Here is a 57,671-nt window from a genome sequence, read left to right as displayed (position 1 = left end):
TCACTTTACCAGAAACGTGTGTCACATTATCATCATCAAAGGCACGGACGACTTGACATATTGCATCAACCTCACGAATATGTGATAAGAATTTATTACCTAAACCTTCCCCTTTTGAAGCACCTTTGACGATACCAGCGATATCAGTAAATTCAAATGTTGTCGGAATCGTTTTTTTAGGTTGAACCATCTCTTCTAAAACATTTAATCGACTATCTGGAACTTCTACAATCCCTACGTTTGGATCAATCGTCGCGAAAGGATAATTCGCTGCGAGTGCACCTGCTTTTGTTATCGCGTTAAATAGCGTAGACTTACCGACGTTGGGCAACCCAACTATACCTGCTGTTAAAGCCATTTATTCATTCTCCTTATTTTCAGCATCTTGATTAGATACTAGTATTTTCTTTAATTTTTTATTAAACGTTTGTCTAGGAATCAAAATACTTCGCTGACAATTTTCGCATTTTATTCGGATGTCTGCACCTACACGAATAATCTTAAAACGATTCGTTCCACATGCATGCTGCTTCTTCATCTCTACAATATCATTCAAACCGTAATCTGATGTCATGTTGTTACACCTCCGAACTTTCTATGCTTTATTTTGTTGATTCGAATCATATTGTACCATAACTGGTTGAGGCACTTTAATACCGTTGACTTTAAATAATTTATGAATTTCTTTTCGCAATATACGCGCCCCAGAAAATCCTTCTCCTGGAACAGTTTCAGCAGAAATACTCAATACAATTTCATCTCTCGTAATAGAATTGATACCTATTACATTCGGATTGGATACAAATAGATAGTATTTAGATCTCATCGCTTCAAAATGTTTCGTCAAAATCTCTTCCACATGATCTATATCTTCTTCGACTGAAACAGGTATTTCAACAATGGCTTCTCCGTTCGTCACAGAGTAATTTGTTATCTCACCCATACTACCGTTAGGTAAAGTCGTCAACTCACCACTTACTGTATTAATACGTGTTGATCTTAACCCTATTGCTTTTACGGTACCTTCTGCAACAGTTGTACCAGCACTATTAATTTTAACATAGTCACCTACATCAAATTGATTTTCAAAGATAATAAAGAAACCAGTAATAATATCTTTCACTACAGTTTGTGCACCAAAACCAACTGCAAGACCTACCACACCTGCACTTGCGATTATTCCTTCAACACTAATACCAAATTTACTTAAAATCGTCGTCAATACTATAAACCACACTACATATGAAACGACATTTTGAATTAGAGAAATTAATGTGTTGGAACGTTTTTTATTCGCTTTTTTGCCTTTATTTTGTATTTTGAAAAACTGTTCTATACCTTTATTAATAAATCGCAATACAATCCAAGCCACGACGATGTACACAACGATCATAATTAAATTAGAAAGTAAGTTTTGGTACGTTTCTGGCTTAGTAAGCGGCTCTATCAATGAGTATAAAATACTTTTAAGTTGATTCATACGTTCGTCCTCCTTGTCACATCATTGCGTCATTTAATTTATTATATCGAATTTGATTATAAAATAAATACTACCTCAGATTTAAAGTTTTATTTAAATAAGATACCGTTTCATACTATTTTAGTTATGCATTTATTATTCGACAATAAAACATGGCATAAGAAAAAGAACCATAATTTAAAATCATGATCCCCTAACATCCAAACAGTAATTTTACTATAAAGGGACGCCATAACACAAGCTTTTCACCATACATCACTAGGCTTCACCAACACTTAGCATTATATATGAATTTAGTCAGGATTCACAAAAAATTATATGCAATACAATTTAAACATTATATAAATAATAACATTTCGGCATAAAAATCGTACATTTAGGGAAATTTTACCAAAAACAATGATAATTATTGTAATATTCTGACAAAGGAGGTGTATTGTAGCTATTTTGTTCGAATGATTCTCTATTCTTACTTTTTTGTAGTCACATATTGATATAGTTTTATTTTTCTATAATTAACTAAAATGATTTAACAGAATTTTAGTTATGCATATATGTTTTCAAAAATCATCGTCTTATGTATTTGTCATATATTTATATCAATAATTAACTAGCAATATTCTAAAACACCCGAAAGATTGCACAACGTTATTAACAACCAATCATTACTATATGATTATTAAGTTTATCTAAAAAATCTTCCAAATTTCTATAAGTATTGCGCACTTACTGACCCTTACATCGGTAAGTGCATTTTTATTCCCCCCTAGTTCCACAACCTAATAACCCCTTAAATTTATGCTATAGGCTTATATTAATCATTAATTTTTCCCTCATACCTCTGTATTATAATTAAAAACTCAACCAAAATAGCACTTTGATTGAGCTTCACATAATTCTATAGCTATATTTGATTGCTAACTATTATGAATGAATATTACCTATTTACTTATTGATTTCTATTAATTGTTTTTCTAAATCGTTATAAAGTTTAAATATCATCACGCGTTCACCTGTACGTGAACTTAAATCCGTATGAAACCCTTTGACTTCTTCATCAGTAATAGATCTTACAATCTCATACAAAGCATCTATACCTGACTCCACCAATTTAGAACGTGTCTTTTTAATTGTTAGTAAGCCTTCATTTGTCTCACAAACTTTGTATTCAGCTTGGGTCAGTACACCCTGTAAGCTCACGATAATCATATCACGTAGAATATCTGTTTTGACTGAAAGCGAACCACGCCCAAGGAAATCTTTTTCCCATTGAGTGATGGCTTTACTAATTTCAGACTCATATGTACCTTTCTTTGTCTTCATTACGCATACATCTCCTGTAGAACGAGTTTAAGAGGTTAAACTAGCATTGATTATACCAAAAACAACATTTCATTTTTGGTATATTTTCTCCATAATATCATAAATTCTTTTTTAAAATCACATGCTTCTTTTAGCAATAATAATATCCACTTGTTTTAAAATTTTTAATTTTAAAACATTGCATATACCTTTTTAATATATCAAGCATACCATTCTTTCCAATCACCAAATTGATCGATGCTTGCTAATTTCAGCCACCCATTAACTACTTTTTGATGAAAATCAGGCAATGATTCTAATAAATCAGCAACAACATGTTGTGGTGCTTGTATAACAATTAATAACCTAATAGGAGAATGATACATCTTATTATCAGCTGACATTACTGATTGCCACGGCAAACCTGTTAATAAATCACTAGCATTCCCTTGCATTACACCTATACCTGCAGTAACAGTTTGTGTTATTTTACTTCCGCTTCCATAATAATGTGGTGCAACCGTTGAAGCATAATACTGTAAGTTAATCCATTGTGCAACCGTTGCAGGTCCTGATACTATATTTGATAATATACTACCATCTTCATCATCTCTCCAATTGTAATTGTGTAAGAAAGCTCGTCCTTCTAAATTAATTGATTTCGTTAGACTTCTTTCACCAATAATAAATGATGCATTTTTGGCTAGACCCCATTCTGGTCTAATTTCGCTCCAATCATTAGCTAATCTATGCACTTCTTTATTTGGATCTTTTTTAGTAAGATGATTATTTGGCAATTGAGCTAATCGCGTTTCATTTGCCAATCGACTAATTTCAGGCATACTTATTTCCAATGCTTCATAAGCTTGTTGCGCAGCACTAGATAACTCTGGCAAGTATATCCACTCTAATTCATCTGTAGATGTCCGATGTTCTGCAGATGCAAATGCTGTAGTCGAAGGTACCAAGACACCTTCTTTCTCAAGACCTGTTCTCACTTCTGGCAAGTTACATAGTTGCGCTAATACTTTCGCATTAAATGCACTTGAGGCACCACCACATGCGCCGCAATCTAACGAAGCTGCATATGGATTATTCGCACTATGACTACCATGACCACAAAAAACGACCAATGGCGCAAAATTTTTCGTTAAATTCATCAATTTCAATGCTTGTAATGCATACGCTACTTTTTCTTCATCCGTGAAACCAATCGGTAAATGTTCTTCATGATTATGCTGATAATCTAACGTTAACGTGGTATCTTTAGGCTTTTGTAACCATTTGCTATAGAATTTTCTAATCAAATCACCCGTACGTCTTGGGACAAAGCTACGCGTAATTGTTTGTAATGTTAACCATGGTCCACTCAATTCTGGCAATAGTAAACTTGGTAATGCATTTTGTTTCATTTTCTTAAATGTATAGGTCACTGATTGTAATACATGCTTCCGTTGTTGAAATGCGGTTGGTTCACGTTCAGCAGTATATTCTTTAATCTTGTGTTGTGGTTGATTCATGACAGGAAGTGATGGGTGACTATGTGGTTTTCCTAATTCACTCTTTGCAATTGGCAGACCGAAAAAACCTGCAATACCAATTGTTTCAAATTCTCCTGCCGCTTCTATCTGACGACGAAATGGTTCTGATCGTACATCAATACAAAATGCAAGTTGCGCAGATGGTATCTTTGATTGGTTAACATTATCTGTAACAGTTGAGGTAAGCTGATTTTTCATTTGTTGTTGATATGTTGCTTCCCACGCCTCTAACCATATTTTTCTACTCACTTGTTGGTGAAAACGGCAAGTAAACTGAATATGTTCTAACTGGCTTTTCTGTGGTAAAGTTTGCCATTCTTCAAATGAATAACCTCCCCATTCTACCCATTCTAAAATACACTTAGTCCACAACGATATGTCGTTATGACTTTTTCTTTCAATAGGTAAATACGGTTCTACTAAACACCATTCTATAGCAAGTCTAATAGCTAAATATGTACGTATTAAATGGTGCTCATGTGGGTTGTTTTCTTCTAGCCATAACATCATCCCAGCCCACCCAGGTAATGCTAATAAATGTTGTTCAATATAAGTTTGAACTTCAATTCCAGCAATATTAAAGCGGTGAAGTACTGTATTTAATAAATCCTCTGGGTCATTGGGTAATGATTTAATACGTTGCCGTTCTTTTTTGGTAAGCGCAGGGTCATGTTGTACAAGTCTATACCACGAAGCAAAAAAACCTCGTTCTCTATCAGGCATTGTCCATCCGGATTGTGCGTCATCCACATATAATTTACACCATTTTATAACATGATAATCTACGTAATCACTAATTTTAATGCCACGCTTATCTTTGACCAGTGCGCTTTTCAATTGTATGCGTTCAGCTATATTATCTTGATCCTTTTGTGTTAATGCTATCGCAAATTGTTTCGCTTGTGCTTCCTTCTGTTCATTCTCTTTACTACTTGATTCATATAGTTTAATTGCATTATTTACAAATGAACTTACCCGATTAAAAGAAGCTGGTTGCGCTGTTTTTTCCAACCATTTATCAAGTCTTTCATCAACTTTAGAGATATCAATTTCACCATTCTTTTTAGCTTCTAATATTGTAGCAATAGCTGGATACATATCCACTTCTCTTACTTCTTTTAACCAATGTGCAACGTCATCAAAGGTTTTATCCTCTAAGTTTGCCCATGGACTTCTCGCTGCAAACACTGAAATGGGTGACAAAGGAACGATAACTTTGCTCGCAGAGGCAAGAATCTGGTTTATATTTTCACCGTCATGACTCGTTCTATTATTAAGGTTTTCTTTACCATTTACATCCATATCAGCGTCCTCCTTTTGACAGATATTCTCTAAGATAATTGGGGTGACGTTCTACTGTTGTTGATTTAGCATCTCCAATATTTACCAGCCACATGTACAGAATTGAAAAAGCTTTTGTATTACGATGGCGTGCCACCCATGTACTCATGGCACTACCAAATAATAAGATAACTGCTACAATCACTACTATAAACATAGGAGGTTGCGTACTTTGGAAGGCAATTGTATGTAAGGCTTCTGTTAAATAATGATGCACCAAATAATACGCAATACCAACAGTTAACAATATGCCTAAACCGATAATGCGACCAAATGTCCCTTCTCCAAAGGCCACTAATTGCGCCCATGATACAGACAATGACCAAGCCAAGATTAAACCACTAATGAGTCTGTAACCTTGATCTGGTTCACTCAACCAAAAACTCAAACCAATTAACAATGCAAGTAAACGACCTGCAAGAATCCATAAATAAGACATACGTTCATTAGCACGACTCGGCACGTTAAAATGTCTAACTGCAGAACCTGACCTTAGGAACAACGTCGCTTTAAACAGACCGTGTAACATTAAATGGATAATCGCAGGTATATATGCCCCAAGCGCACATTGAACCAACATGAAACCCATCTGTCCAATCGTTGAACCCACTAATAGTCGTTTATAGTCAACATGGACTAAACTAATACCCGCACCAATTAAAACTGATACACTTGCAAAAAATATAAGAATGATTGTTGCAATATCACCATTAAATAGTGGGGAAAATCGAGTCAACATAATTCCACCAGCATTTACAATACCCGCATGCATAATGGCAGAGACTGGTGTAGGTGCTGCAACCGATTCAATCAACCATCTTTGGAAAGGCCATTGTGCCGCAGGAATTAGTACTGCAATAATGATTAAAATGTTAATCATTAAGCGTTGCCACTCTGAAATATGCGCTATGTTGTCTTGTGTGAATATATCTACGTAATGCCAATTGCCAGTTAATCCACCAATCCAAAGAATAGCAAGCAATAAAGCAATCCAACTGATTAAAAATAATCTTCCCGAAACTTTGGCAGCTTCTCGTGTTACACCCCAAGCTTTTGTCAAACAAATCAGTAATGTTAAACAAACGAGTGTCAATCCCCAATAAACGACCATAATTCGTAAATCTGCTGTTAACCATGCGCTTGCTGCAAAACTTGTCATAAATGTAAATAAAGCAAAATATTTTCTATAATTTAAATCTCCTGAGAGATAACGAATACAATATCGTTGAATAATTAATCCAATACCTAATACAAAAAAGGCCATCAACCATGCTAATACGTCAGAATACCATATACCTAGTTCCATGTTTTTTCCTGCCACTAACAAACCAATAAAGGCAGCCATAGGTGGTAAGGCGACAATCCATACATGTATACGTACATAGGATAACGGTAACTTAGTTGATAAAAATAATATGCCACTCACTACCGAAATGCTTAATGCTATAAAAAATATAATAAAAAATATAGAAACATCAATTGTTGTATGCATGGCGATTCCTCCTTTTCAAGCGACATAAACTCAAATATATGATTGTCACAAATTATTTTCATCTAAAAATAAAAAGCCGACAATATATAATAAATCAACATTGATTTATTAACATTGCCGGCTTCAATACAACGCATTTCATATCACTAACAAAATGTTTTGTCTTGCTACCTCATATATTAAAAAGTTAGATTTTAAATTTAAATATCAATCGTTCACATTAGCCGTACGATCTCTGTTTATCACAGTACATCATTCACCTTTTCATCAAGCCAATCTTCTATATTAACCTAATGCTAAGGCGTCAATCTTACATATAATACAGTTACCAACGACTTTCTTTTTTGATTCAATAATTTTACGATATACTGATTATTCGTGATTGTCAAGAATTTGCATTGCTATTTAAACTGTAAGCGAAAGCGTTTTTCGTAATTAAATTACTTAAATTCTATTTCATCATTACTACTATTAGCATAAAATATGAAACAGATTAATAAGATACCAACAATCTCTACTATCGTAACTAAATAGATATTAGTAATAATTAACCCAATAATAGTAGCTATTAGTACAATACTCAAGAACAATAACTTTTTATCAATAATAGCGTTGTGCAATTGTGTATCAATAAATATTACCAATAAAAAAATGAAAAAGGCGAATGTATATATATATAATTCAACTTCGCTAATTTCATGATTAGCCAATACTTTATTCATCACTAAGAAAATAAAATCTAATGTGAAGATAAGTGCTAAATGAAGATATGCACTCGCAAATCCAGTCGCATCATTTCGCTCATAATTCAAACTCTTCTTATAATGTAACGTATAGATCATGAACAAACTCACAACTAAAATAAAGTACACAATATCTAATATATTTATATGTGTAATTTGTACATTATTAACAATTTGTACTATTCCTTCTCCAAATAATAGAATCATAAACAAACTCAGTCGCTCAGAAAAATGTGAAAAGAACAACGGGTTTGCCTTTGAAACTTTTAAGAATAGTACTGGAAATATTGCCATAATTATAATACCTACAAAATAAACCCAAAAATTGACTCCAGCAGGTAACGAAATCGAAATCAGTGAGAAGACAATCATTATAAACAAACCGGAAACATAAACTTTTACTAACTGTGCAGTGACAGCAGTTTTATTCATTTTATAATTAATACAGTATTGTAATATGATACTTAAAAATATTAACATCGAAATCATAACAAACGGTTTAAATGTTTGTTGAAAGTCTGCATTGGTTGCCTTCGATAGTAATAAAATTAAAAACATATCAATAAATACAAATAAATATTGATACCATTTTTGTTCAAAAAACCTGTTTACCAACAGCGTCCGATAAACCCATATCGCAAAAAAGATTAAGAACATTGTAAAATTTTTGCCCAAACTTTCAAGCGAAGCTAAATCTTCAGATATCGTTTCAACTGTATGATTGATTGTAGATAAGACAAATACAAACACCAAGTCAAAAAATAATTCCGACATACTAACTTCTTTCTTTTTCATCAATATTTTCTCCTATTCTTTATATCATCGAAACTAGATCATTGTATGATTGACTCACAATACACGAGGCACAACATCATGATATTACTCTAATTTAGACGGTGTGTTTTAAACGTTTGTTCTAATGAAAAATAAGTAATTTCTTCTTTATTCAATAATGATTCATCTAAACTGACCTCAAAGACTTCACTACTATGATAAGGCTTGATAAAGTAAGCTGGATTATGACATTGTAATACACATTGATACTGCGTATAATGCGCCATATTATTATCTATTACTGCTCCTCTTGGAATACTCACATTATCTAATACTTTAAAGCAGTTATTTATATTTTGTCTTTCATCTTCAGGATCCATCTCTAAATGATGACGTAGATAGGTTGCACGTATAAAACGTTCCGCAGATGTAAAGCCGCCCGGCAAACCATGAGTTCCACCTTCAACTCCCAATGTCGCAAATACCTGCTCACCAAATTGTTTTTCTCTTCCATTTTCTGGCGTTAAATGAACATAATTTTTAACATTTTCTAAATGCCATTCTAACTTAGGATTATTCGTCAGTACATGCACAGGGTTTTCTTTAACAGTTAATAAGCCTGCGTTAGGCTCTACTGAAATTGTGTCACCCGTTCGATCTGTAATTATAAAATGCAATGGAGGAATATTATTTAATGCCTTGTTCTCTACTGCAATAATATTAACTTTATTTATATTTTCCTTTAATGTTTCAATTGAATCATTTAATCCTAATGCCCATACAATAAACTCTTCAGGCCCCATATTAAAATAACCTTCTCGCGACTCTGAAGCATAACTCGCTTCACCCGTAAAATAATGATTAGAAATGGCCAAACCTCGTTCATTGACACCATCTCCAAAGCTATAACGCCCTACCATAACTCCTGTACCAATAAATCCATAATCTAATTCCGTTGGACCTTGAACATCAAACGTCCAATTATATTTAGAAGGTACCGCTATTGGAATACCATTAAATTCAAAATCAAAATCCATGGTTCTTGCTAAATAATTAATATTTTGAGGTGATAATACCGAAAATCCTGTACACATCCTCAACCCTCCATTTCTGTTACTGTTGTTTACTTTCCACAGTTAACACGCATTTTACCACATCTCAATTCAAAAATAATCACTATTTATATTTTTCTAAGATGTTATATTTTGCCAATCCTAATTTTTTAAAAATATAGTATCACTTACATATTTGAATATTATTTATATATCAAATAATGATAGAATAAAAATCAAATGAATGGAGGTAGTATTTAATTTGGAAAATGAAATTAAACACAACTCATATGGATTTAGATTTAAAGGTGATTTTCAAAGTAAGGTTGCAGGCCTAAATGCTATTGGCTATGAATTAAGAGACACACATGATTATCGCTGGCATGGCTTACATAGAGGAGAACAAGATATATACATATTTCAATATACTTTGAATGGTCAAGGTGCTATAAACATAGACAATCAAACCAGTTATTTGGAAACTGGTGAAGCTTTTTTTGTACATGTTCCAAGTGATCACTGTTACTTTTTACCTTCTCACTCGGAAGAATGGGAGTTTATTTATTTCACCATGTACGGCGATGAAGTTGGTCGCTTATTTCAGCAAATCATTACTCATTATGGTCATACTTTTAAGCTATCCCTGCATTCTGAACCAATTAAACATATTATAGAAACATTAAAACGAATAGAGACATTAGGCATCAAACATGGCTATGATGCATCTTCTTGTGCATATACTTTTATTATGAAATGCCTTGAATACTTTGAGTATGGCCAACAACAAACCCAGCAATACCCAATCACCATAGCCAGGGCGATACATTTTATCGAAAATAACTATAAACAGGACATTACACTTGATGATATTGTAGCTGTTTCTCAATTATCTAAATATCATTTTACACGTCAATTTAAAAAATCCGTAAAAGATACACCCATTAACTATTTATCCAAGACGCGTGTTAAACAAGCACTCGTTTTATTATCTACAGACGAATTGAATATTGAAGCCATTGCTTTAGAAGTTGGTTATACATCTAGTAATTATTTTAGTAAGGTTTTCAAAAAAATTGTCGGGGTTTCGCCAAATAGATATAGAAGAGATACTTCTATTATGTCCGTCGACAAAATATTCATCGATTAGCAGTAGCAATATATTACTCATTTCAATTTTATTTACGATTGAACATTCTTCCTAAAGTAACTAAGCTATAACTAAGCTATAGCGATTCAAATATAAACTTTAAAGTTAAATATCTGAATTTTCGAATAATAATTTCGGATATTTAATATGCTACTTTTAGGAGGATAATATATGAGTAAAATTACGTTTTTAGGAGCTGGAAGTACAGTTTTCGCAAAAAATGTATTAGGTGATTGTATGACAGTTGATGCTTTACAAGATTTTGAATTTGCTCTTTTTGACATTGATGAAGAACGCCTTCGTGATTCCGAATTGATGTTAAATAACCTTAAAAAGAACTTAAATTCTACAGTGAAAGTAACTGCTTATCATAATAGAAAAGACGCTTTGCGAGGAGCAAAATATGTCATAAATGCTATTCAAGTTGGAGGTTATGATCCTGCAACAATTACAGATTTTGAAATCCCAAAAAAATATGGCCTACGACAAACCATCGCAGATACACTAGGTATTGGTGGAATCTTCCGAAATTTACGAACAATTCCAGTTATGCAAGCATTCGCACGTGATATGAAAGAAGTATGTCCAGATGCATGGTTTTTAAATTACACAAATCCTATGGCTGTTTTAACAAACATTATGTTACAGGAAGGTATTAAAACAGTTGGTCTATGTCACAGCGTTCAAGTTTGTGCCGATCACCTATTAGAATCTTTAGAAATGCCTAAAGATAATATTCAATGGAAAATTGCAGGTATTAACCATATGGCATGGTTACTTGAAATTAATCAGAATGGTGAAGATATCTATCCTGAAATTAAAAAACGTGCTAAAGCAAAACAAAAAACGACACATGATGATATGGTCCGTTTCGAACTACTAGATAAATTTGGCTATTATGTCACTGAATCTTCAGAACACAATGCAGAATATCATCCATACTTTATTAAAGATCAGTACCCTGAATTAATTGATAAATATAATATTCCATTAGATGAATACCCACGTCGTTGTGTTAATCAAATTGAAGATTGGAAGCAAATGCGCGATGATATCGTAAATGATCAAAATTTAACACATGAACGTTCTCATGAATACGGCTCATACATTATTGAAGCAATGGAAACAGACAAACCATTTAAAATTGGTGGTAATGTTTTAAATACAGGAGGATTAATTAGCAATTTACCTGAAAATACTGTAGTAGAAGTGCCTTGTTTAGTTGATGCCAGTGGTATCGCTCCTACTTACATTGGAGATTTACCAGAGCAGTTAGCAGCATTAAATCGTACAAACATCAATACACAATTATTAACAATTGAAGCTGCCCGTTCTTTAAGAAAAGATAAAATTTACCAAGCAGCATTGTTAGACCCACATACAGCATCCGAACTTTCAATCGATGATATCATTGCGCTATGCGATGACTTAATTAAAGCCCACGGCGATTGGCTACCTGAATTTAAATAATATTTCATTCAATAAAATAAAAACCAGTCTACTATGCTCAATATTTTATTGGGCGTTAACTGGTTTTTATTAACCCTATTTTAATAGGTCAAAGTAAATATAACGTCAAAATTATTAAATCTATAGTCAATCATAAAGTATTCGAATAGATTAAGTGCTATCGTTATTTTTTATACCATTAAATAAAAGCGCTTACATTCTTATAACTTTGTCAAGGGGTGATATTATTGCAAAAACAATTAACACGTAAAGAGAAATATTCATTCGGTTTTGGTGCATTCGGTAAAGATTTAGTCGTCAACCTCATTGGCATTTATCTAATGTATTATCTTACAGATATACTCGGCGTTGCAGCGAGTTTTGTTGGAACTTTATATTTTGTAGCTCGAATATGGGATGCAATCAATGATCCAATCATGGGCATGATTGTTGATAAGACCAAAACAAAGTGGGGAAAATTCAGACCTTGGTTAGTAATTGGTACGCTCGTCAATTCAGTTATTACTGTTTTAATATTTACCAACTTTCATTTAGAAGGTACATCTCTATATGTCTTTATTTCAATTATGTATATTATTTGGGGCATGACTTATACAATGATGGACGTTCCTTATTGGTCCTGGTTGCCCAATTTGACAAACAACCCAACAGAACGTGAAGAAGTATCTGTAATTCCACGTATCTTTGCAAGTTTAGCAAATTTAATTTTAGGCGCATTAGGATTAACTATTGTTATATTTTTAGATGATTTATTCGGAAATGGTGATCAATCAACTGGTTTTCTAATCTTAGCCTTTATTACAATTATTATATTTAATATAACGATTGGTATTACTGTAAAGAATGTACATGAAGCACCTACTAATATAGATACAGGTATCACATTAAGATTCAAAGATATTTGGAGAATATTATTTACCAATAAAGAATTATTAGCCTATATAGGAATGATACTTACCTTCTTCCTATGTGGCCAATTGATTGGTAATGTCATGATATACTATTTTAGTTATGTTACTGACTCAAAATTCTTATTTTCTCTTTATAATGGGATGGGCTTCATGGAAATTATCGCTTTATTTTTATTTCCTAAAATTGCAAAATGGCTATCACGTGAGCGTGTATATCCGATTGCCACGTGCAGTATTATCTTCGGATTACTTGTCATTTTAGCTGCGGGTTATATTGCGCCAAAAGCATTTATTCCTGTAATTGTAGGTACGTCACTTATTAAAATTGGTTCTGGGCTCATTATGGGTATCATCACTGTTTCAATTGCTGATGTTATCGATTATAGCGAAATGAAATTCGGCCAAAGAAACGAAAGTGTTATTACTTCCACACAAACCTTTTTAATGAAAACTGCAATGGCCTTTTCGGGTCTTGCAACTGGTTGGAGCCTTACATTATTAGGCTATCAACCTGGACAAGAACAAAGTGAACTTACTAAAAATGGGTTGCGTGTTATTATGGTTATTCTCCCAATTATTTGTATCATAGCAAGTTATTCAATATACAAATGGAGTTATCATTTAAAAGGCACGTATATCAAAGACATCGTCAATGTGCTTAATAATAGAAAAAGTCAAAAAAGATAACACGTGCATTTATCTATCTCATTGCCCAGTAGTTTAAACTTTAAACTAATTCATTTTAACTGCATTATCGTTAAATTACTTGGCATTTTAATTTTGACTTATTCAATATACAACTAGCTTAAAATATTAAAATATTAAAATACACCCTAACATATACATATTCAATTTCTAATTGATTGAAGTGTTAGGGTGTCATTATTTTATTTACTACTTAAATTCTTTTTGAAAGATTCCATTTTTTCTTTTTTATCTACAGCATCTGGTTCAAAATACCAAATCCCATCATCTTCGATTAAATCTTGACCTGAAAGTGATAACTTATCTATGGAAGTCGTAGCATCTTTATATTGTGAATATAATGTTTTCAGTGAATTAATATCAAAACTTGTTTTTACATTTTGTTCGCTTACCTTTAATATTTTATTTAATTTAAATATATTATTAGTTTGGGACATTTTCTTAGAAAGTTCAGCTATGACCTGCCGTTGACGTTCCGTACGACCTTCATCACCGCCAGCGCCATCTTCCTTTCTACTACGCACATAATTCAATGCTTTTTTACTATCCAGATGTGTTTTTTTACCTTTTTCAAATTGTGATCCATTATAGCTAAATGTCGCATTACTTTTCACATCTACACCATCAAAGATATCAATTAATTTCTCAAAACCATCCATATCTACTGTGACATAACCGTCTATAGGAATATTAAAATTATTTTCTATTGTATGAATTGCTGTTTTGGGACCACCATATGCATAGGCATGCGCAATTTTTTCACTTCTACCTTCACCTGCAATATTTGCTCTTGTATCTCTTGGTATTGAAATTAATTTCGTTTTTTCTTTTTCAGGATTAATAGAGGCAACTAATATGGTATCTGTACGTTGTCCCATATTTTCCTTTGCTCTTGTTGCATCCGAATCCACACCAAATATCGCAATAGATATAGGCTTTTTATCCTTAATCTTTTCTGGACCACTATCTAAAGATTCAATACTATTTTTGGAATCATGAATTGCGTGGTTAAAGTGGATGACTTTATATAGTAAAAAACCACCCACCAATAAAATAAGTAATAGTAATATCACTACTATTTTTCCTTTTTTTGATAATTTCATCTCAGGACCTCCTTAAACGCTACCGTTTAATTATTTCTTCTTGCTTAATCTTACGTATTACAGCAATCATTGATCCCAAAGCTAAACTAACACTCATAATAGAGGACCCTCCATAACTCAACATAGGTAACGTTACACCAGTTAATGGAATCATTCCTGAAATACCAGCTAGGTTTATAAAGACTTGCATAAATAAGTAACTAACAACGCCGACACATATTAACTTATAAAAATGGTTATCTGTTCTATTTGCATAGACCAAACCTTTAAATAAAACAAATCCATATAGTGCTAATACAAATAACACACCAATCAAACCTGTTTCTTCAGAAATCACAGTAAAAATAAAGTCCGTGTGTGGTTCTGGTAAATAGCCTCGTTTCAAAATACCATTGCCTAATCCTTTACCAAACATTCCACCATTTCCAATAGAAGTTAATGCACTTGTTAATTGATAACCATCGCCATTTTCATATTTAAATGGATTCAATACAACTTGTATTCTTTTTAATCTATATAGATTTTTCGAATCAAAAATCAACGTATAAAATATGTATAGCAGCATAGGTATTGCGGTAAAAGCTAAAATTTGCAGTTTAATTTTATTTTTAATCTCTGAATACAATAAAATAGATCCTATAATTGCTACTGTTAGCAGCGTTCCACCTAAATCACCTTGCATAAGTACAAGTAACAAGCCAACTCCTAATACACCCAATGGCGGTATCATATGCTTTAATTTATAATCATTTTTTAATGTGAGAAATTTATCAATAATATAAGAAAGATAGAAAATAGAAGCAAGCTTTAAAAATTCCGAAGATTGAATACTAAAGAACCCTAGATTTATCCAGTTCTTTGAACCATTAACCTCTTTACCTACTAAAATTGTGAGTAACAAAAGCGCCAAGGTACTCAATACAATAAATTTTTGTATTTCTACATTTTTAATAGCATTGATATTAATAAACATACTAATGAATATAATCACTAAAAATCCCATAACAAAGAACAAAAATTGTCTTTTCATAAAATAATTAGCAGCTACTGGCACACCACTAGTCAATGTACCTTTAGATGCTGAAACCATACTTGCACTATAGACCATAATGACACCAATAGCGCCTAATAGAACATAAACAATAATTAAACTAACATCTAAATATTTCATCTTTCTTCGTATCAAGTCAAAAATACTTTTTCATCTTTATACCCCCCATAACTTATGCACTCTAGTTAACCATATATGATAAATGCATACAATCATACTTTAGGCTTACCTAATTATTTTTTTAAAATATTTAAACTATAAAATTAGATTAGTTTAAACATTTTAAAGCCATAATCAAATCATTTTACCGTTACCACATTCTTGCTAATGGAAGTATTGGAAATTTACGAATTCAAACTTCACAGAAATTCTAACTGAAATATCTCTATTGTTTATCATATATGTAGCTATTTTCTATATCATTTCATTAATAAGCTATAAAAAATTAGAATATTAAAGATTATGCAATATAAAATAAAAACTGCATGCCGATTGATTCATCGACATGCAGTTTTTTTATTTATTTTAAGTGTTTTTCTTTTTCTGCTTCTCTTAATTCTACGCGACGTATTTTACCAGAATTGGTTTTTGGTAAGTCATCCACAAATTCAATCGCTCTTGGATATTTATACGGTGCTACGTCCTGTTTAACGAAATTTTGTAACGCTTTTGTTGTAGCTTCATCACCTGACACGCCATCTTGAAGAATAACAAACGCTTTAACGATGTTTCCTCTGATTTCGTGCGGACTTGCTACAACAGCACACTCTTTAACTGAAGGATGTTTAGTTAAAGAATCTTCTACTTCAAACGGCCCTATCGTATAACCAGAGCTGATAATAATATCATCTCTTCTACCTTCAAACCAGAAATAACCGTCCTCATCAATTTTAGCTAAATCGCCTGTAATAAAGTAGTCACCTATAACTGGATCTTTAGTACGTTCTGGATCTTTATAATATCCTTTAAATAAGGCTGGTAAGTCTACCGGAACTGCAATATTACCTATTTCTCCAACTGCAGCTAAATTCCCATCATCATCTACGACAGTAGCATGACTACCAGGAATCGCTTTACCCATTGAACCTGGTTTTGCTTCAGTATCCTTTAAGAAACCAATTAGTAATGTACTTTCTGTTTGACCATAACCATCTCTTACTTTAAGACTAAAGTTTTCTTGAAATTTATCTACAACTTCTTTATTCAATGGCTCTCCAGCAGATACCGCACTGTGTAAATGCTCTAAATTATAATCTATAAGATTTGGTAATTTTGCCATTAGGCGATATTCAGTAGGTGTACAACATAAAACATTAATCTTATAGTCCTGTAATAGTTGTAAATATTTTTCTGCATTAAACTTACCATTGTATACAAATGCAGTAGCCCCAGATCCCATTATAGATAAAAATGGACTCCAGACCCATTTTTGCCAACCCGGTGCCGCAGTTGCCCAAACGATATCATCGTCCGATATGCTTAGCCAATGCTTTGGTGCCATCTGCATATGCGCATAACCCCATCCATGTGAATGAACTACAGCTTTAGGATTTCCAGTCGTACCAGAAGTATATGAAAGCAAAGCGACATCGTCTCGTGTTGTTGTTTCACTTGTTAACGAGTCACTAGCACTAATTTTTTCATCATCTAATGACGTCCAGTCAGACTGTTGACCCCCGACAATAAATTTAGTCAGTTGATGATATACATCAATATCAGTAAATTCACTTGTACGTTCCGCCATCACTACAACTGCTTTAACTTCACCATGTGTAATTCTATATTGTAAGTCTTTTGTACGTAACATTTCTGAACTAGGAATAATCACAATACCTAATTTAAGTGCCGCCAAATATATTTCATATGTTTCAATACATCTTGGCATCATCACTAAGATTTTGTCCCCTTTTTTCAAGCCGTAACTCGAAAAAACATTACCTACCTTATTCGCATTATTTATTAAATTATGATACGTAATTTCTTGTTTTTCTCCGGATGCCTCTTCAAAAATAATCGCCCTCTTCGACTGATCTACTGCATATTTTTCTATCTCACTTACGATATTGTACTGCTCTGGTGCGATTAAGTCTTTTTTATCCATTGCTTACTCTCCTTAAATCTAACGCAAATTTCAATTTTTAAGAATTATAGATTGCGTCATTCGTTATAAACGACATTATATTATTTAAATCTATTCCTTATAATTTTAATTTTAAATACTGAATATGTAAAAGGATACGATTTAATTTCAGAATTTTAACATAATATTTTTTACTAACAAAATTTATAATTAAATAAAATAGTCAGAATTTTATTACAGTAATAATAAAACAGATAACTTTGTTATTCAATACAACCGTGATATAATATTATAATGTCAATTTTTATAAGAAAGAAGTGATCTTAGTGACAGAAGCAGGAACGTTTCATGTCGAAAAAAGAATCCCATTATTTATAGTACTTCTATCAGGTGCATTTATCACCATACTTAACCAAACATTACTTGGTACAGCACTACCACCAATAATGAAAGATTTACAAGTATCCGAAAGTACAGTTCAATGGTTACAATCCATATTTATGCTTGTAAATGGTATTATGATACCAGTTACAGCTTTCTTAATCGAAAGGTTTACATCTCGGCAATTATTTTTAACCGCTATGATTATATTTGCTTCAGGTACACTACTCTGTGCAGTCGGACCTGAATTTACTACATTACTTATCGGCCGTGTATTACAAGCTGCAGGTGCAGGTATTATGATGCCACTAATGCAGACAATTTTATTTTTACTCTTCCCAGTTGAAAAACGTGGTACTGCCATGGGACTTTTCGGTTTAGTTATCGCATTCGCACCAGCGATTGGTCCTACACTTTCAGGCGTATTAGTAGAACACCTATCTTGGAGAAGCGTCTTTTACGTTGTGCTTCCTATAGCTATTATTATCATCATCACATCTTATTTCCTATTAAAGAATGTCACAGAAACAACACAACCAAAACTAGATATTCCATCAGTCATTTTGTCTACACTAGGATTTGGCGGACTACTTTATAGCTTTAGTTCTGTCGGAGAAGCAGGTTGGGCAAGTATTCAATTCTTAGCACCACTTATCGTCGGAATCATTGCTTTAATCGTATTTATTCGTCGACAACTAAAACTTAAAGAACCTATGCTTGAGTTTAGAGTATTTAACTATAGTATTTATACACTAGGTACTGTATTAAGTATGTTCGTATTTGGCGTATTAATAGCAACTAATATTATATTGCCACTTTATATGCAAAACATGTTACAATTTTCAGCTTTAGAATCGGGTCTTGTTTTACTACCAGGTGCAATTTTAATGGGAATAATGAACCCTGTTACTGGCTATCTATTTGATAGATTCGGTGGAAAATGGTTAGCTCGTCTAGGCTTAATTGTATTAGTTGGTTCAACAATTCCATTTACTATGTTAACAGCACATACAAGTTTCACATATTTAGCTATCGGTAACGCTTTACGTATGTTATCTATTTCCATGGTAATGATGCCAATGACAACATTAGCCATCAATCAGTTACCAAATAATTTAATCGCGCACGGTACTGCAATGAACAATACATTTAGACAAATGGCTGGCGCAATTGGTACTGCTGTATTTGTTACATTAATGTCAGTTACATCTATACCAAAAGAAGGTATTACTGGTATTATTCACGGAGTGAACGTAACATTTACTGTTGCTGCTGCGATTTCAGTAATCGCATTGATATTGTCGTTTAGATTATCTGATCAAACTAAACCTTCTCGTAGAACAATTTAATTTACATTTTTTAGTATTTTACTTTTGTGTTGAGGATTAATTAACATTTAAATTAAAATGACGTAGGTTTCATATCACTGAATTGGACAATTCTTAAAGGAACTATTTTTTCAATGCAGTGATTTACTACGACCTATACGAAACCGAGTATAAGACATAATGTTCTTATACAAAGGAAAAAGGCAATTTCTATTGAAATAATATAGAAATTGCCTTTTTCATTATTGCTTTGATTTATGAATACCACGTATGTTGGCGAGACTCTTGAGGGAACAGGACAAGCTGAAGACTACAGGCTGAAGCTGTCCCCTAGGAAAGCGGGCTAACAATACAAGTATTGAATAAAAAGACTATAGATGAAGTATTGTATATTTGACGATTTGCATTATAGATTTTATATTCCAATAAAAATTAAAATGCAGATTGTAATGCACTTTTTCATGTGTAAAACCATCATTGTTTGAACCATATGTTGTCGAGACTCCTGAAGGAACAAGACAAGCTGAAGACTACAGGCTGAAGCTGTCCCCTAGGAAAGCGAGCCAACAATACAAGTATTGAATAAATGAAGCACTCAGATAAATTGATTTAATTCATCTGAGTGCTATTTTTCTGGATTTTATGCTCTAGACTCACCTTTATTTTATATTACTGTTATTCACTAACAACTTCTTCTCTAACCCTATTCTGTAAGCAATCAATACCTATCCAAGCCCCAATAAATTCATATTCTTTATTCATTCTAACTTATGTAAAAATATTGATTTTTTGAGTTTAACTATGATTGTGTGGCATCATTATAATTTTTGTGATTTAATTCACAAATTTTACATAATATTTCACTCAAAATCCAATTTATGTATTTTATAATATATAAATAAAATATTATAAATGGAGGATTAAATGTGGATTTTGTAAATATAGTTGTAAATACATTTACCGACAAAGGCTTTCTCAGTGCCATAGCATCAACTGTCTTAATTATTTTGCTTGGCTACTTTTGTAGAAAAAAAGAAATATTCAATGCACAAGCAGCCAAAATACTATCAAAAGTTGTGCTGACTGTAGCACTACCTGCGCTCGCATTTTCTGCTTTTATGACCGACCTAAATCAAAAACATTTAACACAAGGTATTAATGTTTTGATTTGGGGGATTTTAATGTATATCTGTTTAATTATATTAATCAAACCCTTTTATGCGAAATATAGTGGAGATAAAAAGACAACTTTAGAAATCTTATCTGTCTTTAGTTCAACAACTTTTTTCGGCATTCCTATAATCAGTGCAATGTTAGGTCCTATCGGTGTAATTTATGCCAACATTTTCAATATTGGTTATAGAATATTTTTATATTCCTATGCTTATATTAAAATGAGTGGTCTAAAAATGGAGCTTAAAAACCTCAAAACAATGTTTTTAAACCCAATTGTTATCGCGACATTTTTAGGGTTACTAATCTGGTTAGTTCAAGACTTAACACCACATATCACAGTACTAAATAGCCAAAAAGGTAATCCAATATCTGTTTCAATTTTCCGTATTGACCAAACACTTCCTTGGATTTATGCACCAATACTCTTTTTATCTAAGCTAGCTTCACCACTTGCTTGGCTATCTATTGGTGCCACTTTAGCTGAAATTAATTTTAATGAAGCTGCTAAAAATAAAACAACTTGGTATTATGCAGGTATTAAAACAATCATCGTACCATTAATAAATCTACTTATTTTTATTATCACTACATTGACTGGCATCCTAGTATTCGATATGAACGCAGTAACAACAATGATTGTAATGATGGCAACACCGGCTGCTACCGTAGCAGTAGCTTATGCAATCAGCTTTGACAAAGAAGCAGTACTTGCATCCAATGCATCATTATTATCAACGATTGCCGCAGTATTTGTTATTCCAAGTTGGTTAGTTATATTAAAAATAATTGGTAATCTTGGCATTTTTTAATATCACATCTTAGAAAGTAGGTTATCTTATGTTTAAAATTATTTGTTTCGGAGTAAGACCACATGAAATTGAAATTTTTAATCACTTCAATACTTATCAATTCGAGTTAACATTGGTGGAATCCCTACTCACAACTGACAATATTACATTAGTTGATGGACATGATGCAGTACTACTAAGAGCAAATTGCCATGCAACAGAAACAAATTTGAAGTATATGAAGGCACAAGGCATTCATTATGTTTTCACAAGAACAGTGGGCACATCACATATAGATTTAGACGCTGCAACATCACTTGGTATTAAGGTTGCAAATGTTCCTAGCTATTCACCGAATGCAATTGCAGAACTATCACTTACATTAGCGTTAAACTTACTCCGCAATATTCCATTTACGACAAGTAGGACACATCAACTTGATTTTAGGGTTGATAGCAAAATGTTTAGCAAAGAAGTGAGAAATTGTACTGTAGGTATAATCGGAACCGGAAAGATTGGTTATACTGAGGCAACATTATTTAAGGGCTTAGGTGCTAAAGTATTAGGCTATGATCTTTATCCAAATGATGCATGTAAAGATACATTAGACTACGTAACTTTGGACGAATTACTTAATCAAAGTGATATCGTTAGTATCCATGTTCCTCATATTCCTGGAGAAAATGATGGTATGATTAATCAATCTTTCTTAGAGAAAATGAAATCCGATGCTATTTTGATTAATACTGCACGAGGTGAACTACAAAATAACCATGATATTGTCACTGCTTTAGAGCAAAATAAGATTGCTGGTTTTGCAACAGATGTATTGCCAAATGAGCAAGGTGTCTTCTTTAAACAATTTGATGCATGGTCACCTATAGTAGATAAAGATGTTCAATCATTACTCAATATGTATCCTAGAGTACTTATTACACCGCATATTGGTTCCAATACAGACGAAGCTGTTTCCAATATGGTTGAGACGAGCTTTAAGAACTTTGATGATGTACTTAAAACAGGTAAATCGCTTAACTTGTTATAGTTAAAATGTGTTTATGAACAAGTCAAAGATATGAAAATTTAACTTTTCTATCTTAATAAGCATATTGTATCGACTTTGTAACATGCTAACGCTCGACGTAGTATAAGTGAGTGATTACCCACTAAATAAGCATGCACCTTCAAATCGTAAAATTTTAAATATAAAAAGAGCTAATCTATTGAGATTAGCTCTTTTATTTTCAGAATGGAGATTTATGTCCCATTCTCTGGTTTTTTCCTTATATATTTATAAACTAGATTAATCAGCTGACAAACGATTGATAGCAATTTCCCCTAATGATTTTGCAGCAACAATAAGTGCATCTTCATTAACTTCAAATTTAGGATGATGGTTCATATACGGTGTTTCTACAGCCTCTGGTTTACATCCTACTATATAGAATGTACCTGGAATCTCTTTTAAATAGTAAGCGAAATCTTCCGAACCAGTAACCGGTGGAATTTCAACTAAGTGTTCATAATAATCGCCCTTACTCTCACTCAAGATATCAGCTACATTTTGTGTATGTTCTGGATGATTATACAATACTGGGTAACCAAATTGATAATCTAAATCATAAGTAACATCAAACCCAACTGCTACACTTTGAGCAACTTTATCAATTTCTTGATACATAAATTGCTCCAAATTATCATTCAAGTATCTTGCTGTCCCTTTAATCGTCACAGTATCTTGAATCACATTTGCTCCGCCGGGTGCTTCGAATGCACCAATTGTAATAACACCCATTTCTAGTGGATCAATTCTTCTCGATACAATTGTTTGAATCGTATTCACAAAGTTTGTTCCAGCTACTAATGCGTCATGTGTTTTGTGTGGACTTGCAGCATGGCCACCGAGTCCTTTAATTTTCAATGTGAAAGTAGAACTTCCTGAAAATGCATTACCTTTATTATATGCAATAACATTTGGTCCAATAATTGGTGCAACGTGAATTCCATATATTTCATCGACATCTTTTAAGGCACCTGATTCTACAATTTGTTGCGCGCCACCTGGAGGCATCTCTTCAGCATGTTGATGAATAATTTTAACTGTACCGGAAAGTTGTTCTTTAATTTCAAGTAGCGAATCAGCTAAACCTAATAAATATGCAGTATGTGCATCATGCCCACATGCATGCATTACGCCTTCATTTAAAGATTTGAATTCTACTTCTGCTTCTTCTGTAATTGGTAATGCATCAAAATCTGCACGTAGTCCAATTGTCTTTCCTGGCTTATTCCCCTTAATTTCAATGATAACCGCATTGCTACCTTCTACAGGTTGCGTTACAGTTACATCTTTCCCTTTATAGAAATCTTTGATATATTGTGCCGTTTGCTCCTCTTGGAAAGATAACTCAGGGTGTTGATGCAAATAACGTCTGTGTTTGATCATTTCACTTTCTTTTTTCTCTAACTTTTCAAACAATGCATCTTTTAAATTCATAAACATTCACTTCTCTCAATTATTTTTAAAATTATATGACCCACATACAATTTTAAAATGTTTTTAATACTAATTCAAAGAATATAAATTGATTGATGTGAATTGACTTTTTTGAAATAAAATTACTCTTAAAATAATGTAATTTTCTCATAAACAATTAATATACCATGTTGTTTATTTTCCTATTCAGTACAAGTATCGCCAAGTAATGCTTGTTCAGTTGTTTCCTTTTTATACGTTAAGAACATCATCATACTCGCAAGAATAACCATGATAAAACCGAAATATGGTGTCATTGTAAGTGAAAAATGGTTTAATACAAATCCACCAATGACCGATCCTAAAGTGATACCAATATTAAAGGCCGCAATATTTAAACTTGATGCAAAGTTAACTGTAGATTTTTGTTTTCTTTCTGCAAATAATACAACAATAAGCTGTAATCCTGGAACATTCATAAAGGCAAATAATCCCATCAATAACACTGCAATTGTACCGATAAGCTGGTGTGTCACTGTAATACCAACAAATAATAGTACGATAGCTTGAATTGTAAAGATAGCTACTAGTACTTTTGTCGGTTGATGGTTTGTTAATTTTCCACCTAAAGTGTTCCCAATTGCAACCATAACCCCATAAACAATCAGTAATATAACTACGGCGTTGTCACTATAGTGCATTACATCTGTCAAAATAGTAGTAAGATACGTGTACACAACAAATGTACCACCATAACCTAATGCAGTAATTAAATAAATCATCATTAATGATTTATTCTTGAATACTTTCAATTGTTCAACAATTGGTGCTTGATCATATTCATTTAAATCTTTTGGTACAACTAACCAGTTTCCTATAAGACTAATTAAACCGATAACCGCAATTGCCACGAAGGACATTTCCCAACCAAATTGTTGACCAATCCAAGTACCTAATGGCACACCTGTTATTGTAGCAACTGTTAATCCAGTAAACATCATTGCAATTGCACTTGAACGTTTATCTGGTGTAACTAAATCACTTGCAATTGCAGTAGCAATAGACATAAACACGCCATGCATAAGTGCTGACAAGATACGCATAGCCAATAACATACTAAATGTTACAGATACTGCAGCTAAAGCATTGGCAATAATAAATATCAACATAATACCTAATAGCAAGTGTTTACGTTTCATCTTATTTGTCAATGGTGTAAGCACCGGTGCGCCTATCGTAACTCCTATCGCATATAGTGATACTGTTAATCCTGCCATTGAAATACTTGTGTTAAATGATGCTTTAATTAGTGGTAACAAGCCTACACTAATAAATTCTGTCATACCAATCGCAAAGGCTGACATAGCTAATGCAAAAATAGCAAATTTATTATTATTCATAATTTTTATGACTCCTTCTTTTTTATTATATGTGTTAATATAAACTACACATACACAAAGAGGAAGTACGCACTTAAAAGTGCTATAGGTACTTTTTAGTTCCTATAAGGAGGAGAAAATATGAGTAAAACTTATAATATCGGTGTAGAAGCTACAATAGATGTTATCGGAGGTAAATGGAAACCTGTTATTTTATGTCATTTGCAAAACAATGGACTTATGCGCACATCTGCGTTAAAACGTGCAATACCTTCAATTACCCAAAAAATGTTAACACAACAACTTCGCGAATTAGAAAATGACGGCATCATCAATCGTATCGTCTATGATCAAGTGCCACCTAAAGTTGAATATGAGCTATCTGAATATGGTGAGACACTAGGAAAGATTTTATCTTCTCTTTGTTATTGGGGAGAGTTACATGCAGAAAAAATGTACAATCGTGGAGAATCTGTGAAATTAGAACAACAAGATTTTGTAAATATACCTGGATAACCCATGTTAATGTAGCACACATAAATAATTAAAAAGCAGCAATTTTCTCTACGAAAATTGCTGCTTTTTCGTATTACAATTAACCTAGTAATACGAATTATTTAATCAATATATAGTTCACTTATTGCAAACAATGTCGCTTTTCCTGCAAGCGTCAATGTCCCATCTTTATATGTAGCATAAATACTTCCACCACGTGCCGATGCTTGATAAGCGTTAATCGTTTCTTTATTTAATTTTTCAGACCAATAAGGAATAATATGACAATGACCGGAACCACAAACTGGATCTTCATCCACATTTAGCTTGGGCGCAAAGCTTCTAGATACACAGTCATAATCAGTTCCTTCAGCCGTCACTTGTAGTAACAATCCTTCTAATTCAGCTACTTTCTTTAGATCTGGTTTTAAGTCAATAACAGACTTTTCATCATCTAATACACATAGCAAGTCTCGTCCCTTAAAAACTTCACGTGGTCTTATACCAATTGCCGCTTCAATTTCATCTAATTGATTTACACTTTCTAAATCATATGGCGGAAATTCCATCTCATATAGCTCATCATTTCTATTTACTATCAAATCACCACTCATCGTTGTAAACGTTACAGTAGATAATGCGGCATCATAATAATTCATTAACACATAAGCTGTAGCTAACGTAGCATGCCCACATAAATCAATTTCTCCGCCGGGCGTAAACCATCTTAAATGATATTTGTCACCTCTTCTAACTGCAAATGCCGTTTCTGACAAATTGTTCTCTTTGGTAATTGCAAGCATAAGTTCATCACTTAAACTTTCTTCTACTATACAAACGGCAGCTGGATTTCCACCAAAAACATTTTCACTAAATGCATCTACTATATATTGTTTCATCAGCATCCTCCTTTTATTAATCTTTATTTTAGAGAAAGATTAATAAAAAATAAATCTAGCAAAAAATATTAGTCTCACAAACTATAGTCATTACTCCACTGATATTAATGATTATAGTTTACAAAATCTGATTAAAAAGACGTTTCAATTCTAGCAAAACACCTTCCAAAATATGCTAAGTATATCGTTCTATTGATTAAATTAACATCTCGCTTAAAACGCCATAACCTCAACTTTAAATCCTCCTGGTGCCATTACATAAAATGTATAACCATGAGGCGTTTGCTTCGGTGTTGGTGCTTCAAATCCACCTTCTAATAATTTTAAATTAATTTTATCGACTTGTTCTTTCGACTGTTGAGGAAAGCCAATATGAAACGTTTGTGGATACGATACTTTACGCCCTTTCATTAACGTTAGAATAAACCCTTCCCCATCTGTTAGTACCTCTGGATTTCTTCCTTGCTCAGTTTTCATTACTAAACCAAAATATTTAATTAAAAAATCCCTCGATTCCACAATATCATCTACAGTTAAATTAATATGTTTCAATAACATTTTTAATCCCCCTTTATTTTATATAATACTAATTTTATATTAATTTATTTTTCATAACATCCGCGCATCGTATGATTTTTCCTTTCACACAACTCACAAATGTAAACTTATTTTTATTTTAAGTTTACATTTGTGGTAAAAAAGTTTTATGATAGCAATAGACTGTAATCAAAAGAGGTGCAACATGAATATTTTTATAACAGGAACGAACACAGATATTGGTAAAACATATATCACAAAACAATTGTTTACATTATTAGAAAATGATGGGATAAAGGTGTGTATTTTCAAACCTTTTCAAACTGAGGAAAGTGCACCTGGACAATATCCAGATTTAGAAGTCTATAAAACTGAATGCGGTCTTGGGTACGAGGAGACATCACTCTATACTTTTTCAGATCCTGTATCACCTCATCTTGCATTCAAACGTGAGCCACATCAAATATTTAATCGAAATAAGATACTCACTAAATTACAACATTTAGAAAAACACTATGACTACATATTAATAGAAGGCTCTGGTGGTATCGCAGTACCTATTTATGAAAATGACGATAGCTATTATATGACAACCGATTTAATCAATGATACTGCAGATTTCATCGTTAGTGTAGCACCTTCTAAACTAGGTGCAATCAGTGACATAATTGTACATCAATCCTATTTAGAACAATGCGTATTACCTAACAATGTTATTATCATGAACAAATTTAGTCATACAGCAATTGAATTAGACAATAAACAGACAATAGAAAAAATGCTTGCTACAACTGTGTATACTTGCGAAACCAATGTACATAGCATAGTATCTTCAAATCAACTATTAGCAAGATTAAAAGGAGCAAAGTATGATGAATAATAAACAACTTATAAATAAAGATTTGAATTATGTTTGGCATCCATTCACACAAATGGGCGTTTACGGACAATCAACACCTATCATTATAGAAAAGGGACGTGGTAGTTACCTATACGATACAAATGGAAAAAAATATTTAGATGGTTATGCCTCATTATGGGTAAACGTTCATGGACACAATAATAAACAACTCAATCATGCCATTCATCGACAACTTAAAAAGATTGCTCATTCTACCTTGTTGGGTTCTTCCAACATTCCTTCTATTGAACTTGCAGAACAATTAGTTTCCATTACACCACAATCACTGCAAAAAGTATTCTATTCGGATACTGGTAGTGCAGCTGTAGAAATCGCGATTAAAATGGCTTATCAGTATTGGAAAAATTTGAACCAACCCCAATATGCTAATAAATGTAAATTCTTAACATTACAGAACGGTTATCATGGTGACACATTAGGTTCAGTTAGTGTAGGTGGTATTGATACCTTTCATCAAATATTTGAAGATTTAATCTTTGAAAACATTCAAATTACAAGTCCATCATTGTATCAAAGCCAATACAATACAGAAGAAGCAATGTTACATGCCATTCTAGACGAAATCGAATCAACTTTACGTCAACAGGCTGATGAAATTGTTGGGTTTGTCATAGAGCCACTCATACAAGGAGCTACTGGTCTATTTGTCCATCCCCATGGCTTTCTTAAGGGTGTAGAGCAGCTATGCAAAAAATATAATATCTTACTCATATGTGATGAAGTAGCTGTCGGATTTGGTAGAACTGGAAAGATGTTTGCTTGTGAACATGAACAAGTCGAACCAGATATTATGTGTTTAGGCAAAGCCGTTACTGGTGGCTATTTACCTTTAGCCGCAACACTTACCTCCCAACACATATATGATGCATTTTTAAGTGATTCACATGGTGTTAATACATTTTTCCATGGTCATACGTATACAGGAAATCAACTTGTTTGCGCAGTCGCTTTAGAAAATATTGAACTGTATAAAAAAAATCAGGTTATACGTCACATTCAACAAACTTCTAAATTGTTGCATAATGAATTGCATAAACTTGCAACACATAATCATGTTGGTGATATTCGAGGAAGAGGATTAATGTATGGCGTTGAATTAGTAGCTGATAAAGCGTCAAAGCATCCTTTATCTATAGATCAAGTTGAAGCAATTATTGCTGAATGTAAGGCACGTGGTTTAATGATTCGTAACTTAGAAAATGTCGTGACCTTTGTACCTATACTTACGATGTCCAACAAAGAAATTAAAAAAATGGTAAACATTTTCACAAAATCTTTATCAACCATCCTTGATTAAGTTAATAATATTAATATAACCGAACAATAAAAGGGTGATTAAGATTAACTTTGAAGCACGTCTAAATAAATTGAGACAACAACCTACTTTTAGAAGGTTAAACACAGCAGAATATGTTTCTAAGAAATATATTACCATTAACGGAAAAACTTATATCAATTTCACATCGAATGATTATTTAGGATTGGCACAATTACCAATCAACGTAAATCATCTCAATGATTACCTTGCATACTATGGCATTAACTATGCTAGTTCTCGCTTAGTTAGTGGCAATAGTATACTTTATCATGAGCTTGAACGTTTATTCTGCTCATATTACCCATTCGAAGATTGCCTTATTACTAATAGTGGTTATGATGCAAATTTAGCTATATTCAATATATTTAAAGGGCAAGACGTTGTTGTGTTTTCAGATGCTAGAAATCATGCCAGCATTATCGACGGTATTAAATTAAGTGGTTTATCAAAGCAAATTTTCCCACATTTAGACTACGATACATTAGAAGAACAACTCAGCCATTACCCAAACACTACAAAAGTCATTGTCACTGATAGTATTTTTTCAACTCATGGTGACGTAGCTGATTTGCATCGACTTACAACACTAAAAAAACGACACCCTAATACGCAACTTGTTGTGGATCACTCACATGGTCTAGGTTTAGAAATCTATGATAGTTTAGATAACATTGATATTTTAACAGCAAGCTTGTCTAAAGCACTAGGTGCACAAGGCGGAATTATTATGTGCTCTCATATTATCAAACAACTGTTAGTGAATTTAGCTAGGCCTATAATTTATTCAAGTGCACTTCCCTTATACAATTTATATCAAATCAAGCGACATTTACTTTATTTACACGCCCAAACATACCGGGAATCTAAGTTAACTCAATTGAGTATATATTTTAACACCTTGTTTAACTTTAAGATGCCATCTAAATTTAAACCGCCAACTTCTCCAATCAAATATATTGAGTTTGATAACTTTAAAGATGCAGAAGTAATCTATAAAAATTTATTAGCACAAGGCATATTTGCAAGTTATTTTAGGTATCCAACCGTTGAAAAGCCCATATTACGTATCTCATTATCCTATTTTCACAATAAGGATGATATACATCTATTATTACGTGCATTCCATAATTTTAAAAAAGGAGATTAGATTATGTATAGTATTAAGATGCGTTCAAGCCAACAAAACAAGCATATTAGTGGTGCAGAAACCATATGTAACGAAACAGATATCACTGACAAACTACTTCACTTTTTTAACAAAGGGTTTAATCATGAAAACGGCGAAGTAGATTTCTTAAATTTAAAAATTGAAAAAGTTTCACTTCCTTTAATAACTATTGAAAGCTTGCCTTTATATGATAATAATGAAAACATTCGTGATTTAGCGGCACAAGTCCACATTAATGAAGACGTTCTTCAAATAGCAATGTCTTACATCAAAGATAGCAACAGTTATAGTGGTGCAATCGTCTTGTCATCCAATAATGGGCATCGATTAGATGGTTCTGATTTACGAGGTATTCGTGTCACTAATTTCATGTTTGAAAGACACAATCATCATAATGATAGAGTGCAAGACGCTTTAGCAATCTCGGCTTGTATTAATCGTTTTGAAGGTGTCGTTGCTGAGCTTTGCGTTTCTGACGACTTGAATTATACAACTGGTTATTTCGCAACCACATCAACAGGCTATCATCGAATTAAAAACATTAAGCAAAGCAATTCAAGACATGGCGGTAGAATCATATTTGTGGATGATACTATTAATTTAGACGAATATCGTCATTTTTTAGAAACTATTCCTAAAAAAGTTCTCGATAACACGCCATTATAATATCCATCATAAATTTTACACATTGGAAAAAGAGAGCAAATCTATTACAGATTCGCTCTCTTTTTTATGCATGGTGATTTATTCCCCATTCTCATCATACCTTTAGCAAGTGTTAGTTTGTTATTAATTGATTACCTTTTTATTTCTTTGTGCTGGATGTGATTTACTAATATGACTCTGTCCTTTGCCGTATAGATGTTCTCGTAAGGTAGTCCCTTCGTATGAAGTCCTATAAAGTCCTCTTTTTTGCAAAACAGGAATAACTTCATCAATAAGTTCTTCAAATGTGCCTGGACTATATGCTTGCGTTATATTAAATCCAGAGGCACCACCTTCGACTGCCCATGTTTCAAATTGATCAGCCACTTGTTCTTTAGTACCAATAAATATAGCGGCACCATTACCAATACAATGATGCTTCAATGCTTCTTTAAAGGTCCACTTTCTTGTAGTATCTTTTGCATAATAATCTAAATCCACTTGAATAGCATCTGTTTGAATATCTTCCACATAACTATCTGGATCTATGTGTGAAAGATCTATACCCGTATGACCACTTAATAATGTCGCAACGCCTTCATGACTAACATATGACTCTAACACTTTATATTTCTCATAAGCCTCCGCTTCTGTCTTACCCACAATAGGTAATACCATCGGATAGACTCGAACATCACCTTTGCCTCTTCCATATGCTGTTGCCTTCGTTCCTATCTCATCTACAAACTGTTGTAGATCTGCTAATGAGTTATGTTTAGAAAACACTGCTTCTGCATGCTTTGCTGCAAAGGATTTTCCTCTTTCAGATGCACCTGCTTGAAATAATACCGGTGTGCGTTGTGCAGATGGTTCCACAAGATGCGGACCATCAATATCAAAGTATTGTCCATGATATGTCACAGCGTGTACTTTGTTCGGATTTGCGTAAGTGTCTGTGGAAACATCTTGTACTACTGCCCCATCTTCCCAACTCTCTTCCCACAATTTATATGCAACCTCTAGAAATTCATCTGCACGATTATATCGTTCTACCTTTGATAATCGTTCAGGTAAACCTAAATTTACCGCTTCACTTTCTAAATAAGATGTCACAACGTTCCACCCAATACGTCCATCTGTCAGATGATCTAAGGTAGATAATTGACGAGCCAAACTATACGGTTGACTATATGTTGTAGAAATTGTAGGTACAAATCCTATGTGCTGGGTAGCAGCTGCCATAGCTGATACAATGGCAGTTGGCTCATGTGAAGGTAATTGCACGGCATACTTTGCTGCTGTATCAAATGAATTATTATACGTATTGTAAGTACCTAAAACATCTGCAATAAATATTGAATCAAATTTACCTTTTTCTAATGTTTGTGCCAAATTTGTCCAAAAACTTAATTTATTATGCTCAGTTCCTCTATCCTTTTCATGCTTCCATAGCCCCGATGAATAAGGTGATGGAGAATTTTGTACAAATGCATTAAAATGTATTTTTTTAGTCATTATTAAATCCCCTTTCATGCCCATGTATAGGTATAAACTTTCGGAAAATTCAGTATTTTTAAATTAAAAAGTGGCGTATGAGTGACTAGCTTTCAGTTTCTTTAACACGTTCAGATGGTTGATATACTTCTGCTTGAATTGTCTTGGGTTGCTTCTTATGATCTGCACTGAGTACTTTAAAGAACGAAATAAGCATCAAGATAATGATTACTGAAAATGGTAATGCTGTGATAATCATCAAATTTTGTATTGATTGCATCCCTCCTGTATAGAACATAATAATTGCAAATAATGCTAAAATAATGCCCCAACTTACCTTTATTAACCCTGATGGATTAAGAGAACCTTTAGAAGTCAGCATACCTAATACATAAGTTGCCGAATCAGCAGAAGTAATAAAGAATATTGCTACTACAATAATAGTTAAAATACTTAAAATAAATCCAAATGGAAAATGTTCAAGCACAGCAAATGTTGCCGTTTCTGTATTAAATGATGAAATTTTTGCAATGTGGTTGGCCTCTAAATAAAGTGAAGCACCGCCAAAAACCGCAAAGAACACAAAACAAATGAACGCTGGTACAAATAACACACCCAATATAAATTCCTTGATTGTACGCCCTTTTGAGATACGTGCAATAAATATTCCAACAAAAGGAGACCATGCAATCCACCATGCCCAGTAGAACAAAGTCCAATTTTTCATCCATGAAAATCTTTTATCATTTGCATCTAAAGGTAGACTTAAACTCATTTTTAAAAAATTAGCCATGTAGTTCCCTAATGTATTGGTGAACATATTAAGTATGTATAGCGTTGGTCCCACAATAAATACGGCGACCAGTATAATTACTGCTAAAATCATATTGATATTACTCAAATGTTTGATGCCTTTACTAATACCGGACCAAGCTGAAATCGTAAATATTACTGTGGCCATGATAATAATAAAGGTTTGAACAAATAGATTCGATGGCACCTCGAATAAAAAATTCAATCCGTCATTAATTTGAGCTGTTCCAAATCCAAGTGTTGCAGCGACACCAGTTACTGTAGCAATTACAGCTAATATATCACTTACATTTCCTATATAGCCTTGTAACTTGCCCTCTCCTAGCAATGGTTTTAACATCGCACTAACTAAACCAGGATATCCTTTGTAAAAACTGAAATACGCAAAGACAAGTGCAACGATACAATAGACTGCCCAAGCATGGATGCCCCAATGGAAAAAGGAATATTGCAATGCCGATGCTATCGCTCCTTTAGAACCCTCTTTGTGGTCTGGTGAAAGTATAAATGCATCACTCACTGGTTCTGAAGTGGTCCAAAACACTAATCCCATGCCCATACCTGCACAAAATAACATTGAAAACCATGATATTAATGAAAACTCTGGTTCTTCATCTTCTTTACCTAATTTAATATCTCTATAATTTGAAAATAATAAGTATAGACACAATACTAGGAAAATAACGACCAAAATAAGATAATACCAACTAAATTGAACAGAAATATACTGAGTCAAGGCAGTCGTAAAAGTTTCAAATTGCTTCGTGAAAATTGCCCCATATAAAATAAATGCTGTACATATACCAATAGAGCTTAGAAAAACTATGTTATATTTTGTTTTCATAATGCCTCCTTAAGCCATATTAGACAAAGTATCAATCAATTTAAAAATCAATAACTTATTATAATTAGTACTTTGATTTTTATTCCGATATGTTTACTATGTTTTAACGTACGATACACTACTGTATAATCAGTGTCAATTCAATTTTTAATTCTATATTGAAAAAATGAATCATCGTATTAGCGCTAAATATGAATAATCCTATAAAATAGGACTTTTTAGCGAACAAAATAAAACTAATTACATTTTAATCATTATTAATTGATAATAAATTAATTTTATATAATTGCATTAGTTAAAATTTGCAATAAAGTTATTTTTCAAATATTATAGATGATAATTACTTACGTCTTTGAACACAAAGGAGTCATTTTAATGTCAGATCACCTTCAAAGGGGTTTAAGTAATAGACATATTCAGTTAATTGCAATTGGCGGAGCTATTGGTACAGGCTTATTTCTAGGCTCTGGTCAAACAATTTCATTGACTGGATCATCTATTATTTTTACATATTTAATTATTGGTGTAGTTCTATTCATGTTTATGCGGGGACTGGGAGAATTATTACTAAGCAATTCTAGATATAAATCGTTCGTAGATATCGCAAATGACCAACTTGGTCCTTATGCTGGTTTCTTGATTGGTTGGACATACTGGATGAGTTGGATTACTTCAAGTATGTCCGATTTAACAGCTATGGGATCATATGTGAGCTATTGGTCATCAAATATACCAAACTGGCTTACAATTTTATTCATCGTTCTGTTACTGATGGCTTTTAACTCATTAGGTTCTAACTTATTTGGAGAAATCGAATTTTGGTTCTCTATGATTAAAATTGTCACAATCGTCGTATTAATCATTGTCGGTTTAGCATTTATTTTTTTAGGCTTTAAAACTGATCATTCCACTGCTAGTTTCAGTAATTTATATGAAAATGGTGTGTTCACTCATGGTGCATATGGCTTTTTAATGTCATTCCAAATGGCAGTCTATTCATTTATAGGTATCGAGTTAATTGGGGTTACTGCAGGAGAAACAAAAAATCCTCAAGTTTCTATACCTCGTGCTGTTAATAGCGTTCCTATTAGAATATTATTATTTTATGTTGGATCACTAGTCGTTATTATGTCCATAACGCCGTGGAACCATATATCAGCCGATAAAAGTCCGTTTGTACAAGTATTCGCGCTTATTGGGATACCTTTTGCAGCTAGTGCGATCAACTTTGTAGTATTAACTGCTGCCGCTTCTGCTACAAACAGTGGTATTTTTTCAGATAGTAGAATGCTTTATGGTTTAGCACAAGACAAACAAGCACCAGCTTTAATGGGCAAGACTAATAAGCATGGCGTACCACATATAGCGATGTTTATTTCAACCTCTATATTGTTAGTAGCGGTAATGTTAAACTATATTTTTCCGAATACGATGCAACTTTTTATTTATATTACAACAATTTCAACGGTATTGTATTTACTTGTTTGGATTTTGATTATAGTTTCCTATATTAAATACGCCCATACAAATAAAAAAGAACATAAGCAAAATGTGTTCAAATTAAAAGGTGGCTTTATATCAGGTTATACCGTCCTTGCATTTTTCTTTTTTGTTTTCGTTTTATTATTCTTTTCTGACGATACAAGAAAAGCCGTTTATTTCTTACCTATATGGCTCATTGCTACTATATTGATGTACATGCGAGTCAAACGCAAAAAGAACCGAATAATTAAAGACAAGGCCTGAGTATATATTAAAAAATAAAAGCCCTTAAAAGAATTTTTAAAATTCATTTAAGGGCTTTTTTATCTAATATTCTGTGTTCATCAATGTAACAATCACTATTTTATGAAATTTCTGAAGGACTTGCGCCTGAAGTTTTTTTACGTAAATCATATTCTATTTCTTCTAAACTACGTCCACGTGTTTCTGGTAAGTATTTAATTACAAATATCATAGCTAATACACCTATAATTGCAAAGATTAAGAATACCCACTCTGTACTTAACGCTCCGTTTAACACTGGGAAGAGCTGTGCAACCAATAACGTACCAAAATTCAATACTAAAGTTGCCATACCTGTTGCAGCACCTCTTGCTCGCATTGGGAACATTTCTGGCAACATTACCCATAGGATAGGACCCCATGTCATTCCAAAGAATACAATAAACAATGACAAACAAATAATAATTATTATGGCTGAAGATTCAATACCAATTGTCCATATTAAAATTGCCATAATCAACAATGAAGCTATCATTCCAATATTACCAGTGACCAATAATTTCTTACGATCAATTTTATCTGCAATAAATACTGCAATTATAGTAACGATAACATTAATCGTACCTATACCAACCGTACCTAATATAGATGTAGCTTCACCTAATCCTGCTTTACTAAATATCGTTGGTGCATAAAAAATTATGGCATTAATTCCTACTATTTGTTGAAACAATGCAAATACACAACCAATTATTAATGTAGGTCTCAACCATGGTGATTTTAAAATTGCCCAAGTAGATTCAGATACAGCTGAAATCTCTCTCATCTCTTTTATTTCTGTATTAATTTCTTTTTCATTATTAAATGTAATCTTCATTACATCACGTGCTGCTTTTTCACTACGATGTTCTAATAACCATCTTGGACTTTCCGGCATAAATGCTATACCTACTAATAAGATAACAGAAGGTACTACAGCTAACCCTAACATCCATCTCCAACCTTCTATATCGGAAAATGCAAAATTCACAAGATACGCTGCTAATATACCAATCGTAATCATCAATTGGTTTAACGAACCCAAAGAACCACGGTATTCTGTAGGTGCCATTTCTGACAAGTATACTGGAACCGTCGCCATTGAACCACCTACTGCTAAACCAATAATCAATCTACCTAATACTAAAACAGGCATATTAGGTGTAAATGCCATAATTAAAGATCCTATAATATAAACAATTGCAATAATTAATACAAGTCGTCGTCGTCCGATTTTATCGGATAAGGGACCACTACTACCTGCACCAATAATCGCACCTACTAACATAGATGCTACTACTAGCCCCTCTGTAAAACTATTCAATGGAATATCATCATGTATAAATAGTAACGCACCAGAAATGACACCGTTATCATATCCATACAATAAACCACCGAGTGCCCCCAATATAAATATTAAACTTTTATTTACTTTCACTTTATTACAACCCCTTCAAATTTATTATTTTATTATAATCTTATTTTGAAAGCGTTTCAAACAAAAATTTACTTATATTCCATTTAAATTAGAAATTTAACTTTATAAACATTAGTAACTAATATAGTTTAATGTAATCGTGTATATTTTATTTATCAGAAATTAAATATAATAGCACCTCCGTAAAATTCAATTGACTATGAATTCAACGAATATGCTATTAATTTACTGATACAAATAGATATAAATTCAAAAAAATTCTCCATCATAGCTAATTAAATAACTATGATGGAGAGGTTTTTACATTTTAGTATCAACTTAGTTAATTTTGTTGTAGTCGCTCTTTAAAATACTTACTTTGAAACCGCACATCACTCTTACGTGCGATTTGCAATGCTTGAACCATCGCCCACAATACAAACAGACTACCCATAGTATCTGTAAAATAATGTGCTTGTAAATAAATTCTAGATATCATAATAGAAATAACCAATACCAGACTTAACACATATAGTATACTGTTACGCTTCAACAATAATACAAGTACAACCAACAAACAGACACTTAGTACATGCATACTTGGGAAGCTGTACCCATCAAAGGATGCACTCGGTCTTGGGCGTTGGATAATGTTTTTCAAAAATGTGCCAATGAGTAGTACACAGAAGCACCAAAATCCATACCACCAAAATTTGAATTTATTAACAAAAAATAAGATAGCTAAAATAAGTAGTATCAAAATCAAACAATTGAATGGCGAAAAAACATCCGAAATGATTTTCAGATAACGTTCTACTACATTACTACTCAATGATTGATGTAACCATTGATACACTGCTGTATCAACATTATTTGTTAAATTTAGATGTATACATATCATTAAGATAAGTAAGCACACACTTGGCGGTAATATTTTCCAATAATTTTGCATGTATTTCTTTTCCCTTCTACGCTTAAGTTGTCATTTTAGAGATACGATGCGCCATTGCATGCCAAACAATAAAATGAAACATCCACTGTCTATCTAAATAAATGACATGATTTCCATTTTTTGTGCCTAGACAGTTTCTATAATATAACGCTTAATTTATAGTAAAACAGAATATTACCCCGACCTCAATCGTACTTTAGGACTACCTAAAACGCAGATGTATGAACATACAATATATGAATAAATATTCGTTTTATATACAAATGCAACCTATGAACATTTTGTATTTTTATGCCTTTTTTGCATAAAAAAACCCTCGTGTTCTCTTTCGAGTCTCGAGAGTTAAATATAATGCTAAAATTTTCGCTAAGTTACGAATTTGATAGCTTATTTTTTAATACTTGTTGCTCTTCATCAGAAATAAATGTATATTCTACAGCCTTTTGATTAATCATTTTTATTTGTTGAATATTGATCAAATCATGCTCTACTAATAACTCATATTCAGCATTCAAACTCGTTTGCGTAACCGTACGATTATCTGTATTGATTAGAAACGGTATGTCTTGTTCCAGTAAATAGGTCATATTCAATTCAGATAAATCTTGTATAGCCTTCGTTTGAATATTACTTTTAGGGCATATTTCTAACAGTATATTTTGCTTTTTCACTTCTTGTAACACTGCTTCATCCTGATTAATTGCGACACCATGACCGATGCGTTTTGCACCCATTCTTATTGATTCCACCACATTTTGCACACAACCACATTCACCTGCATGCAAAGTTAAATTAAAACCTTTATCGACACCATACTGTATTTGTGACTCAATTTTTGTGGGAGGAAAAGGTGCTTCCGGACCAGCAAAATCAATACCACAGACAAATTGACTATCACGTTGTTGTAAATAGTCAAATAATGTCGCATTTATTTCTGCTTCTTGTTGACGCATGGCACAAACCAATATATTCACTTTAACATCAGTTAAAGCAATAGCTGAGTCCACGCCCTCTTCTATTGCTTCAAAGATTTCTGTTAAATTCAAACCTTTATCCATATGAAAGAAAGGTGCAAATCGAATTTCTATGTATTTCACATTGTCACGGTCTGCTTGTTGCGTCACGTCTATGACCGCTCTTTTCAAACTATCTTTCGTTTGTAATACCTTAAGTATTTCATCAAAGCATTGTAAATATTCGTTCAAACTTTCGCAAGATTCGCTGACAATCAAATTATCTTCATTGAGTACAATCTGCTGTTCAAATGCGAGTTGCTTAATCAAGTCACGACTTACTGAACCATCTAAATGGCAATGCAGTTCTATTTTAGGTACGTCTTGAATGCACTTTTTCATCTTCATAACCTTCCTTACTTGAAAGCCATCATTTATTATAATCACTTATCATAATGAGTGAAACTTCTTCAAAATTCATTGATACACTATAACATTTTGAAAAAATAATTTCTATATAAATGATAATTCATTATATTTTTGCAATATCACTAACTCAATATAGCATTTGTGATGTCACTATCAAAGTGCAAAGTGCAATCAAAGCGACCGCGCATAATATTACAATAATCCGTAATTCCCTGAGAAAGTTTTTCCTTTGTTGTCCTTTATTCACAAGAATCACACCTAATATCACACTAACAATTAAAATCAAAAGAAAAATAAAAGCAAATTGATTTAACATTGCCATATATGCCAACGCTCCTTATAATTATGACGCATTTTTCGAATTAAATTCACGACATAATATTTACCCCCATGCTTATATTTATTTATTTTTAATATAAGCATGTGATTTTAAATAAGAGATAATATAACGTACAGATTCTTCTACGCTATTATTTTCAGTATCAATTACAATTTCTGGATTAACTGGCTCTTCATATGGTGCATTAATACCTGTAAAGCCTTGAATTTCACCACTTCTAGCTTTTTGATATAAACCCTTAGGATCTCTCGCTTCACATTCATCAAGGCTACATTTTGTATAAACTTCAATAAATTCATCATCTTCTAGTAATTCACGTACTGCGTCTCTATCTTCTCTATAAGGAGAAATGAACGCCGTCACGGTAACTAAACCAGCATCAACCATTAATTTACCAACTTCACCAATACGACGAATGTTTTCTTTTCTATCTTCTGGGCTAAAACCAAGATTATTATTTAAACCATGACGAATATTATCGCCATCTAAACGGTATGTTTGAACTTGTTGTTTAAATAATTCTTGCTCCAGCGCAACTGAAACCGTAGATTTACCCGATCCAGATAACCCTGTAAACCAAATCACTACACTTTTATGTTTATTGCGATGCTGTCTTTCAACTTTTTTTACTTCCGAATCATGCCATGTAATATTTTTAGATGTACTCATCATTGGACTCCTTTGATCATTATTTCTCTTGTAAACCTCTAATTAATACTTCAGCTACTTCTGGTCTTGAGAATTCTTTCGGTAATGATTCACCATTTCTTAATTTTTCACGTACTTTTGTACCACTTAAATGTAAGTGATCACTAGCATCATGCGGACATGTTTTAGCTGTTGCCATATTCTCACACTTTTTACAATAAAATGCATGCTCAAATTTTAGGATATGGATACCTAATTCATCTTCATATTGAGAAATTAATTCCTGCGCTTCATATGTTCCATAGTAATCGCCTACACCTGCGTGATCACGACCGACAATAAAATGCGTACAACCATAATTTTTACGTACTGTAGCATGTAAAATTGCTTCACGAGGACCTGCATATCTCATCGCAGCTGGGTAAATAACTAATCGCGTTCTATCTGCTGGATAATAGTGTTTTAATATCGCTTGATAGCTTTCCATTCTAACTGCTGCTGGAATATCATCTGATTTCGTTTCACCAACAAGTGGGTTTAATAATAAGCCATCTACTGATTCTAAAGCAGCTTTTTGAATATATTCATGGGCTCTGTGTACAGGGTTTCTTGTTTGGAATCCAACGACCGTTTTCCAACCTAAATCATTAAATAATTGTCTTGTTTCAACTGGGTCTAAGTGAAAATCTACAAATTCATCATGCTTTGGTCTATCCACTAAATGCACTGGGCCTGCTAAATAAATATTTCCTTTTTCGTAGACTTTTTTCACACCTGGATGATCAACATCTGTCGTACCGTATACATATTTCGCTTCTTTTTCTTTGTCATACTCATATTTTTCTTCTAAATCAAGTACGCCGTAAAGATGTTTATCCTCACCATATAAAGCTATTCTATCACCGATATTTAACTCATCTGCTCGAGATTTATCGACTGGCAACGTGATTGGAATACTCCAAACCAATCCATTACTCAAATGAACATTTTCTACCACTTGAGTATAGTCAGCTTCACCCATAAAACCTTCTAATGGACTAAATCCACCAATAGAGATGAGTTCTAAATCTGACAAACTCCATGGGTTTAACGTAATCTCAGGAAAATTCTGTGCTTCTTGAATTAATTGTTCTCTGTCAGCACCTTCTACTTGTCTATTAATCAATGTCCCACCATGAGGCTGGATTGTATCATTTTTTTGTTTATTTGTTACTGTCATCGTTATACACTTCCTTCAATTTTTTAATCTAGTTCATTTACGTTGGCCTTTTTTTTAGAAACAGAAAAAGGCAATTTTTTATTTTGAGATAATGCAAAAAATACTAAACCTATCCAAACAACAATAAGGCCTACTTTTATAGTTAAAGATACTGTTGTACCAGGATTAAACACACTTAATAGTGAACTACTATTTGTAAAAATAATTAAACCACTCACACAAACTGCTAAAATATTCATTGGTAAAATTTTGACAAACCATGCAGCGATTGGCGCGGCTAACATACCACCTACACTCAATGAAATTACCAATGCCCAGTTGATTTGATCCCAACCAAGGAAAATAATAAAGCCAAGTGAAGCTGAAATCGTAACAAAAAATTCACTAGCGGATACAGTACCAATAGCGTATCTCGGCTCTAACTTTTTCGATGCTAATAGTAATGGGGTATTAACTGGCCCCCAGCCACCGCCACCAACAGCATCTAAAAAACCTGCCACTAAGCCTTGCGGTATCATTGCAAAACGACCGCCTTTGTCGGGATTAATATCGTCAGAAAGCTGTTGATTTCTTTTAAATAAGAATTGATACAAAATATAAATTCCCATAGTAAGTAGGAACACGGCAATAAACGGTTTAATCAAGTCGCTGTGAATATTGCTAAGGAACGCGGCGCCAATAAATGCAGTAATTGCACCTGGAATGGCTAACTTAATTAAAGTCGGTTTATGCACATTTTCGAATTTCAAGTGTGACGTTCCTGATGCTGCCGTAGTAGCTATTTCAGAAAAATGAATTGTCGCTGAAGCAATAGCTGGAGCCACGCCAAACGTTAATAATATAGACGATGAGGAAGCACCGAAGCCCATTCCTAATGACCCATCTATCAGTTGTGCAAGAAAACCAGCAAGTGCAAATATAAATAATTTATGCATGCGTCGTACCCCTTTCGATTTATTAGGTTATTGAATCTAACCATGTTCTTACTTCACGTTGTTTATTTTTATTTAGATAATCTTCAGACAATATTTCTTTTAAAAATTGTCTTCTCTGAGTTATCGATAAATTACTCTGTTTAACTCGTTGTCTACATTCATATAAGAAATCTACATATGTTTCATAATGCGCATCAAAGCGTTCACGAAATTCTTGTAATATTTGAGAAGTGAGTCCTGGGCTCGCACCATGTGTCGAAACGCTAAGAGTCAGTTTGCCTCTTTGTAAAATACTCGGAAAAGCAATATCTCCAGCTGTGACATCTTCGGCGTAGTTAATTAAAGCATGGGCTGGTTTAGATTTAAGAACCTTGGTATTTGTATCAGAATTATTTGTTGCTACTACAATCAACGATGCAATTTGAACGTCACCATCGCGAAATTCTCTTTTGCACCATTTAATTACAGAATTTTCAAATAATTCTTGCAACACCGTGGTCAGTGTCGGACTAATAACAAGAATGTGACTTGTGTATTCCATTAATGTTATTATCCTCCGTTCTGCAACTTTCCCACCACCAACAACTACAACCTGTTTGTCAGATATATCAAACATGAGTGGAATCAAAGGCATTACTTCACTTCCCTCTCTACATTTATATTTACTGGCTAATAAGCTCAAATGTTTCTAATACTCTATCTTTCAATGCATGCTGTATATACTTATGATGACCAAGTCTATGACAAAGTACAATGTCACAATCTACATCATAACTATTCACAGTACTTTCGATATGTTGTTCTAATATACCTGTAAACCACAAGTACGGGACAATAAATATTTGAGAATGACCTGCTTCAACTGCCTCTTGCAAGGCATTCTCAAACTTTGGACCACAAGCTGCTAAGTAACAAACATCTATATCGGATAAATCAGTAAGATTATATAATTGATCTCGAATCGCTGTAATATCCTTTTGTGTTTGTGGATTATAGCTACCTCTACCAATCACTAATACTTTTGCATCACTTTTCGGTTCAATACCTGTTTCTTCTATTCTTTCTTTCAAAATTGTAGTCAATCGTTGTTGTACACCCAGTGGTTGACCATACGAAACGCTAACATGAGGATGTTTAAGTTGGTTTTCTTCAATCTCTGCCGGGATATCCTTGAAATAGTGTCCAGCACTTAAAAGTAATACCGGTATTACTGAAATTTCTGTCGCACCTTGTTCTACTAAACGTTCAAATCCTTGGGATAAGTTAGGACTCGTTAATTCCAAGAAACATGTCTCTTGCAACGGAATATCTATTTGATTTTTCACCTTTTCAATGAATGCTTCCGCTTCTTCAACCGCTTCAACCACTCTACTACCATGGCTGACATATAAGACACCTCGCACACTAACCCCTCCTTATTATTGATACGTCAATTTGGCAACTGCTTCATCAACAGGTAACGCTTCAAACCAACTAATTTGATCTCTGAGTCGAACGACTTCACCTACAACAATCATCGCTGGATTTTCAATTTCTTTAGCAACTTCAACGATATTGTCTAACGTACCGACAACCGTTTTCTGATATTCAGATGTCCCTAAATGCACCAATGCTACCGGTGTATCAACTGAACGGCCGTTAGTTGTCAACAATTTACATATTTCAGGAAGTTTCTTTACGCCCATATATATGCAAAGTGTTTCAGGTCCTAAAGCTAAATGTCTCCAATACTCATCTTTATCAATGCCTTTATTGATAACACCTGTTACAAATGCTACAGACGAACTATAATCGCGGTGTGTAACCGGGATACCAGCATAAGCTGGTGCAGCAATACCAGAAGTTATACCTGGTACAACTTCAAATGGAATATGCTGCTCTGCCAATACCTCTGCTTCTTCTCCCCCTCTACCAAAGATAAAGGGATCTCCACCTTTTAAGCGAGTGACAGTTAGGCCTTTTTTAGCCAAACTTACTAACAATTTATTTGTATCTTCTTGTGGTAATGAATGATGATTTGGATCTTTACCACAATACATAAATTTGGCTAAAGGTGAAGCATGATTTAATAGTTCTTTATTTACCAAACGATCATATAAAATAACATCTGCTTGTTCTATTGCCTTTAACCCTTTTACCGTTATCAAATCAGGATCTCCTGGACCTGCACCTACTAAATATACTTTGCCCATCCTGTCACCACTTTCTCTAATTATTAACTGTGGAACACTTGACCATCGTTAACAGCATCTACAATGCCGGCACGTACAACGAAGTCACCAAAATGTTCTCCTTCAGTTCTTTCTTTTGCATATTGTAATAATATTGGTCGTAAGCTTTCTAAGATTTCTGCCTCACCAATGTTTTCTTTGTATATTTTGTTTAAACGATCTCCTGTAAAACTAGCACCCAAATACATGTTATATTTGCCTGGCGCCTTACCTATAAACGCTATTTCCGCTAAGGCTGGTCTAGCACAACCATTCGGGCAACCCGTCATACGGATTGTAATTTCTTCTTCTTTCAATCCTGCTTCATCCAGTAAATCTTCAATTTTTGTAATTAAAGCTGGTAGATATCTTTCAGACTCTGCCATTGCTAGGCCACAAGTTGGAAAAGCAACACATGCCATTGAATTACGTCGTAATCCACTATAATGTTTTCCATCTGTTAAACCGTACTCAGAAATTAAAGCTTCAATTTCCGGCTTTTTCTCAGCATCAACATTTGCAATTACCAAGTTTTGGTTTGGTGTTAATCTGAAATCACCTGTATGAATTTCTGCAATTTCTCTTAATGCCGTCTTCAATTTATAATCTTCAGTATCTTTAACACGTCCATTTTGTACAAATAAGGTAAAGTGCCATTTACCACTACCTTCTGTCCAACCATAACGATCTCCATTATGATCAAAATGGAATTCACGTGGATTTTCTAAATGCCAACCTAAACGTTCGTTCAACTCATTTAATACCCAATCTGCACCATAGCGGTCGACCGTGTATTTAAAACGCGCATTCTTACGCTCTTGTCTATTACCATAATCACGTTGAATCGTTAAGATTTTTTCACAAACATCTAAAACATGTTCTTTTGGGAAATATCCGATTAAACGGCCAAGTTGAGGGTATGTTTTTGTATTACCATGTGTCATACCCATACCGCCACCAATTGTGACATTGAATCCAACGAGTTTACCGTCTTCAATAATAGAAATCAAACCAATATCTTGTGAGTAAACATCAATATCATTTGATGGTGGTACAGCGATACCAATTTTAAATTTACGTGGTAAGTATGTTTTCCCATAAAGTGGTTCTTCTTCAACGCTTGTATCCATCACTTTTTCTCCATCTAACCAAATCTCATGATAAGCTTGTGTTCTCGGTGATAAATGAGCACTGATATCACTAGCAATTTGGTTCACTTCAGCATGCACATCTGATTGATATGGATTTGGATTACTCATCACATTACGATTAACGTCACCACATGCTGCCAATGTATCTAATAAAGATTGATTAATATCAAACATCGTTTGCTTAAGATTTCTCTTTAAAATTCCGTGGAACTGAAAAGCTTGGCGTGTAGTCAATTTAATCGTCTGATTTGCATATTCATTAGCAATATCATCCATCGCAATCCACTGTTCTGATGTAGAAGCACCACCTGGCGCACGTACTCTAATCATGAAGCTATATGCAGGTTCTAGTTTTTGTTTACGACGTTCATCACGAATATCTCTGTCGTCTTGCATGTAACTACCATGGAATTTCAAAAGTTTTGTATCATCTTCAGCAATTGCTCCAGTAATTCTGTCTGCTAAACCTTCCTCAATTGACCCGCGAAGATAGTTACTTTTCGTTTTGATTCGTTCCATTTCATCAAGTTTCTCTGAAAAGTTTAAATTCGAATCAGCCATACTATCATCCCTTTCTCCTAGTAAACGTCACGTTGATAACGTTTTTCTTTTTTCATTTCCGTAAGATAAGCTTCAGCTTCTGTTTCTGACATACCGCCTTCTTGTTCTAAAACATAACGAATCGTTTGATGTACATCTTTCGCCATTTGTTTCTCATCTCCACATACGTACAATGCTGCACCATTCATTAACCATTCGTAGAAAGTCGTACTATGTTCTGCGATTCTGTGTTGCACATATACTTTCTCATCTGAATCTCTAGAGAACGCTAAATCCAATTTCGTTAACACATCATCTTTAAGCCATTCTTGCCATTCTGTTTGATACAAGAAGTCAGTTGTAAAGTGCTGTTCGCCAAAGAACAACCATGTTTTACCTTCTAATCCTAACTCTTCTCTTTCTTGCATATAGGCTCTAAATGGTGCAACCCCCGTACCTGGACCAATCATAATTACTGGTGTTTCTTCATCAGTTGGGAATTTAAAGTTTGGATTTTTCTTCAAATAAATCGGTATTGTATCTCCAGGTTGAACTCTTTCTGCTAACTGTACAGAACATACACCAGAACGGTCTCTATCATGCGCGTTATACCTTACTGCACCAACTGTGATGTGTACTTCATCCGGATTCGCTTTATAACTACTAGCAATTGAATACTCTCTTGGTGGTAATTTTCTTAAAAGTTGATAAAAATTGTCAGGCTTGAATGACTCAGATGGATAATCAGTGAATAAATCTACCAAATCTCTACCATCTATGTATGTGTGTATCCATTCTGGATCCTGAACCTTTTCTATCAATTGTTCATTACCAAGCAAGTCTGCTGCTTTTTGCAACAATGGTTTTGTCAATTTTGTTATTTCAAAATGTTCTGTTAATGCTTTGCGTAATGGTAACGTATCTCCATCTTCATTGATGACGATTTCTTCTGATTCATCAAATTTCAATGTATCAATCAATAAAGTAACCACTTCAGGATCATTTTCCGGGATAACTACAAGACAGTCACCTGGCTCATATTCTTCACCATAATTATCAAGTAATAATTCCACATGTCTTACTTCTTTATTTGAACCTCTACCATTTAAATTAATATTTTCTAACACTTCTGCTTGATAAGGATTCGCTTTAGAATAGCGTTTTTCTTTTGCCGAAGAAACAGTTTCAGTAGATGTAACAGTTTGTTGTTGAACGCCTGAAGTACTGTTGAGTTTTTCAATATTAGCATTCATCCATTTTTCTGCTAAATCGTCATAATCAATATCGCAGTCTTGACGATCAATGATTCGTTCTCCACCAAGTTCTTCTAATTTCTTATCAAAATCTTTACCTGTCTGGCAGAAATATTCATAAGATTCATCACCTAAAGCTAAAACTGAGAACCTAACGCCCTCTAATTTCGGTGCCTTTCTACCATGTAAAAATTCATGAAAACTTAGTGCATTATCTGGCGGATCACCTTCACCGTGCGTAGATGAAATAACAAATAAATCCTCTACTTTTTTCAAGTCTTTTGGTTTAAAATCATCCATCGAGCTTAATTTCACTGTGTAATTATGTTCTACTAAGCGATCTGCAAATATTTCCCCTAAACCTTGAGCATTACCAGTTTCTGAACCATATAAAATGGTAATATGGCGATCACTATTTGCTTGGGGTTCATTATTCAGGACATATTCTGCCACTTGTGGTGTTGGCGTGGACCCATTCGCTACAGCTTGTTGATTAGCAGTTAGGTAACCACTAAGCCATGTCTGTTGCTCAGGTGTAAGATTTTGAATGATTTGATTCAGTTGTGTTGCTTGTTCTTCGTTGAATGGACTGTTTGTTACAGATAAATTCACAGCAAGTTCACCTCATATAGTCTATTTTCATTGCTCTTTCATTGCTCACTTATATATACATTGCTTAATAAACACGCTTAACTGCTTTTTAAAACAGAAGTACATTACGTGAATTTTCACGTAATATACAACTTAATTATTTATATAACTGATTAGTTTACTAAGGTTTAAAGATAAAAAAATATGTGTATAACATTGTTAAGGTCGTGTTGTATGCAAACCACATTCAGTCTTTGTTGAATTCGTCCATCTTCCAGCTCTAGAATCACCAGAATCACTTACAGCTGAAGTACAAGGAATACAGCCTATACTAGGATAGTTGAAATCATGCAGTTCGTTATAATGTAAATCATATTGCTTGATGTAATCCCATACATCATCCCAAGTCCAATGTATTAATGGACATACTTTAACCGATTGGAAACGTTCATCTTTGTTGATAAAATTTGTATGCTGTCTCGAAGGTCCTTGCTCTCTTCGTAAACCTGATACCCAAGCTGTCGCACCTGAAAGAACTTCTTCCAATGGCTTAATTTTTCGAATATAGCAACACATATTTGGGTCACTTTTCCAAAGTGCCGGTTTATATTCAGCGGATTGTTCCTCTAATGTTAAATCTGGTTTCTTTAGTTTAATATTAAGTTCTGGATAACGTGCTTTCACTCTATCTATCAAATCGTAAGTTTCTTGAAAATGAAGATCCGTATCTAAAAAGACTATCTCAGCATCTTTTTTCACGCTATAAATCAAGTCGATAAGAATCATGCCTTCAGCTCCAAAACTGCACGAATAGATAATAGAATCGCCATACGTTTCATAAGCCCATGCGATTACTTCACGCGCACCTTTTGTTTCGTCTGTAATATCAATATTTTCAAACGCGTCATCATAAAAGTTATCATACGTAATTTTTTCTACTGACATTAATGGGTTCATCCCCTTTTTCTTTAATGTGCTCCGTAAAACTCCGCGCTACATTTTCGTATTTAGAATTATTCGAAAATAATTTATGTTAATCACTTTACTCACTGTCATTTTTTATGTCAAGTCCATTTGGTGCAATAAATAGCAATTCTAATTCAATTGAGAATATGTTATAAAACCCTATTAAACCAGCGTTTAACAGCAATTTTTATAATCATTTTAAAAAGATAATTACAACAATCTAAAATCCCTACAAACCTTGTCAACATTGAGTTTATTAACAAATTTAGTTTTTTGAAAATTTTTATTTTTTATAATGATTCTAATTTAGTTATTCATTTCATTGAGTCTTTTAGCTAAAAAATACACTTCGTACATTTAGTGCATAAAACTAACTGACAAAGTGCATAAAAATTAAATTTTCAAATCCGATACATCACGTCTGTAGTAACTATCTCTTTATGAATACCCTAACGTTACAAGTCATACAAATTATCAGTACGACTACTTTCATCCATCAATCACTCTGATATTTATCATTTAATTGACGAATCAAATGCTTAAATTCTGCTTCTGATTTAAATTCAAAAGTGATATGTCCTGTTTTACGTTTAGTTGCGATTTCTACTTTTGCACCATATTGTGCTTGTAATTGTCTTTCTTGTTGACGAATAAATTTCGGTTTATCTATCGTATTTTGTTGCTGCTCTGATTTCATTACATTAACAGATAAATCCTGCACATAAGACTCTAAATGACGTACACTCCACGATTCTTTTACTGCTTGATTCGCTACCTGTTTCATTTTTGTTGGATCTTTAATAATTAATAGTGTTCTGCCATGAGCACCAGAAAGCTTTCCTTCTTTGACCATATTGGCAACATCATTAGGTAAATGTAATAACCTCAACATATTAGCTATATAAGGACGTGATTTACTCAAACGCTTGGCTACTTGTTGTTGGGTTAACTTTAAATCCGACATTAATTTTTTATAACTTTCCGCCTCTTCTATAGCATTTAAATCTTCACGTTGTAAGTTTTCAATGATAGCTAGTTCCATCATATCTTCATCGGTTAATGATTTAACTATAGCTGGAATATACGTCATGCCTGCTAACTTAGACGCTCGAAAACGTCGTTCACCAACAACAATGGTATAGCCCGTTATAGATTTTCTAACAACTATAGGTTGTAATACACCATGATTCTTAATCGATCCCGCCAAATCCTCTAACTTAGCATCATCAAATGTTTTTCTTGGTTGATAAGGATTAGCTTTTATTTCATTTATCAATATTTCTTGTATTTGTCCGTCCTTCTCTAGTTGCAATCTTTGATCTTCTACATTCACAATCTTCACCTCTTCTTCCATTACATTTTTAAAGTAAAAGTGAAAAATAAATTATTATATAGCTTATAGTATAGCATTGCTCATTTGACACTGGATAGAATATAGGTATTTTTAGTTAAATCAAAATTTTCAGATAAGTTGTTGACAAATGATTTTCTAGTGTGTAATCTTAGGTATATCAAATTCATAACTTAAACAAATCAAACACAGTAATAAGGAAAGTAAAACTTAAACTACTGACACAGAGAGTCTTTGCTACGCTGAAAGAAGACACAGAAAGAGAGTTCGAAAATGGCCTTTGAGTGTTGTTGCCAATATGAGGTTTCAACGGGATCGCCCGTTATAGCGATACAGTATTAACATTTTGTTGAATGGCGTACTGGATTTATCCAACTCGTCATATACGTCGTTAATACTCATTTTAATTAGATTGATTAAAGTGAGTTTTTTATTGAACATATATGACGACACAATTCAGTTCGAAAGATACATAAACAATATGGCGTACTGGATAAGGTTACGTTAGCGATAACGTGACAAACTAAGGTGGTACCGCGAGCTAAGCTTTCGTCCTTTACATCCGATTTATTCGGGTTTAAAGGACGGAGGCTTTTTTATTTTTAACAAGGAGGTTATCGATTATGAAAAATACTGAACTAGCACAAATTGCTTTATCTGAAGATCAAACTGGCGCAATCGCAAATCCAATTTATTTATCGACGGCATATCAACATCCACACTTAGGGGTTTCAACAGGCTATGACTACACACGCACAAAGAATCCAACACGTTCTGCCTTTGAAGATGCTTTTGCAAAATTAGAACGCGGAATCGCATCATTCGCTACCTCAAGTGGTATGGCTGCAATCCAACTGATTTGTAATTTATTTAAATCAGGCGATGAAATTCTTGTATCTTTCGATTTATATGGTGGCACGTTTAGGTTGTTTGATTTTTATGAGAAACAATATGGCATTCATTTCAAATACGTAGATTTCCTTAATTATGAAGAAGTTCAAGATCAGATTACTGAAAATACTAAAGCACTCTTTATCGAACCTATTTCAAATCCACAGATGATAAAAATTGATTTAGACCCTTATTACATTTTAGGTAAAGAGTTTAATCTATTAACTATTGTCGATAATACATTCTTAACACCTTACCTATCGACACCACTTGAAGATGGTGCAGATGTGGTACTACATTCAGCTACAAAGTATATTGGGGGTCATAATGATGTCCTTGCTGGGGTAGTGACGGTTAAAGATGATGCGTTAGCACAACAACTAGCTGACTTTCACAATATGATTGGTGCAACCCTTGCCCCAATCGATAGTTACTTACTACAACGTGGTTTAAAAACGTTGCACCTTAGAATGGATCGTTCTGAATACAATGCAAAATTATTAGCTGAACGATGTAGTAACTTAGATGCGATTGATGAAGTACTCTATAGCGGACAAACAGGCATGCTAAGTTTGCGTTTAAACAAGCATTTTAAAGCGAATAAATTTTTGGAAAATTTAGAAATTTGTATCTTTGCTGAGAGTTTAGGTGGCACAGAAACATTTATTACTTTTCCATATACACAAACACATGTAGATATGCCAGATGAAGAAAAAGATAAACGAGGTATCGATGAGCATCTACTTAGATTATCTATAGGTATAGAAGATTATGAAGATATAGAAAGCGACATTATACAAGCGCTAGAAAAATCTAAAGAAGGAGTGATTTCATGAGTTTATCAAAAGAGACTGAAGTAATATTCGATGCACATAGAGGGACAGATTACGATTCAGCTAACCCACCATTATATGATTCATCAACATTCCACCAAAAAGTATTAGGTGGTGGTGCAACTTATGATTACGCACGAAGTGGCAATCCTAACAGAGCATTATTAGAAGAAAAATTAGCCAAACTTGAAGGTGGCGACTATGCTTTCGCTTACGCTTCAGGTATCGCAGCAATTTCTGCAGTATTACTCACATTGAGTGCCGGAGATCATGTTATTTTACCTGATGACGTTTATGGTGGTACATTCCGCTTAACTGAACAAATCTTGACGCGTTATAACATTCAATTTACAACTGTTGATACTACGAGATTGGAAACTGTAGAACAAGCCATTCAAGATAACACTAAACTTATCTATATCGAAACACCTTCCAATCCTTTGTTTAAAGTAACGGATATCAGAGGTGTGGTACAAATTGCACAACAACATCATTTATTAGTTGCTGTTGATAATACATTTATGACACCCCTTGGTCAATCACCACTTGAGTTAGGTGCTGATATCGTCGTGCATAGTGCCACTAAATTTTTAGGTGGCCATAGTGATATCATTGCCGGTGTTGCGATTACAAGTAATAAAGAAGTTGCAGACGCCCTTTACTTATTACAAAACGGTACTGGTACTGCGCTATCTGCACAGGATAGTTGGACGCTTGCCAAACATTTAAAAACATTGCCAGTACGCTTTAACCAATCTGTTTCAAATGCTGAAAAATTATACGACTTTTTAATAGAAAGAACTGAAATTGCAGAAGTCTATTATCCAGGTAATGATGAATTACATTTATCACAAGCCAGTCATGGCGGTGCAGTCCTTGGATTTAGATTAAAAGACGAAACAAAAGCACAAGCATTTGTCGATGCATTATCATTACCACTTGTTTCTGTCAGTTTAGGTGGCGTCGAAACAATATTATCACACCCTGCTACAATGTCACATGCTGCGGTACCACAGGAAGTACGTGAGGCACGTAACATTACGTTTGGTTTATTTAGATTAAGCGTTGGTTTAGAACAACCCGAAGAATTGATTGCAGATTTAAATTATGCATTTAAGGAGGCTTTCAATGAGTCGATTACTCAAGGCATTAAAGAACAATATTCTAGTCGCTGACGGTGCAATTGGAACCATCTTTTATTCTGAAGGTTTGGACACATGCCCTGAGGCTTATAACTTAACCTATCCAGAAAAGGTACAGCGTATACATCAAAGTTATATTGATTCTGGTGCGGACATTATACAAACCAATACTTATGGTGCTAACTTTGAAAAATTAAAAGTATTTGGATTAGAACATAAAGTTAAAGAGATACATCAATCTGCGGTACGCATTGCTAAAAAAGCAGCTAGTGAAGATACTTTTATTCTAGGTACCGTTGGCGGATTTAGAGGTATTAAACAAGAAGATTTAGAACTGACAGCAATTCAGTACCATACAGAAATTCAAGTAGACACTTTAATAGAAGAAGGTGTTGATGGTTTACTCTTTGAAACGTATTACGATTTAGAAGAATTAACCAACATTATCACTGCAACCAAACGCAAATACAATATTCCGGTTATTGCACAACTCACAGCATTAAATACAAACTATTTGAGAGATGGTACGGAAATTAACGAAGCACTAAAGACATTAATCGCAAGTGGTGCAGATATTGTCGGCTTAAACTGTCATCACGGTCCACACCATATGAAAGAATCATTTTCTCACATTGAATTACCAGATGATGCATATCTATCCTGCTATCCAAATGCGAGTTTGCTAGATATCGATAACAGCGAGTTTAAATATAGTGATAACGCTGCATATTTCGGTAAGGTAGCGCAACAATTGATTGATGAAGGCGTAAGATTGATTGGTGGTTGTTGTGGTACAACGCCAGAACATATCAAATTCATCAAATCATCCGTAGCTGAATTATCACCAGTTACAGATAAAAATGTGATTCCAATCACTAAAAAAGTAAAAAAACGCACCTCTCATACATCATCAAAACAAAATTTAACAGATAAAGTAAAAGAACGCCCTACTATTATAGTTGAATTAGATACACCTAAACATCTTGATACAGATAAATTTTTCAGAAATATCAAAAAACTTGATGAAGCAGATATCGATGCCGTAACACTTGCAGACAACTCACTTGCAACTGTACGTGTTAGCAATATTGCAGCAGCTAGTATTATCAAACAGCAATTCGACATTGAACCACTTGTCCATATCACCTGTCGTGATAGAAATCTCATTGGTTTACAGTCTCATTTACTCGGCCTATCGTTAATCGGTGTCAATGAAATATTAACAATAACTGGCGATCCTTCAAAAATTGGTCATCTACCAGGTGCATCCAATGTATACGATGTAAACTCGAAAGGCTTAACTGAAATTGCATCACGATTTAACCAAGGTATCAACACTGATGGTGATGCGCTGAAGGTCAACACAAACTTCAACATCGCTGGTGCGTTTGATCCGAATGTAAGAAAGTTAGACGGCGCAGTTAGACGACTAGAAAGAAAGTTAGAAAGTGGTATGAATTACTTTATAACTCAACCCGTTTACAGCGCTGAAAAAATCAAAGAAGTATATGAAGCAACTAAACACTTAGACGTTCCGTTTTTTATCGGTATTATGCCAGTAACAAGTTACAAAAATGCATTGTTTTTACATAACGAAGTGCCTGGCATCAAGCTATCTGACGAAATGCTCAGTCAGTTCGAAGCCGTAAAAGATGATAAAGAAAAAACAAAAGCTTTAAGTTTACGACTTTCAAAAGAACTAATCGATACTGTTCATGAATATTTCAATGGTCTATATTTAATCACACCATTCCAAAGCGTCGATTACACACTTGAACTTGCATCATATTCAAAAACGATTACTTCAAATAAACAGGAGGCAATATTATGACAATTCAAACATCAAACTTAGGTTTCCCAAGATTAGGTAGAAAAAGAGAATGGAAAAAAGCTATCGAAAGTTACTGGTCTAATAAAGTAGACTTAGATACATTACACCAGCAGTTAACTGATTTACACAAAGAAAATTTGTTATTACAAAAAAATTATAACTTATCAAGTATTCCAGTTGGTGATTTCTCACTTTACGACCATATTCTTGATACATCTTTACTATTTAATATCATCCCAGAACGTTTCCAAGGTAGAGAAGTAAATGATGATTTATTATTCGATATTGCTCGCGGTAATAAAGAACATGTTGCAAGTGCATTAATTAAGTGGTTTAACACAAACTACCACTACATCGTACCAGAATGGGACAATGCAGAACCAAAATTAAACAATAACGTTTTATTAGAACGTTTCAAATACGCACAATCTTTAAATGTTAATGCACATCCAGTTATCGTTGGACCAATTACATTCGTTAAATTATCAAAAGGTGGCAACCAATCTTTTGAAGAAAAAGTAAACACATTACTTCCATTATATAAAGAAGTTTTACAGTCACTTGCTGATGCAGGCGCTGAATACATCCAAGTTGATGAGCCAGCATTAGTTGAAGATGATAGTGCCGATTACGAAGCAATTACTACAGCTGCTTATAACTATTTTGCAGAAGCAGGACTAGAAGATAAATTAGTCATCCAAACATACTTTGAACGTGTAAACTTAAAATTCTTAAACAGTTTACCAGTTAAAGGTTTAGGTTTAGACTTCGTTCACGACCGTAACTTTAACCTTGAACAAATTAAAGCAGGCGACTTAGATCGTTCTAAGACACTTTATGCTGGTATTATCGATGGCCGTAATGTTTGGGCAACTGATATCACAGCTAAAAAAGAATTAATCGAAACATTACAAGAACATACAGATAATTTAGTCATCCAACCATCGTCTTCTTTATTACACGTTCCAGTATCGTTAGACGACGAAACATTAGACGATTCAATCGCTGAAGGTTTAAGCTTCGCCACTGAAAAATTAGACGAACTTGATGCTTTAAGAAGATTATTCAACGATAACGATGATGCTAAATATAATGAATTAAAAGCAAGTTATGAACGTTTCCAAAACCAATCATTCAAAAATCTTGAATATGATTTCGATAGTGTTCCAACATCACGTAAATCTGTATTCGCTGAGCGTAAAAAAGCACAAGATGCGCGCTTAAACTTACCTGACTTGCCAACAACAACAATTGGTTCATTCCCACAATCACAAGAAGTACGTAAACAACGTGCTGATTGGAAGAATAACCGTATCACAGACGAAGCATACAAAACATTCTTAGATAATGAAATTGCTCGTTGGATTAAAATCCAAGAAGACATCGGTTTAGACGTACTA

General features: G+C 33.6%; 46 protein-coding genes (2 of these 46 only partly in view). 16 read left to right on the top strand and 30 right to left on the bottom strand.

Annotated features, from left to right (window positions below):
• From ychF to MHZ36_RS01280, 8 genes are all read right to left on the bottom strand, one after another.
• Positions 1-358, bottom strand: partial view of a redox-regulated ATPase YchF gene (gene ychF / locus MHZ36_RS01315; RefSeq protein ID WP_239229108.1) — the beginning only. It extends 740 nt beyond the left edge of the window; the window shows 358 of its 1,098 coding nt (coding positions 1-358); its start codon is at positions 356-358; its stop codon lies beyond the left edge, outside the window.
• Positions 359-574, bottom strand: coding sequence for a DUF951 domain-containing protein (locus MHZ36_RS01310; protein ID WP_239229107.1), 216 nt, complete (start codon positions 572-574; stop codon positions 359-361). It lies immediately after the preceding gene.
• A gap of 21 nt (positions 575-595) precedes the next feature.
• Positions 596-1,480, bottom strand: a complete 885-nt coding sequence (locus MHZ36_RS01305; protein ID WP_239229106.1) for a mechanosensitive ion channel family protein — start codon at positions 1,478-1,480, stop codon at positions 596-598.
• Between the two features lie 945 nt (positions 1,481-2,425).
• Positions 2,426-2,803, bottom strand: a complete 378-nt coding sequence (locus MHZ36_RS01300; RefSeq protein WP_239229105.1) for a Na-translocating system protein MpsC family protein — start codon at positions 2,801-2,803, stop codon at positions 2,426-2,428.
• Positions 2,804-3,003: 200 nt separating this feature from the next.
• Complete coding sequence (locus tag MHZ36_RS01295) at positions 3,004-5,625, bottom strand: DUF2309 domain-containing protein (protein ID WP_239229104.1); 2,622 nt, start codon at positions 5,623-5,625, stop codon at positions 3,004-3,006.
• 1 nt (position 5,626) lies between these two features.
• Positions 5,627-7,156 carry an NADH dehydrogenase subunit 5 gene (locus MHZ36_RS01290; protein WP_239229103.1) on the bottom strand — a complete coding sequence of 510 codons (1,530 nt, stop codon included), beginning with the start codon at positions 7,154-7,156 and terminating at the stop codon, positions 5,627-5,629.
• Positions 7,157-7,596: 440 nt separating this feature from the next.
• Positions 7,597-8,694, bottom strand: a complete 1,098-nt coding sequence (locus tag MHZ36_RS01285; protein ID WP_239229101.1) for a low temperature requirement protein A — start codon at positions 8,692-8,694, stop codon at positions 7,597-7,599.
• Positions 8,695-8,783: 89 nt separating this feature from the next.
• Positions 8,784-9,767: a choloylglycine hydrolase family protein gene (locus MHZ36_RS01280; RefSeq protein WP_239229099.1), complete on the bottom strand. Its 984-nt coding sequence runs from the start codon at positions 9,765-9,767 to the stop codon at positions 8,784-8,786.
• A 220-nt stretch (positions 9,768-9,987) separates the two neighbouring features.
• Between MHZ36_RS01280 and MHZ36_RS01275 the strand changes: the two genes are divergently transcribed.
• The 3 genes from MHZ36_RS01275 (at position 9,988) to melB (ending at position 13,940) form a co-directional block, all read left to right on the top strand.
• Complete coding sequence (locus MHZ36_RS01275) at positions 9,988-10,872, top strand: AraC family transcriptional regulator (RefSeq protein WP_239229098.1); 885 nt, start codon at positions 9,988-9,990, stop codon at positions 10,870-10,872.
• 171 nt (positions 10,873-11,043) lie between these two features.
• Positions 11,044-12,342, top strand: a complete 1,299-nt coding sequence (gene melA / locus MHZ36_RS01270) for an alpha-glucosidase/alpha-galactosidase (RefSeq protein ID WP_239229097.1) — start codon at positions 11,044-11,046, stop codon at positions 12,340-12,342.
• A gap of 227 nt (positions 12,343-12,569) precedes the next feature.
• Complete coding sequence (gene melB / locus MHZ36_RS01265) at positions 12,570-13,940, top strand: melibiose:sodium transporter MelB (RefSeq protein ID WP_239229096.1); 1,371 nt, start codon at positions 12,570-12,572, stop codon at positions 13,938-13,940.
• A 200-nt stretch (positions 13,941-14,140) separates the two neighbouring features.
• On the opposite strand, the gene MHZ36_RS01260 is transcribed toward melB, so the two are convergent.
• The 3 genes from MHZ36_RS01260 to mbcS all read right to left on the bottom strand — a co-directional run bounded on the left by MHZ36_RS01260 (position 14,141) and on the right by mbcS (position 18,213).
• Entirely contained in the window at positions 14,141-15,061 is a 921-nt protein-coding gene (locus tag MHZ36_RS01260; RefSeq protein WP_239229095.1) for an LCP family protein, read from the bottom strand.
• A gap of 19 nt (positions 15,062-15,080) precedes the next feature.
• Positions 15,081-16,232, bottom strand: coding sequence for an FtsW/RodA/SpoVE family cell cycle protein (locus tag MHZ36_RS01255; RefSeq protein ID WP_239229094.1), 1,152 nt, complete (start codon positions 16,230-16,232; stop codon positions 15,081-15,083).
• A 400-nt stretch (positions 16,233-16,632) separates the two neighbouring features.
• Positions 16,633-18,213, bottom strand: coding sequence for an acyl-CoA synthetase MbcS (gene mbcS, locus MHZ36_RS01250; RefSeq protein ID WP_239229093.1), 1,581 nt, complete (start codon positions 18,211-18,213; stop codon positions 16,633-16,635).
• A gap of 305 nt (positions 18,214-18,518) precedes the next feature.
• Between mbcS and MHZ36_RS01245 the strand changes: the two genes are divergently transcribed.
• The 3 genes from MHZ36_RS01245 (at position 18,519) to MHZ36_RS01235 (ending at position 22,910) form a co-directional block, all read left to right on the top strand.
• Entirely contained in the window at positions 18,519-19,922 is a 1,404-nt protein-coding gene (locus MHZ36_RS01245) for an MDR family MFS transporter (protein ID WP_239229092.1), read from the top strand.
• Positions 19,923-20,827: 905 nt separating this feature from the next.
• Positions 20,828-21,886: an AEC family transporter gene (locus MHZ36_RS14365; RefSeq protein ID WP_239229091.1), complete on the top strand. Its 1,059-nt coding sequence runs from the start codon at positions 20,828-20,830 to the stop codon at positions 21,884-21,886.
• Between the two features lie 28 nt (positions 21,887-21,914).
• Positions 21,915-22,910 (top strand): NAD(P)-dependent oxidoreductase, encoded by a 996-nt coding sequence (locus tag MHZ36_RS01235; protein ID WP_239229090.1) that lies wholly within the window; start codon positions 21,915-21,917, stop codon positions 22,908-22,910.
• 258 nt (positions 22,911-23,168) lie between these two features.
• On the opposite strand, the gene MHZ36_RS01230 is transcribed toward MHZ36_RS01235, so the two are convergent.
• Positions 23,169-24,362 carry an amidohydrolase gene (locus MHZ36_RS01230; RefSeq protein ID WP_239229088.1) on the bottom strand — a complete coding sequence of 398 codons (1,194 nt, stop codon included), beginning with the start codon at positions 24,360-24,362 and terminating at the stop codon, positions 23,169-23,171.
• Positions 24,363-24,544: 182 nt separating this feature from the next.
• Positions 24,545-25,741, bottom strand: a complete 1,197-nt coding sequence (locus tag MHZ36_RS01225) for an MFS transporter (protein WP_239229087.1) — start codon at positions 25,739-25,741, stop codon at positions 24,545-24,547.
• A gap of 120 nt (positions 25,742-25,861) precedes the next feature.
• On the opposite strand from MHZ36_RS01225, the gene MHZ36_RS01220 reads away from it, so the two are divergent.
• The gene (locus MHZ36_RS01220; RefSeq protein ID WP_239229085.1) at positions 25,862-26,236 is read left to right on the top strand and encodes a winged helix-turn-helix transcriptional regulator; all 375 of its coding nucleotides are present in this window, start codon (positions 25,862-25,864) and stop codon (positions 26,234-26,236) included.
• A 101-nt stretch (positions 26,237-26,337) separates the two neighbouring features.
• Here the strand turns inward: MHZ36_RS01220 and MHZ36_RS01215 are convergent, their stop codons facing one another.
• Together MHZ36_RS01215 and MHZ36_RS01210 are read right to left on the bottom strand one after the other, a co-directional pair.
• A complete protein-coding gene (locus tag MHZ36_RS01215) occupies positions 26,338-27,114 on the bottom strand; it encodes a PhzF family phenazine biosynthesis protein (RefSeq protein ID WP_239229083.1) in 777 nt (258 codons plus the stop codon).
• Positions 27,115-27,327: 213 nt separating this feature from the next.
• Positions 27,328-27,672 carry a VOC family protein gene (locus MHZ36_RS01210; RefSeq protein WP_239229081.1) on the bottom strand — a complete coding sequence of 115 codons (345 nt, stop codon included), beginning with the start codon at positions 27,670-27,672 and terminating at the stop codon, positions 27,328-27,330.
• A gap of 184 nt (positions 27,673-27,856) precedes the next feature.
• Here MHZ36_RS01210 and bioD point away from each other — a divergent pair, with 184 nt between their 5' ends.
• Genes bioD through MHZ36_RS01190 form a run of 4 tightly spaced genes read left to right on the top strand, consistent with a single transcriptional unit; the run spans position 27,857 to position 31,725 of the window.
• Entirely contained in the window at positions 27,857-28,531 is a 675-nt protein-coding gene (gene bioD / locus MHZ36_RS01205; RefSeq protein WP_343237189.1) for a dethiobiotin synthase, read from the top strand.
• Positions 28,521-29,870, top strand: coding sequence for an adenosylmethionine--8-amino-7-oxononanoate transaminase (bioA, locus tag MHZ36_RS01200; protein ID WP_239229079.1), 1,350 nt, complete (start codon positions 28,521-28,523; stop codon positions 29,868-29,870). The genes bioD and bioA overlap by 11 nt, the downstream gene beginning before the upstream one ends.
• 34 nt (positions 29,871-29,904) lie before the next feature.
• Positions 29,905-31,038: an aminotransferase class I/II-fold pyridoxal phosphate-dependent enzyme gene (locus MHZ36_RS01195; RefSeq protein ID WP_239229076.1), complete on the top strand. Its 1,134-nt coding sequence runs from the start codon at positions 29,905-29,907 to the stop codon at positions 31,036-31,038.
• 3 nt (positions 31,039-31,041) lie between these two features.
• Positions 31,042-31,725, top strand: a complete 684-nt coding sequence (locus MHZ36_RS01190; protein WP_239229074.1) for a 6-carboxyhexanoate--CoA ligase — start codon at positions 31,042-31,044, stop codon at positions 31,723-31,725.
• 123 nt (positions 31,726-31,848) lie between these two features.
• Here the strand turns inward: MHZ36_RS01190 and MHZ36_RS01185 are convergent, their stop codons facing one another.
• Together MHZ36_RS01185 and MHZ36_RS01180 are read right to left on the bottom strand one after the other, a co-directional pair.
• Positions 31,849-33,219: an LLM class flavin-dependent oxidoreductase gene (locus MHZ36_RS01185; protein WP_239229073.1), complete on the bottom strand. Its 1,371-nt coding sequence runs from the start codon at positions 33,217-33,219 to the stop codon at positions 31,849-31,851.
• Between the two features lie 85 nt (positions 33,220-33,304).
• Positions 33,305-34,855, bottom strand: coding sequence for a BCCT family transporter (locus tag MHZ36_RS01180; protein ID WP_239229072.1), 1,551 nt, complete (start codon positions 34,853-34,855; stop codon positions 33,305-33,307).
• Positions 34,856-35,230: 375 nt separating this feature from the next.
• On the opposite strand from MHZ36_RS01180, the gene MHZ36_RS01175 reads away from it, so the two are divergent.
• Positions 35,231-36,601: an amino acid permease gene (locus MHZ36_RS01175; RefSeq protein WP_239229071.1), complete on the top strand. Its 1,371-nt coding sequence runs from the start codon at positions 35,231-35,233 to the stop codon at positions 36,599-36,601.
• Between the two features lie 100 nt (positions 36,602-36,701).
• Here the strand turns inward: MHZ36_RS01175 and glcP are convergent, their stop codons facing one another.
• The 13 genes from glcP to MHZ36_RS01110 form a co-directional block, all read right to left on the bottom strand.
• On the bottom strand, positions 36,702-38,057 hold the full coding sequence (gene glcP / locus MHZ36_RS01170) for a glucose transporter GlcP (protein WP_239229070.1): 1,356 nt from the start codon (positions 38,055-38,057) through the stop codon (positions 36,702-36,704).
• 322 nt (positions 38,058-38,379) lie between these two features.
• The gene (locus MHZ36_RS01165) at positions 38,380-38,988 is read right to left on the bottom strand and encodes a phosphatase PAP2 family protein (protein WP_239229069.1); all 609 of its coding nucleotides are present in this window, start codon (positions 38,986-38,988) and stop codon (positions 38,380-38,382) included.
• A 371-nt stretch (positions 38,989-39,359) separates the two neighbouring features.
• A complete protein-coding gene (gene add / locus MHZ36_RS01160) occupies positions 39,360-40,343 on the bottom strand; it encodes an adenosine deaminase (protein ID WP_239229068.1) in 984 nt (327 codons plus the stop codon).
• Between the two features lie 427 nt (positions 40,344-40,770).
• Positions 40,771-41,379 carry an adenylyl-sulfate kinase gene (cysC, locus tag MHZ36_RS01155; RefSeq protein WP_239229067.1) on the bottom strand — a complete coding sequence of 203 codons (609 nt, stop codon included), beginning with the start codon at positions 41,377-41,379 and terminating at the stop codon, positions 40,771-40,773.
• Positions 41,380-41,398: 19 nt separating this feature from the next.
• Positions 41,399-42,577 (bottom strand): sulfate adenylyltransferase, encoded by a 1,179-nt coding sequence (gene sat / locus MHZ36_RS01150; protein WP_239229066.1) that lies wholly within the window; start codon positions 42,575-42,577, stop codon positions 41,399-41,401.
• Between the two features lie 23 nt (positions 42,578-42,600).
• Entirely contained in the window at positions 42,601-43,512 is a 912-nt protein-coding gene (locus MHZ36_RS01145) for a sulfite exporter TauE/SafE family protein (protein WP_239229065.1), read from the bottom strand.
• Positions 43,513-43,534: 22 nt separating this feature from the next.
• On the bottom strand, positions 43,535-44,146 hold the full coding sequence (locus MHZ36_RS01140; RefSeq protein ID WP_239229063.1) for an NAD(P)-binding protein: 612 nt from the start codon (positions 44,144-44,146) through the stop codon (positions 43,535-43,537).
• Positions 44,147-44,174: 28 nt separating this feature from the next.
• Entirely contained in the window at positions 44,175-44,915 is a 741-nt protein-coding gene (locus MHZ36_RS01135; protein WP_239229062.1) for a sirohydrochlorin chelatase, read from the bottom strand.
• A gap of 15 nt (positions 44,916-44,930) precedes the next feature.
• Entirely contained in the window at positions 44,931-45,704 is a 774-nt protein-coding gene (cobA, locus tag MHZ36_RS01130; protein WP_239229061.1) for a uroporphyrinogen-III C-methyltransferase, read from the bottom strand.
• Between the two features lie 23 nt (positions 45,705-45,727).
• The gene (locus MHZ36_RS01125; RefSeq protein ID WP_239229060.1) at positions 45,728-47,434 is read right to left on the bottom strand and encodes an NADPH-dependent assimilatory sulfite reductase hemoprotein subunit; all 1,707 of its coding nucleotides are present in this window, start codon (positions 47,432-47,434) and stop codon (positions 45,728-45,730) included.
• Positions 47,435-47,451: 17 nt separating this feature from the next.
• Positions 47,452-49,278 (bottom strand): assimilatory sulfite reductase (NADPH) flavoprotein subunit, encoded by a 1,827-nt coding sequence (locus tag MHZ36_RS01120; RefSeq protein ID WP_239229059.1) that lies wholly within the window; start codon positions 49,276-49,278, stop codon positions 47,452-47,454.
• 198 nt (positions 49,279-49,476) lie between these two features.
• Entirely contained in the window at positions 49,477-50,202 is a 726-nt protein-coding gene (locus MHZ36_RS01115) for a phosphoadenylyl-sulfate reductase (protein ID WP_239229058.1), read from the bottom strand.
• A gap of 517 nt (positions 50,203-50,719) precedes the next feature.
• Positions 50,720-51,577 (bottom strand): ParB/RepB/Spo0J family partition protein, encoded by an 858-nt coding sequence (locus MHZ36_RS01110; RefSeq protein ID WP_275432110.1) that lies wholly within the window; start codon positions 51,575-51,577, stop codon positions 50,720-50,722.
• A 620-nt stretch (positions 51,578-52,197) separates the two neighbouring features.
• Here MHZ36_RS01110 and MHZ36_RS01105 point away from each other — a divergent pair.
• The 4 genes in view from MHZ36_RS01105 to metE are tightly spaced (each overlapping or abutting the next) and all read left to right on the top strand, a layout consistent with a single transcriptional unit that may run on beyond the window.
• Positions 52,198-53,301 carry a PLP-dependent transferase gene (locus MHZ36_RS01105; RefSeq protein WP_239229057.1) on the top strand — a complete coding sequence of 368 codons (1,104 nt, stop codon included), beginning with the start codon at positions 52,198-52,200 and terminating at the stop codon, positions 53,299-53,301.
• Positions 53,298-54,473, top strand: coding sequence for a cystathionine beta-lyase MetC (gene metC / locus MHZ36_RS01100; protein ID WP_239229056.1), 1,176 nt, complete (start codon positions 53,298-53,300; stop codon positions 54,471-54,473). The genes MHZ36_RS01105 and metC overlap by 4 nt, the downstream gene beginning before the upstream one ends.
• Positions 54,427-56,271 carry a bifunctional homocysteine S-methyltransferase/methylenetetrahydrofolate reductase gene (locus MHZ36_RS01095; protein ID WP_239229055.1) on the top strand — a complete coding sequence of 615 codons (1,845 nt, stop codon included), beginning with the start codon at positions 54,427-54,429 and terminating at the stop codon, positions 56,269-56,271. The genes metC and MHZ36_RS01095 overlap by 47 nt, the downstream gene beginning before the upstream one ends.
• Positions 56,265-57,671, top strand: the 5' portion of a protein-coding gene (gene metE / locus MHZ36_RS01090; RefSeq protein ID WP_239229219.1) for a 5-methyltetrahydropteroyltriglutamate--homocysteine S-methyltransferase. 840 nt of this gene lie beyond the right edge of the window; the window shows 1,407 of its 2,247 coding nt (coding positions 1-1,407); its start codon is at positions 56,265-56,267; the stop codon falls past the right edge of the window. Before MHZ36_RS01095 ends, metE begins: the two co-directional genes overlap by 7 nt.

Source organism: Staphylococcus sp. ACRSN (assembly GCF_022346615.1).
GTDB lineage: Bacteria > Bacillota > Bacilli > Staphylococcales > Staphylococcaceae > Staphylococcus.
Note: the sequence above shows the minus strand (reverse complement) of the source record. Positions and strands in the feature narration are given on the sequence as shown.

Excerpts from the sequence above, each read along its gene's own strand:
- MHZ36_RS01225 (WP_239229087.1), bottom strand. The coding sequence starts at position 25,741 with ATGAATAATAATAAATTTGCTATTTTTGCATTAGCTATGTCAGCCTTT.
- MHZ36_RS01235 (WP_239229090.1), top strand. The coding sequence starts at position 21,915 with ATGTTTAAAATTATTTGTTTCGGAGTAAGACCACATGAAATTGAAATT.
- MHZ36_RS01300 (WP_239229105.1), bottom strand. The coding sequence starts at position 2,803 with ATGAAGACAAAGAAAGGTACATATGAGTCTGAAATTAGTAAAGCCATC.
- MHZ36_RS01255 (WP_239229094.1), bottom strand. The coding sequence starts at position 16,232 with ATGAAATATTTAGATGTTAGTTTAATTATTGTTTATGTTCTATTAGGC.
- MHZ36_RS01145 (WP_239229065.1), bottom strand. The coding sequence starts at position 43,512 with ATGCATAAATTATTTATATTTGCACTTGCTGGTTTTCTTGCACAACTG.
- MHZ36_RS01185 (WP_239229073.1), bottom strand. The coding sequence starts at position 33,219 with ATGACTAAAAAAATACATTTTAATGCATTTGTACAAAATTCTCCATCA.
- MHZ36_RS01140 (WP_239229063.1), bottom strand. The coding sequence starts at position 44,146 with ATGCCTTTGATTCCACTCATGTTTGATATATCTGACAAACAGGTTGTA.
- MHZ36_RS01095 (WP_239229055.1), top strand. The coding sequence starts at position 54,427 with ATGAGTCGATTACTCAAGGCATTAAAGAACAATATTCTAGTCGCTGAC.
- MHZ36_RS01295 (WP_239229104.1), bottom strand. The coding sequence starts at position 5,625 with ATGGATGTAAATGGTAAAGAAAACCTTAATAATAGAACGAGTCATGAC.
- MHZ36_RS01105 (WP_239229057.1), top strand. The coding sequence starts at position 52,198 with ATGAAAAATACTGAACTAGCACAAATTGCTTTATCTGAAGATCAAACT.
- MHZ36_RS01285 (WP_239229101.1), bottom strand. The coding sequence starts at position 8,694 with ATGAAAAAGAAAGAAGTTAGTATGTCGGAATTATTTTTTGACTTGGTG.
- MHZ36_RS01290 (WP_239229103.1), bottom strand. The coding sequence starts at position 7,156 with ATGCATACAACAATTGATGTTTCTATATTTTTTATTATATTTTTTATA.
- MHZ36_RS01190 (WP_239229074.1), top strand. The coding sequence starts at position 31,042 with ATGTATAGTATTAAGATGCGTTCAAGCCAACAAAACAAGCATATTAGT.
- MHZ36_RS01230 (WP_239229088.1), bottom strand. The coding sequence starts at position 24,362 with ATGAATTTAAAAGATGCATTGTTTGAAAAGTTAGAGAAAAAAGAAAGT.
- MHZ36_RS01305 (WP_239229106.1), bottom strand. The coding sequence starts at position 1,480 with ATGAATCAACTTAAAAGTATTTTATACTCATTGATAGAGCCGCTTACT.
- sat (WP_239229066.1), bottom strand. The coding sequence starts at position 42,577 with ATGACAGTAACAAATAAACAAAAAAATGATACAATCCAGCCTCATGGT.
- MHZ36_RS01280 (WP_239229099.1), bottom strand. The coding sequence starts at position 9,767 with ATGTGTACAGGATTTTCGGTATTATCACCTCAAAATATTAATTATTTA.
- MHZ36_RS01210 (WP_239229081.1), bottom strand. The coding sequence starts at position 27,672 with ATGTTATTGAAACATATTAATTTAACTGTAGATGATATTGTGGAATCG.
- MHZ36_RS01110 (WP_275432110.1), bottom strand. The coding sequence starts at position 51,577 with ATGGAAGAAGAGGTGAAGATTGTGAATGTAGAAGATCAAAGATTGCAA.
- MHZ36_RS01260 (WP_239229095.1), bottom strand. The coding sequence starts at position 15,061 with ATGAAATTATCAAAAAAAGGAAAAATAGTAGTGATATTACTATTACTT.
- MHZ36_RS01220 (WP_239229085.1), top strand. The coding sequence starts at position 25,862 with ATGAGTAAAACTTATAATATCGGTGTAGAAGCTACAATAGATGTTATC.
- MHZ36_RS01310 (WP_239229107.1), bottom strand. The coding sequence starts at position 574 with ATGACATCAGATTACGGTTTGAATGATATTGTAGAGATGAAGAAGCAG.
- MHZ36_RS01165 (WP_239229069.1), bottom strand. The coding sequence starts at position 38,988 with ATGCAAAATTATTGGAAAATATTACCGCCAAGTGTGTGCTTACTTATC.
- cobA (WP_239229061.1), bottom strand. The coding sequence starts at position 45,704 with ATGGGCAAAGTATATTTAGTAGGTGCAGGTCCAGGAGATCCTGATTTG.
- add (WP_239229068.1), bottom strand. The coding sequence starts at position 40,343 with ATGAAAAAGTGCATTCAAGACGTACCTAAAATAGAACTGCATTGCCAT.
- bioD (WP_343237189.1), top strand. The coding sequence starts at position 27,857 with ATGAATATTTTTATAACAGGAACGAACACAGATATTGGTAAAACATAT.
- melA (WP_239229097.1), top strand. The coding sequence starts at position 11,044 with ATGAGTAAAATTACGTTTTTAGGAGCTGGAAGTACAGTTTTCGCAAAA.
- MHZ36_RS01215 (WP_239229083.1), bottom strand. The coding sequence starts at position 27,114 with ATGAAACAATATATAGTAGATGCATTTAGTGAAAATGTTTTTGGTGGA.
- mbcS (WP_239229093.1), bottom strand. The coding sequence starts at position 18,213 with ATGGATAAAAAAGACTTAATCGCACCAGAGCAGTACAATATCGTAAGT.
- cysC (WP_239229067.1), bottom strand. The coding sequence starts at position 41,379 with ATGAGTACATCTAAAAATATTACATGGCATGATTCGGAAGTAAAAAAA.
- bioA (WP_239229079.1), top strand. The coding sequence starts at position 28,521 with ATGATGAATAATAAACAACTTATAAATAAAGATTTGAATTATGTTTGG.
- MHZ36_RS01115 (WP_239229058.1), bottom strand. The coding sequence starts at position 50,202 with ATGTCAGTAGAAAAAATTACGTATGATAACTTTTATGATGACGCGTTT.
- MHZ36_RS01180 (WP_239229072.1), bottom strand. The coding sequence starts at position 34,855 with ATGAAAACAAAATATAACATAGTTTTTCTAAGCTCTATTGGTATATGT.
- MHZ36_RS01175 (WP_239229071.1), top strand. The coding sequence starts at position 35,231 with ATGTCAGATCACCTTCAAAGGGGTTTAAGTAATAGACATATTCAGTTA.
- MHZ36_RS01125 (WP_239229060.1), bottom strand. The coding sequence starts at position 47,434 with ATGGCTGATTCGAATTTAAACTTTTCAGAGAAACTTGATGAAATGGAA.
- metC (WP_239229056.1), top strand. The coding sequence starts at position 53,298 with ATGAGTTTATCAAAAGAGACTGAAGTAATATTCGATGCACATAGAGGG.